The organism is Pseudomonas fuscovaginae SE-1 (assembly GCF_000364705.1).
Classification (GTDB): Bacteria; Pseudomonadota; Gammaproteobacteria; order Pseudomonadales; family Pseudomonadaceae; genus Aquipseudomonas; species Aquipseudomonas fuscovaginae_A.
The window spans coordinates 1-57,671 of record NZ_AQOH01000287.1 but is presented as its reverse complement, the minus strand read 5'-3'; the positions used below and the strand labels follow the sequence as shown (position 1 = coordinate 57,671).

The 57,671-nt window shown below is 63.5% G+C and carries 39 protein-coding genes, 4 pseudogenes and 1 riboswitch (1 of these 44 running past the window's edge); of the genes and pseudogenes, 19 read left to right on the top strand and 24 right to left on the bottom strand.

The annotated features are described in order from the left end of the window. A protein-coding gene (locus K675_RS0123115; protein WP_017905842.1) for a histidine phosphatase family protein crosses the window boundary here: on the bottom strand, positions 1 to 536 show its 5' portion. 175 nt of this gene lie to the left of the window's left edge; the window shows 536 of its 711 coding nt (coding positions 1–536); its start codon is at positions 534 to 536; its stop codon lies beyond the left edge, outside the window. A gap of 207 nt (positions 537 to 743) precedes the next feature. Between K675_RS0123115 and sohB the strand changes: the two genes are divergently transcribed. Further along, positions 744 to 1,775 carry a protease SohB gene (gene sohB / locus K675_RS0123110; RefSeq protein WP_017905841.1) on the top strand — a complete coding sequence of 344 codons (1,032 nt, stop codon included), beginning with the start codon at positions 744 to 746 and terminating at the stop codon, positions 1,773 to 1,775. A 113-nt stretch (positions 1,776 to 1,888) separates the two neighbouring features. Continuing rightward, positions 1,889 to 6,727 carry an NEL-type E3 ubiquitin ligase domain-containing protein gene (locus tag K675_RS0123105; RefSeq protein WP_017905840.1) on the top strand — a complete coding sequence of 1,613 codons (4,839 nt, stop codon included), beginning with the start codon at positions 1,889 to 1,891 and terminating at the stop codon, positions 6,725 to 6,727. 116 nt (positions 6,728 to 6,843) lie between these two features. On the opposite strand, the gene K675_RS0123100 is transcribed toward K675_RS0123105, so the two are convergent. From K675_RS0123100 to metH, 4 genes are all read right to left on the bottom strand, one after another. Beyond that, on the bottom strand, positions 6,844 to 7,338 hold the full coding sequence (locus K675_RS0123100; RefSeq protein WP_017905839.1) for a DUF934 domain-containing protein: 495 nt from the start codon (positions 7,336 to 7,338) through the stop codon (positions 6,844 to 6,846). Then, a complete protein-coding gene (locus K675_RS0123095) occupies positions 7,322 to 8,980 on the bottom strand; it encodes a nitrite/sulfite reductase (protein ID WP_017905838.1) in 1,659 nt (552 codons plus the stop codon). Before K675_RS0123095 ends, K675_RS0123100 begins: the two co-directional genes overlap by 17 nt. 536 nt (positions 8,981 to 9,516) lie before the next feature. Continuing rightward, the gene (locus K675_RS0123085) at positions 9,517 to 9,735 is read right to left on the bottom strand and encodes a DUF2970 domain-containing protein (protein ID WP_017905835.1); all 219 of its coding nucleotides are present in this window, start codon (positions 9,733 to 9,735) and stop codon (positions 9,517 to 9,519) included. Positions 9,736 to 9,936: 201 nt separating this feature from the next. Beyond that, entirely contained in the window at positions 9,937 to 13,647 is a 3,711-nt protein-coding gene (metH, locus tag K675_RS0123080; protein WP_017905834.1) for a methionine synthase, read from the bottom strand. Positions 13,648 to 13,800: 153 nt separating this feature from the next. Here metH and K675_RS0123075 point away from each other — a divergent pair, with 153 nt between their 5' ends. Together K675_RS0123075 and nfuA are read left to right on the top strand one after the other, a co-directional pair. Further along, positions 13,801 to 16,092 carry a fatty acid cis/trans isomerase gene (locus K675_RS0123075; protein WP_017905833.1) on the top strand — a complete coding sequence of 764 codons (2,292 nt, stop codon included), beginning with the start codon at positions 13,801 to 13,803 and terminating at the stop codon, positions 16,090 to 16,092. Positions 16,093 to 16,681: 589 nt separating this feature from the next. Then, positions 16,682 to 17,266 (top strand): Fe-S biogenesis protein NfuA, encoded by a 585-nt coding sequence (nfuA, locus tag K675_RS0123070; protein ID WP_017905832.1) that lies wholly within the window; start codon positions 16,682 to 16,684, stop codon positions 17,264 to 17,266. A gap of 120 nt (positions 17,267 to 17,386) precedes the next feature. Here nfuA and K675_RS0123065 read toward each other — a convergent pair whose 3' ends face one another. The 6 genes from K675_RS0123065 to K675_RS0123040 all read right to left on the bottom strand — a co-directional run bounded on the left by K675_RS0123065 (position 17,387) and on the right by K675_RS0123040 (position 20,857). Continuing rightward, complete coding sequence (locus tag K675_RS0123065) at positions 17,387 to 17,806, bottom strand: NUDIX hydrolase (RefSeq protein ID WP_017905831.1); 420 nt, start codon at positions 17,804 to 17,806, stop codon at positions 17,387 to 17,389. A 19-nt stretch (positions 17,807 to 17,825) separates the two neighbouring features. Further along, positions 17,826 to 18,572: a precorrin-4 C(11)-methyltransferase gene (gene cobM, locus K675_RS0123060; protein WP_017905830.1), complete on the bottom strand. Its 747-nt coding sequence runs from the start codon at positions 18,570 to 18,572 to the stop codon at positions 17,826 to 17,828. 133 nt (positions 18,573 to 18,705) lie between these two features. Next, the gene (locus K675_RS0123055; protein WP_026145468.1) at positions 18,706 to 19,131 is read right to left on the bottom strand and encodes a cobalamin biosynthesis protein; all 426 of its coding nucleotides are present in this window, start codon (positions 19,129 to 19,131) and stop codon (positions 18,706 to 18,708) included. Then, the gene (locus K675_RS0123050) at positions 19,128 to 19,838 is read right to left on the bottom strand and encodes a CbtA family protein (RefSeq protein ID WP_017905828.1); all 711 of its coding nucleotides are present in this window, start codon (positions 19,836 to 19,838) and stop codon (positions 19,128 to 19,130) included. The genes K675_RS0123055 and K675_RS0123050 overlap by 4 nt, the downstream gene beginning before the upstream one ends. 23 nt (positions 19,839 to 19,861) lie before the next feature. Next, positions 19,862 to 20,047 carry a CbtB domain-containing protein gene (locus K675_RS0123045; RefSeq protein WP_017905827.1) on the bottom strand — a complete coding sequence of 62 codons (186 nt, stop codon included), beginning with the start codon at positions 20,045 to 20,047 and terminating at the stop codon, positions 19,862 to 19,864. A 96-nt stretch (positions 20,048 to 20,143) separates the two neighbouring features. Further along, positions 20,144 to 20,366, bottom strand: a riboswitch (cobalamin riboswitch). A 134-nt stretch (positions 20,367 to 20,500) separates the two neighbouring features. Next, positions 20,501 to 20,857, bottom strand: coding sequence for a response regulator (locus K675_RS0123040; RefSeq protein ID WP_017905826.1), 357 nt, complete (start codon positions 20,855 to 20,857; stop codon positions 20,501 to 20,503). A gap of 253 nt (positions 20,858 to 21,110) precedes the next feature. Between K675_RS0123040 and K675_RS34260 the strand changes: the two are divergent. The 6 genes and pseudogenes from K675_RS34260 to K675_RS0123015 form a co-directional block, all read left to right on the top strand. Further along, a pseudogene (locus K675_RS34260) lies at positions 21,111 to 23,271 on the top strand (CHASE3 domain-containing protein); the annotation flags it as partial. A 71-nt stretch (positions 23,272 to 23,342) separates the two neighbouring features. After that, positions 23,343 to 24,602, top strand: a pseudogene (locus K675_RS34255) (response regulator); the annotation flags it as partial. Beyond that, positions 24,602 to 25,417 carry a CheR family methyltransferase gene (locus K675_RS0123030; protein WP_017905824.1) on the top strand — a complete coding sequence of 272 codons (816 nt, stop codon included), beginning with the start codon at positions 24,602 to 24,604 and terminating at the stop codon, positions 25,415 to 25,417. The pseudogene K675_RS34255 and the gene K675_RS0123030, both read left to right, overlap by 1 nt. After that, complete coding sequence (locus K675_RS0123025) at positions 25,414 to 26,019, top strand: chemotaxis protein CheB (protein ID WP_017905823.1); 606 nt, start codon at positions 25,414 to 25,416, stop codon at positions 26,017 to 26,019. Before K675_RS0123030 ends, K675_RS0123025 begins: the two co-directional genes overlap by 4 nt. Continuing rightward, positions 26,013 to 27,206 (top strand): hybrid sensor histidine kinase/response regulator, encoded by a 1,194-nt coding sequence (locus K675_RS0123020; RefSeq protein WP_017905822.1) that lies wholly within the window; start codon positions 26,013 to 26,015, stop codon positions 27,204 to 27,206. The genes K675_RS0123025 and K675_RS0123020 overlap by 7 nt, the downstream gene beginning before the upstream one ends. A gap of 64 nt (positions 27,207 to 27,270) precedes the next feature. Then, a complete protein-coding gene (locus K675_RS0123015) occupies positions 27,271 to 27,648 on the top strand; it encodes a response regulator (RefSeq protein WP_017905821.1) in 378 nt (125 codons plus the stop codon). A gap of 1 nt (position 27,649) precedes the next feature. Here K675_RS0123015 and K675_RS0123010 read toward each other — a convergent pair whose 3' ends face one another. From K675_RS0123010 to mexE, 7 genes are all read right to left on the bottom strand, one after another. After that, entirely contained in the window at positions 27,650 to 29,317 is a 1,668-nt protein-coding gene (locus K675_RS0123010) for an ATP-binding protein (RefSeq protein ID WP_017905820.1), read from the bottom strand. A 2-nt stretch (positions 29,318 to 29,319) separates the two neighbouring features. Continuing rightward, on the bottom strand, positions 29,320 to 30,822 hold the full coding sequence (locus tag K675_RS0123005) for an ATPase domain-containing protein (protein ID WP_017905819.1): 1,503 nt from the start codon (positions 30,820 to 30,822) through the stop codon (positions 29,320 to 29,322). 190 nt (positions 30,823 to 31,012) lie between these two features. After that, positions 31,013 to 32,065, bottom strand: a complete 1,053-nt coding sequence (locus K675_RS0123000; RefSeq protein WP_017905818.1) for a tetratricopeptide repeat protein — start codon at positions 32,063 to 32,065, stop codon at positions 31,013 to 31,015. A 78-nt stretch (positions 32,066 to 32,143) separates the two neighbouring features. Further along, positions 32,144 to 33,043 carry a bestrophin family protein gene (locus K675_RS0122995; RefSeq protein WP_017905817.1) on the bottom strand — a complete coding sequence of 300 codons (900 nt, stop codon included), beginning with the start codon at positions 33,041 to 33,043 and terminating at the stop codon, positions 32,144 to 32,146. Positions 33,044 to 33,394: 351 nt separating this feature from the next. After that, a complete protein-coding gene (locus K675_RS0122990; RefSeq protein WP_017905816.1) occupies positions 33,395 to 34,819 on the bottom strand; it encodes an efflux transporter outer membrane subunit in 1,425 nt (474 codons plus the stop codon). Next, positions 34,816 to 37,995: an efflux RND transporter permease subunit gene (locus K675_RS0122985; protein ID WP_017905815.1), complete on the bottom strand. Its 3,180-nt coding sequence runs from the start codon at positions 37,993 to 37,995 to the stop codon at positions 34,816 to 34,818. The genes K675_RS0122990 and K675_RS0122985 overlap by 4 nt, the downstream gene beginning before the upstream one ends. Before the next feature lie 12 nt (positions 37,996 to 38,007). After that, positions 38,008 to 39,264 (bottom strand): multidrug efflux RND transporter periplasmic adaptor subunit MexE, encoded by a 1,257-nt coding sequence (mexE, locus tag K675_RS0122980; protein ID WP_026145464.1) that lies wholly within the window; start codon positions 39,262 to 39,264, stop codon positions 38,008 to 38,010. A gap of 419 nt (positions 39,265 to 39,683) precedes the next feature. On the opposite strand from mexE, the pseudogene K675_RS34250 reads away from it, so the two are divergent. From K675_RS34250 to K675_RS0122960, 4 genes and pseudogenes are all read left to right on the top strand, one after another. Beyond that, positions 39,684 to 40,787: pseudogene (locus K675_RS34250) on the top strand (nitrate- and nitrite sensing domain-containing protein); the annotation flags it as partial. Next, complete coding sequence (locus K675_RS34245; RefSeq protein ID WP_420066346.1) at positions 40,779 to 41,645, top strand: methyl-accepting chemotaxis protein; 867 nt, start codon at positions 40,779 to 40,781, stop codon at positions 41,643 to 41,645. The pseudogene K675_RS34250 and the gene K675_RS34245, both read left to right, overlap by 9 nt. Before the next feature lie 163 nt (positions 41,646 to 41,808). Continuing rightward, on the top strand, positions 41,809 to 43,935 hold the full coding sequence (locus K675_RS0122970; protein ID WP_017905812.1) for a TonB-dependent siderophore receptor: 2,127 nt from the start codon (positions 41,809 to 41,811) through the stop codon (positions 43,933 to 43,935). A 242-nt stretch (positions 43,936 to 44,177) separates the two neighbouring features. After that, positions 44,178 to 45,533, top strand: coding sequence for a methyl-accepting chemotaxis protein (locus K675_RS0122960; protein ID WP_017905810.1), 1,356 nt, complete (start codon positions 44,178 to 44,180; stop codon positions 45,531 to 45,533). 17 nt (positions 45,534 to 45,550) lie between these two features. Here K675_RS0122960 and K675_RS0122955 read toward each other — a convergent pair whose 3' ends face one another. The 4 genes from K675_RS0122955 to K675_RS0122940 are packed head-to-tail and all read right to left on the bottom strand — an operon-like array spanning position 45,551 to position 50,149. Further along, a complete protein-coding gene (locus tag K675_RS0122955; RefSeq protein ID WP_017905809.1) occupies positions 45,551 to 45,994 on the bottom strand; it encodes a response regulator in 444 nt (147 codons plus the stop codon). Next, entirely contained in the window at positions 45,991 to 48,318 is a 2,328-nt protein-coding gene (locus tag K675_RS0122950) for an ATP-binding protein (protein ID WP_017905808.1), read from the bottom strand. Before K675_RS0122950 ends, K675_RS0122955 begins: the two co-directional genes overlap by 4 nt. After that, entirely contained in the window at positions 48,315 to 48,968 is a 654-nt protein-coding gene (locus K675_RS0122945) for a response regulator (protein ID WP_017905807.1), read from the bottom strand. The genes K675_RS0122950 and K675_RS0122945 overlap by 4 nt, the downstream gene beginning before the upstream one ends. After that, positions 48,965 to 50,149: a sensor histidine kinase gene (locus tag K675_RS0122940; protein WP_017905806.1), complete on the bottom strand. Its 1,185-nt coding sequence runs from the start codon at positions 50,147 to 50,149 to the stop codon at positions 48,965 to 48,967. The genes K675_RS0122945 and K675_RS0122940 overlap by 4 nt, the downstream gene beginning before the upstream one ends. A gap of 175 nt (positions 50,150 to 50,324) precedes the next feature. Here K675_RS0122940 and K675_RS0122935 point away from each other — a divergent pair, with 175 nt between their 5' ends. After that, entirely contained in the window at positions 50,325 to 50,843 is a 519-nt protein-coding gene (locus tag K675_RS0122935) for an SgcJ/EcaC family oxidoreductase (RefSeq protein ID WP_017905805.1), read from the top strand. 4 nt (positions 50,844 to 50,847) lie between these two features. On the opposite strand, the gene K675_RS0122930 is transcribed toward K675_RS0122935, so the two are convergent. Together K675_RS0122930 and K675_RS0122925 are read right to left on the bottom strand one after the other, a co-directional pair. Continuing rightward, a complete protein-coding gene (locus tag K675_RS0122930; RefSeq protein WP_017905804.1) occupies positions 50,848 to 52,368 on the bottom strand; it encodes an MFS transporter in 1,521 nt (506 codons plus the stop codon). A gap of 169 nt (positions 52,369 to 52,537) precedes the next feature. Next, entirely contained in the window at positions 52,538 to 54,955 is a 2,418-nt protein-coding gene (locus K675_RS0122925) for a glucose/quinate/shikimate family membrane-bound PQQ-dependent dehydrogenase (RefSeq protein WP_017905803.1), read from the bottom strand. Positions 54,956 to 55,226: 271 nt separating this feature from the next. Between K675_RS0122925 and K675_RS0122920 the strand changes: the two genes are divergently transcribed. The 4 genes and pseudogenes from K675_RS0122920 to K675_RS0122905 form a co-directional block, all read left to right on the top strand. Beyond that, entirely contained in the window at positions 55,227 to 55,766 is a 540-nt protein-coding gene (locus K675_RS0122920) for a chalcone isomerase family protein (RefSeq protein WP_017905802.1), read from the top strand. A gap of 7 nt (positions 55,767 to 55,773) precedes the next feature. Then, positions 55,774 to 55,887: pseudogene (locus K675_RS32785) on the top strand (DUF3833 family protein); the annotation flags it as partial. Then, the gene (locus K675_RS0122910; RefSeq protein WP_017905800.1) at positions 55,884 to 56,189 is read left to right on the top strand and encodes a DUF6482 family protein; all 306 of its coding nucleotides are present in this window, start codon (positions 55,884 to 55,886) and stop codon (positions 56,187 to 56,189) included. The pseudogene K675_RS32785 and the gene K675_RS0122910, both read left to right, overlap by 4 nt. A gap of 8 nt (positions 56,190 to 56,197) precedes the next feature. Then, positions 56,198 to 57,671 (top strand): cryptochrome/photolyase family protein (locus tag K675_RS0122905; protein ID WP_017905799.1); only part of this gene is annotated, 1,474 nt, incomplete at its 3' end.

Here is a 57,671-nt window from a genome sequence, read left to right as displayed (position 1 = left end):
AGGGCGGTGATGGTTCCGCCGGAGGTGAACACGGCGATCTTCTGGGTGTTGTCGGCACTGTCCAGGATCCGTTGCAGACCGCCGTTGACCCGCTCGACGAAGCCCGGCCAGCTTTCCAGGCCCGCCGGGTCGTGGCTGCCATCGAGCCAGCGCGCGATGATCAGGGCGAAGATGCGCTGGAACTCGCCACGGTTCTGCGCGGCGTTGCGCAGGATATGCAGGGCCTCGGGTTCGTCCGGCAGCATGGCCGGCAGCAGGGCGCGGATCACCGCGTCGGCATCGAACTCATTGAAGGCGCTGTCGATCTCCAGCGGTGGCACCGGCATGCCGACCCGGGCGAACTGTTCCAGGGCCAGTTCCGCGGTGTGCTGCTGGCGGCGCAGGTCACCGGCCAGGCAGCGATCGAAACCCAGGCCCAGCTCGGCCAGGTGCTGGCCGAGAACCTGCGCCTGGCGCTCGCCGGTCGGCGAGAGGACGTCATAGTCGTCCGCACCGAAGGAGGCCTGGCCATGTCGAATCAGATAGATGCTGCCCACGTCCGCGTCATCCCGGTACGTTGAAGTTCCAACGAGGTTATGAGGATGCCGGATGCCTGTCAATGAAAAAACATACGCTCGTTTGAAATGTCTGTTAGAGACTTGTATCGCGCGATGAAGGCGGCTGGCCGCAGGGCTGTACCGACGGTATGCTTGGTGGCGTCAAGCCGCCGGAACCGGGGCTGTCTGGATTTTTAAGGAGCTACTGTGGAGTTTTTCTCCGAATACGCCAGTTTTCTGGCCAAGACTGTCACGCTGGTCATCGCGATCATCGTGGTGCTGGTGGTGGCGGCTTCGTTGCGCAGCAAGGGGCGGCGCCGTTCCGCCGGCCAGTTGCAGGTCAGCAAGCTGAACGAATTCTACAAGGGCCTGCGCGAGCGCCTGGAGCAGACCTTGCTGGACAAGGACCAGCTCAAGGCCTTGCGCAGAGAGCAGGGCAAGGACGACAAGAAACAGAAGAAGCAGAAGAAACAGCCCCAGGCCAAGTCCCGGGTATTTGTGCTGGACTTCGATGGTGACGTGAAGGCCAGTGCCACCGAGAGCCTGCGCCATGAAATCACCGCGCTGTTGAGCCTGGCCACGCCCAAGGATGAAGTGGTGCTGCGCCTGGAAAGCGGCGGTGGCATGGTTCACAGCTACGGCCTGGCTTCCTCGCAACTGGCACGTGTCCGCCAGGCCGGGGTGCCGCTGACCGTGTGCATCGACAAGGTCGCGGCCAGTGGCGGCTACATGATGGCGTGTATCGGCGACAAGATCATCAGCGCGCCGTTCGCCGTGCTCGGTTCCATCGGCGTGGTGGCGCAACTGCCCAACGTCAACAAGCTGCTGAAGAAGCACGATATCGACTTCGAGGTGCTGACCGCTGGCGAGTACAAGCGCACCCTGACCGTGTTCGGCGAGAACACCGACAAGGGCCGGGAGAAGTTCCAGCAGGACCTGGACATCACCCATCAGTTGTTCAAGAACTTCGTTGCCCGCTACCGACCGCAGCTGGCGATCGACGAAATCGCCACCGGCGAGGTCTGGCTGGGCGTCGCCGCGCTGGACAAGCAACTGGTCGACGAACTGCGCACCAGCGACGAGTACCTGGCCGAGCGCGCCAAGACCGCCGAGCTGTTCCACCTGCACTACGCCGAGCGCAAGAGCCTGCAGGAGCGCGTTGGCCTGGCGGCCAGCGCGTCCTTCGAACGGGTGCTGCTCAATGGCTGGCATCGTCTGACCCGCCAGCGCTTCTGGTAACCCCCTTGGCCCTGGCCGTCACCCGGCAGCCAGGGTACCAGCAATAAGTACGCCCCCCTGTCACCAGGCCCTCGATAGGCTGGAGCCTTCAATGGATTTCCAGGACGAGGGTCATGGCAGAAACAAGTTCCACGGTCGACAGCGCTGCGCCTGCAGAGCTGGGGGTGCACTTCGACACGGTCAGGGAAAAGATTCCCGAATGGTTGTACAAGGCCAGCGCGGCCATGCGTCAGACCTTTCGCGAGCACCTGCTGGCGCTGGAAACCTCCCGGTATGAAATGCAACAGATACTCGGCCGCCTGCGGAGTATCGAGCAGTTCTGTCGGCCCCGGCTGCTCGCGGCCCTGGAAAAACACCTCAACCCTGGCCTGGATGTGGATCATGCCCAGTTCATCAGGGTCGACTCGACCTATCTGCTGAGCATTTTCGAGAGCAAGCTCTACACCTTCGTGCAGCGGCAAACGCTGCTGGAGGCGGCCCTGCAGAATTTCGAGGCCGACGAAACCGAGCCGGGAGCGCTCGAGGACAGGAGCGTCATCCGCTTCCCCGGGCCCATACCCGGGCGGCGGTTGATCCTCGCGCCGGAGATTTTCGCCAGACTCTGTCGCGACCTGGACCTCGGTGGGCTGTACCAGGCACATATCGACAGTGTCTTCAAACCCGCCGAGCCGCCCACCGCGAGCGGCCTGTCCCCGGTCGAGCGGTGTTTTCACGACTATGACAGGCGCGCACTGATGATCAGTGCCGATATCGCCTGCATGAAAGGTGCGATATCAGTGGCGGTGCATGACCTGCTGACACGACTGGCCAATGGCGATACGGAGCTGAAGCTGGACGGGGAAAAGGTTCGTTGCAGTCGCATGAAGCTGTTCGACATCGAATCCAGCGGCTGGCTGGTGATCGGGGCGAAACTCTCGGGGGATGCGTTCGCTCCCTGTATTGCCTACATACCGGGCGACCCGGAGGCGCCTGTCAGGCACTACAAGAGTTTCCTGTCCCTTGAACATGACCTGGCCCTGAAGCTGCATGATCAGGGTTACAGGGACTTCTTCAGCCGTTTCATTCACCCGGAACATCGCTTGCGTTTCCTGCGCACCATCGACACTCGAATCACCTTCAGGCGCTTCGCCTCGCCCATGGGAGCTCCCGTGCGCTACGTCGAATTGCGGGAGATCCCGGTCGAAGGGGATGTATTCAAGAGCTTTCATCAACTGCGCTACCAGCAGATCAAGGTTCATGCGCGGCAGTTGGTGGTGCCCACCGCCGATGTCGATGCGCGGGTCAGGCAGGCACGGCAGGATGCCTATATCGAGGCTGGCCTGAACGTGCTGACCCTGGCCCTGTCGTTCGTGCCGCTGATCGGCGAGGTCATCCTGGCAGCGACCGTGGTGAAGCTGGTCGGGGACGTCTACAACGGCTTGCAGGCCTGGCACCTGGGGCACAGGCGCGAAGCGCTCGACTACCTGATGGATGTGGCGGAAAACGTCGCCATGTTCGCCGCAGGAACGTTGGCGATACGTGGGGGCCGGGCGTTGTTCAAGTCGATCAGCGTGGCGCCCTCGGTGGATTCCCTGGTTCCGGTCGAGGTCGAGGGGCGCAGGCAACTGTGGAGCACCGACCTGACCCCCTATGTGCGAGGTACCCGCTTGCCGGAGGAGGTGACGCCCGACGACTCCGGGTTCCATGTCTTCGAGAGCAGGCATTATCTGCGACTGGAAGGAAAGTTCTACAGGGTCGCTTACGATCACCGGCAGCGATGCTGGCGAATCGAGCACCCAGGTGGTGCTGCCTTCCATGCGCCCGCCTTGAAACACAATGGCATCGGTACCTGGCAAACGTTGCATGCCCAGCCGGCAGAATGGACCGCGATGCAACTGTTCCAGTCTCTCGGGCGACCGGTAGCGGGGCTTGGCGGGCGCATCCTGCAGCACGTGCGGCAATTGTATGGCAGCCAGACGGATGCCTTGCGCCGGTCCCTGGTGGACAACCAGCGTCCGCCGGCGCTGCTGCTCGATACCCTCAAGCGCTTCAGGATCGACCAGAGCATCGAGCAGTTCATCGACAATGCGTCGGCCACACGGGCGCGGACCCTGGAGTGGGGCGATCTGCGCCTGCGGCTGCTGACGTCATTGCCCGGCTGGCCGCGTAACCGCGTCATCCATCTGTTCAATGCCCAGGGTGACATCCTGCAGGAATATGGCGTGCGCACCTCGGAGCAATTCTCGTCGTTGCAGATCAGCGAGGCGCAACTCAAGTCGGGTGATGTACTGAACCTGTCCTGGAGCATGCTGAGCGAGTCGGAGCGTCTTGATCTGCTGGGCGCCGAAATGCCCGAGCGGGCCGAGCGCAGCAGGGTGCTGGCCCAACGCCTGCGGCAAGCGGCCGAGCAGCGCCGGCAGTGGTTGTTCGACAGCTTGTACGAGGCCAGCGAGATCACCGACGACGCCGTCGAAAAGCGCCTGCTGGAGAGCTTTCCCGGTCTGCCCACCAGCGTCGCCAAAGAACTGATCGCTCATGCCAATGGCGCGGAGCTGGAGCAACTGAAGGAGCGGGTGCCGTTGCGCCTGGCCGAGGAGGCTCGCTGGTACCTCAAGCAACTCAGGCTCAATCGGGTCTGTGAAAGCTGGTATCTGTCGGCCAATGAGGACGTGCAGGCCGATCGCCTGGCGCTGCATGCGCTCGAGCTGCTACCCGGCTGGCCGAAGAGCGTGCGCATAGAGTTGCGCAGGCAGCGGATCCTCAGCAATGCGGTCGAGGCGGTGGGGCCGATGCAGGCGTCGACCTTCCGGGTGCTGTTCAAGATGGGCCATCAATATACCGTGCTCGATCGTGAAGGAACGATTCTGGGGACGGCACAGGACATTTTCGATGCGTTGGCCCTGGCCTTGCCGCAACCGCTGCGCGAGAGCCTCGCCCCTGGAGCGAGCGTCGATGGCGACTGGTTCAGGGATGAAGCGGTGCGCCGGATCACCCGCGATCCCGAGGTTGGCCAGCGTGTGCTGGGGCTGGCGCCGTTCAATCACCGGTTCAGGCCACCCATGCGCCTGGCCACGGGGCGTATCGGCTACCCCCTGAGCGACGGTGGGGCGGTGCTCGGCTACTCCGCGCGCCTCACACAGCGGGTCCGTGGGTTGTACCCGGGGTTTTCCGACGAGGAGGTCCATACGTTCATTGCCTCGCTCGATCTTTCCGAACCGGCCTGCCTGGTGGAGCTCGAACGACGGCGTGAGGAGTATGAAACCTTGTTCGCCACCCTCGACAGCTGGGTGCAGCGCCGGACCTGGCGGCGGGTGCGCGGCAGCCTGCAGGTGGCTCCCGTGGTCATGGACAACAAGCAGCGGGTGGCCGAAGCGATCCTGGCCTGTTGGCGTCGGCAGTCGCCACGCAATCGGCTGGGGGCCCAGTACTTCCATGAGTTGGATCTGCTGGGCATGCGTATTGGCGACCTGCCACCGATCACGGCCGATTTCAGCCACGTGGGCTTTCTGTTCATGAATGACATGGGCGTCAGCAGTACCGAACTGTCGTTTCTGGCCCACTTCCGCCAGTTGCGCTGGTTGTCGATGGGGTTCAACCATCTCGACAGCCTGCCGTCGGCGCTGGCGCAGATGTCCGAACTGGTCCACCTGCACGTGCCGGGCAACCGGGTCGTGATGAATACCCAGGCTCGCAGCCTTCTGGCCGGACTGACCCGGTTGAGGTTCCTGAACCTCTCGGACAACCCGCTGGTGTTGCCGCCGGATGTCAGCGACATGCCCGCCCTGGAGCACCTGTTGTTGCGCCATACCGGCATCGATCAGTGGCCCACGGGGTTGTCGCAGGCGCGTCGCCTGCAGTTGCTCGACCTGCGCGACAACCGGATCGCGACGATTCCCGAGTCCATCTATGCCAACCCGACCAGCATCAACCGGGCGATCCACCTCCACGACAACCCGCCGTTGTCGACCGCGGACATGCAGCGCCTGGAGCGTTACGAACAGCAGACCGGGATCAACTTCGGTATCGATACGCCAGCCCGGCGGCGTACCCATGTGTTTCGCCGCACGCCATCACTCAAGGAGTATGACCGCTGGAGCGAGGGCCTGGCGCAGGGGCAGGTGGCGCAGAAAGAGCAGCAGTGGCGGGCCTTGTTCCGGGAGCGCGGGGGAGAGGACTTTTTCCGCCTGCTGGCCGACCTGAGTGCCACGGCCGAGTATCGTGAGGCGCGGCAGGCCTTGAGCACGCGGGTCTGGCAGGTGCTGGACGCCGCCAGCCAGTACACCGACCTGCGCGAAGAACTGTTCGTCGCGGCGTCCCAGCCGCAGACCTGTTCCGATGGTGCGGAACTGATCTTCAGTGACATGGAGGTCCGCACCCTGGTCTTCCAGGCCAGGGTCATGGCGGCTGACAGCCCGGCACTCATCGAGTCGAACCTGTTGAAGCTGGCCCGGGGGCTATGGCGCCTGGATCAGGTCGAAGCCCTGGCGCAGGCCGATATCGAGGCGCGACTCAAGGGCGCGGCGGCGCATGTCGACCCGCTGGAGGTCCGGCTGGCCTATCGTATCGGCCTGGCCAGCCGACTCGGATTGCCGGGACAACCCACCCACATGACCTTCACCGAGTTGGCCAAGGTGACGCAAGAGGCGCTGGATGCGGCCTACCTCAAGGTACTCGACCGGGAGACCACCCCGAACTATGTTCGGGCCCTGGTGGCCCGCGAGTTCTGGAGCGACCACCTGAGGTACCGTTATCCCGAGCGCCTCGAGGCGATCGGCAATCGGCACCAGGCCGCGGTGCAGGCGCTCGATGCCCGCCGCACCAGTCGCCGTGATCCCGCCTGGCACGAATTCATCGATGTCGAACTGGAGGCGCAGATGGGCGACGAACTCAGGGCCTGGCGTGACGAGCAGCGCGAAGAACTGGAAAAACTGACCAGGGAGATACTGCAGCGAACGCCCGAAACCCAGCTGTAACAGAGGGGGGATTGTGGGAGCCGGATTCATCCGCGAAAGATACAAAAACCGGGTTTTGCGACAGGCAGGTATCGGGGAGGACGGATCCGGGCTCAGTGAGCCCGGACCTGGGTGTTTCAGCGACGACGGAACAGCGGCAGCGGTTCGTCGGTGGCGGCCTGGTAGGTCACCGAGAAGTCCTTGAGGCTTTCCAGGGCTTCGTAGGGGTCCTTGTCCGCACGCAGGGCGAAAGCATCGAAACCGCAGCGGCTCAGGTAGAACAACTGGTCGCGCAGCACGTCGCCGATCGCCCGCAGTTCACCCTTGAAGCCGTAGCGGTCGCGCAGCAGGCGGGCGTTGGAGTAGTTGCGTCCGTCGGTGAAGGCCGGGAAGTTCAGGGCGATCACCTGGAAATGTTTGACGTCGTCACCAATTTCTTCGGCTTCCTCGTCGGCGTCCAGCCACACGCCCAGGCCGCCGTCGCGGGCCTTGAGGGCGTGGCCGTGGTCGCGCCACAGGGCCAGCGGGACGATCAGGTCGTCGCAGTTGGTGATACCGTCGAGGGTCGCGTCCTTGGGCAGCAGGTGCCAGGTCTCGTCGACCACCTCGTTGTTCTTAATGATTCGCTGCATAGACGCGTTCCTTGAAGAGGTCGATGCCGATACGTTGGTAGGTGTCGATGAAGCGCTCGTCTTCGGTACGTTGTTCCACGTACACGTCGATCAGCTTCGAGATCACGTCGGGCATGTCGTCCTGGGCGAAGGACGGGCCGAGGATCTTGCCCAGGCTGGCGTCGCGGCTGGCGCTGCCGCCGAGGGAGACCTGGTAGAACTCTTCACCTTTCTTGTCCACCCCGAGAATGCCGATATGACCAACGTGGTGGTGACCGCAGGCGTTCATGCAGCCGGAGATGTTCAGGTCCAGTTCGCCGATGTCGAACAGGTAGTCCAGGTCGTCGAAACGGCGCTGGATCGACTCGGCGATCGGGATCGACTTGGCGTTGGCCAGGGAGCAGAAGTCACCGCCCGGGCAGCAGATGATGTCGGTCAGCAGGCCGATGTTCGGCGTGGCGAAACCATACTCGCGCAGTTCGCCCCACAGTTCGAACAGCTTGCTCTGCTCGACGTCGGCGAGAATGATGTTCTGCTCGTGGGAGGTGCGCAACTGGCCGAAACTGTAGCGATCGGCGAGATCGGAGATCGCGTCGAACTGCTTGTCGGTGACGTCGCCCGGGGCAACGCCGGTCGGTTTCAACGACAGGGTCACGGCGACATAACCCGGCTTCTTGTGCGCGAGGGTGTTGCGTGCGCGCCAGCGGGCAAAACCCGGGTGCTGCTGGTCGAGTGCGGCCAGCTCGGCGCTCTGATCTACCAGGGACTTGTAGTCGGGGCCGACGAAGTGCTTGGCGATCCGCTGGACTTCGGCTTCGGTCAGGGTGGTCTGGCCGCCACGCAGGTGGACCATTTCGGCCTCGACCTTCTCGGCGAAGACTTCCGGGGTCAGGGCCTTGACCAGGATCTTGATGCGCGCCTTGTACTTGTTGTCACGACGGCCATAGCGGTTGTACACACGCAGGATGGCATCGAGGTAGCTCAACAGGTCCTGCCACGGCAGGAACTCGTTGATGAAGGCACCGACCACCGGGGTACGGCCCAGGCCGCCACCGACCAGCACGCGGAAGCCCAGCTCGCCGGCGGCGTTGCGGACGGCTTCCAGGCCGATGTCGTGGACTTCGATGGCCGCACGGTCGGAGCTCGAACCGTTGATGGCGATCTTGAACTTGCGCGGCAGGTAGGCGAATTCCGGGTGGAAGGTGGTCCACTGACGGACGATTTCGCACCACGGGCGGGGGTCGATCAACTCGTCGGCGGCGACGCCGGCGAACTGGTCGGTGGTCACGTTGCGCAGGCAGTTGCCACTGGTCTGGATCGCGTGCATCTGCACGGTGGCGAGTTCCGCGAGGATATCCGGAACGTCTTCCAGTGCCGGCCAGTTGAACTGGACGTTCTGCCGGGTACTGATGTGGGCGTAGCCCTTGTCATAGTCGCGGGCGATCTTGGCCAACATTCGCGTCTGGCGCGAAGTCAGTTGGCCGTAGGGCACGGCGACCCGCAGCATCGGCGCGAAGCGCTGGATGTAGAGGCCATTTTGCAGGCGCAGGGGGCGGAACTCTTCTTCGCTCAGTTCGCCCGCCAGATAGCGTCGGGTCTGATCACGGAACTGCTTGACGCGGTCCTCGATGATTCGCTGATCGTACTCGTCGTATACGTACATATTGATCCTGTTTTCAGGCTTTATAGGTCTGCCGCAAGGCGGGGCGCCCTCGCCAGACCTGAACAATTCCGCGCGCACGGCCGCGCACTCCCGGGGGAGCCGGCGCAAGATAGCAGTTTGCGGTTATGTGCAAAAATGATGTTTTTGAATATGAACATAACCAAAATCGATATGCGCCGCCAAGCCGCAAAGCCCCTGGTTGTGATGGGGACAATTGTGGTCTTAACTGTCGATGAGTCTTCGAGCAATCACCGACAAAATCTACAAGAGGCGATGCGATGAGCAATCCAACCAAGACAAGGAAAAGCGACAGCGCGGTCGATGCCTGGGCCATCCTGTTCCTGATCATCCTGGTGGTGGTCACGGCGGTGTTCTGGGTCAGCCATCAGTGACCGGGCCGTCTGGCCCGGCCTGAACTGAACGTCGTTCCCGGAGCTGTGTGCAGTCGTCGTGGGGCTCAGGAATGACAGGGGGGCGGTAGAGGCGGCAGCGCGCGGTTCCCCGAAGGAGCGGGGAGCCGCGAAGTCGCGTCCGGATCAGACACCGGCGAAGTGCAGCACCAGCTTGACGATACCGAGCAGGGTCAAGGCGAACACCGCGGTGAACAGGATGCCCAGGATCACGAAATGGCCGGGCTTGCCGTGGGTGAAGTCGCGGGCGCGGTTTTTCCCGCTCTGCACGCCGAAGGCGGCAGCCATGACGCTGTGCAGCATCTGCCAGAAGGTCGGTGGCTTGTTATCGATAGGATCGTCCATAGTATCCTCCACACGGGTCCCAGTGTGCAGAGCATAGACAATTTCCAGGGTGGGCGCAGAGCGCCCGGTGAGGCATTCCCACGCTGGAGCGTGGGAAAGATCGGCCCCGGGCTCGTGACTGACAGGCAATCACGATGGCAGGTTTCAGGGGCGCCAGAGGCGCCCCACCGCGGGCAAGCCCGCTTATTGCAGGAGGTGATATCAGTTGTCGTAGCCCAGGTTCGGCGCCAGCCAGCGCTCGCTGACGGCCAGTTCCTGGCCCTTGCGGGCGGTGTAGCTTTCGACCTGGTCCTTGTCGACCTTGCCCACCGCGAAGTACTGCGCCTGTGGATGGGCGAAGTACCAGCCGCTGACCGCCGCCGCCGGGAACATCGCGTAGTGCTCGGTGAGGAACACGCCGCTGCGCCCGGCGCGGCCTTCGCTGGCCTCGGGGTCCAGCAGGCTGAACAGGGTGGCCTTTTCGGTGTGGTCCGGACAGGCCGGGTAGCCGGGGGCAGGACGGATACCGCTGTACTGCTCCTTGATCAACGCCTCGTTGTCCAACTGCTCGTCCTTGGCGTACCCCCAGTGCTCCTTGCGCACCTGTTCGTGCAGCCACTCGGCGCAGGCTTCGGCCAGGCGGTCGGCCAGCGCCTTGACCATGATCGAGTTGTAGTCGTCGCCCTTGTCCTGGTAGGCCTTGGCGACTTCCTCGGCGCCGATGCCGGCGGTGGTGATGAAGCCGCCGACGTAGTCGGTGAGGCCGCTGCCTTGTGGGGCAACGAAGTCGGCCAGGGAGAAGTTCGGTTTGCCGTCGGTCTTGATGATCTGCTGGCGCAGGTGATGCAGCCTGGCCAGTGGCTGGCCGTCCTCGCCATACAGCTGGATGTCGTCGTCCTGCACCTGGTTGGCCGGCCAGAAGCCGAACACGGCACGGGCGCTGATCAGCTTCTCGTCGATCAGCTTGTCGAGCATCTCGCGGGCATCCTTGTATAGCGCGGTGGCGGCTTCGCCGACCACTTCATCTTCGAGGATGCGCGGGAACTTGCCGGCCAGGTCCCAGGAAATGAAGAACGGTGTCCAGTCGATGTACTCGGCCAGGGTGCGCAGGTCGATATTGTTCAGCACCCGGGTACCGGTGAAGGTCGGTTTGACCGGCTGGTAGTCGCTCCAGTCGAACTGCGGCTTCTTCGCGATCGCAGCGGCGTAGCTCAGGCGCTCGGTGCGGGCGCTGCGGTTGGCGGTGCGCTCGCGCACTTCGACGTATTCTTCGCGGGTGCGCTGGACGAAACCGGCCTTGAGCTCCTCGGACAGCAGTTGGGTCGCCACGCCGACGGCGCGGGAGGCGTCGGTGACATAGACCACGGCGTCATTGCTGTAGCGCGGTTCGATCTTCACCGCGGTGTGCGCCTTGGAGGTGGTCGCGCCGCCGATCATCAGTGGCAGGTGGAAGTCCTGGCGCTGCATTTCCCGGGCGACGTGAACCATCTCGTCCAGCGACGGGGTGATCAGCCCGGACAGACCGATGATGTCGCATTTCTCTTCACGGGCCACCTGCAGGATCTTCTCCGCCGGGACCATCACGCCGAGGTCGACGATGTCGTAGCCGTTACAGCCCAGGACCACGCCGACGATGTTCTTGCCGATGTCGTGCACGTCGCCCTTGACCGTGGCCATGAGGATCTTGCCCTTGGCTTGCGGCTTGTCGCCTTTCTCCAGTTCGATGAACGGAATCAGGTGCGCCACCGCCTGTTTCATCACCCGGGCGGACTTCACCACCTGGGGCAGGAACATCTTGCCGGCGCCGAACAGGTCGCCCACGATGTTCATGCCGGCCATCAGCGGGCCTTCGATCACCTCGATCGGGCGGGCGAAGGACAGGCGCGATTGCTCGGTGTCCTCGACGATATGGGTGGTAATGCCCTTGACCAGGGCGTGCTCCAGGCGCCTGTTGACGTCCCAGCCGCGCCATTCCTCGGTTTCGGCTTCCTTGGTGGCGCCGTCGCCCTTGTAGTTGTCGGCAATGGCGAGGAGGGCGTCGGTGCCTTCCGGGGTGCGGTTGAGGATCACGTCCTCCACCGCGTTGCGCAGTTCCAGCGGGATCTGGTCGTAGATCTCCAGTTGGCCGGCGTTGACGATCCCCATGGTCAGGCCGGCGCGGATCGCGTACAGCAGGAACACCGAGTGAATGGCCTCGCGTACCGGGTTGTTGCCGCGGAACGAGAACGACACGTTGGACACGCCGCCGCTGCTCAGGGCGTAGGGCAACTCGTCACGGATGTAGGCGCAGGCGTTGATGAAGTCGACCGCGTAGTTGTTGTGCTCCTCGATACCGGTGGCCACGGCGAAGATGTTCGGGTCGAAGATGATGTCTTCCGGCGGGAAGCCCACCTCGTTGACCAGGATATCGTAGGAACGCTTGCAGATTTCCTTCTTGCGCGCCTCGGTATCGGCCTGGCCGACCTCGTCGAAGGCCATCACCACCACGGCGGCGCCGTAGCGCTTGCACAGCCTGGCGTGATGAATGAACTGCTCGACGCCTTCCTTCATGCTGATGGAGTTGACGATACCCTTGCCCTGGATGCACTTGAGGCCGGCCTCGATCACGTCCCACTTGGAGGAGTCGATCATGATCGGCACACGGGAAATGTCCGGCTCGCTGGCGATCAGGTTGAGGAAGGTGACCATCGCCTTCTTCGAGTCGAGCATGCCTTCGTCCATGTTGATGTCGATCACCTGGGCGCCGGCTTCCACCTGCTGCAGGGCGACTTCGAGGGCCTCGGTGTAGTTCTCTTCGCGGATCAGCCGGGCGAACTTGGCGGAACCGGTGATGTTGGTCCGCTCGCCGACGTTGACGAACAACGACTGGCGATCGATGGTGAAAGGCTCCAGGCCGGACAGGCGGCAGGCCTTGGGAATGTCCGGGATGACCCGCGGCTGGTAGGCCGAGACCGCCTTGGCGATGGCCGCGATGTGCGCCGGGGTGGTGCCGCAGCAGCCGCCGACGATATTCAGGAAGCCGCTCTGGGCGAACTCCTCGACCACCTTGGCCATTTCCTCGGGCAGCTCGTCGTACTCGCCGAATTCGTTCGGCAGACCGGCGTTGGGGTGCGCGGAAACGTGGGTGCTGGCCTTGTCCGACAGCTCTTCCAGATAAGGACGCAGCTCGCTGGCACCGAGGGCGCAGTTCAGGCCGACCGAAATCGGCTTGGCGTGGGCCACGGAGTTCCAGAAGGCTTCGGTGGTCTGGCCCGACAGGGTGCGGCCGGAGGCGTCGGTGATGGTGCCGGAGATCATGATCGGCAGTTCGAAGCCCAGTTCCTCGAACACGCCCTGCACGGCGAAGATCGCCGCCTTGGCGTTAAGGGTGTCGAAGATGGTTTCGATCAGGATCAGGTCCGAGCCGCCTTCGATCAGGCCACGGGTGGCCTCGGTGTAGTTCTCCACCAGTTCGTCGAAGGTGACGTTGCGGTAACCGGGGTTGTTCACGTCCGGCGACAGTGAGCAGGTCCGGCTGGTCGGGCCGAGCACGCCAGCGACGAAACGTGGCCGGTCCGGGGTTTCCAGGGTTTTCGCGTCGGCCACCTGGCGGGCCAGGCGTGCGCCTTCCACGTTCAATTCGTAGACCAGCTCTTCCATGCCGTAGTCGGCCTGGGAGACACGGGTGGCGTTGAAAGTGTTGGTTTCCAGGATGTCTGCGCCGGCATCCAGGTAGGCCTTCTCGATCGAGCCGATCACGTCCGGGCGGGTGATGACCAGCAGGTCGTTGTTGCCCTTCACGTCACTCGGCCAGTCGGCGAAGCGCTTGCCGCGATAATCCTCTTCCTCGAGCTTGTAGCTCTGGATCATGGTGCCCATGCCGCCATCAAGCATCAGGATGCGTTCTTTGAGGGCCTGCTGGAGAGCGTTGAGGCGAGCGCTGCGGTCGGACATGGGACTACCTGAAAAGACGGACACAGAAAGAGCCGGGATGATAGCAAAGCTGTACGCTTTGAGAGCATGTCGGGCTTTTCCATGAAAATCACTCATGTTGAAACCTTGGCGACAGGGTAGAATCAGCGCGTTTTTTCTTTCAGGACCAGGGATATGTCGCTCCGCCTTGTCAGTGTTTTCTTACTGCTGCTGTTCAGCTATACCACTCAGGCGCAAAGCCCGGCCCCTGCGATTTCCTATACCCGTGATATCCAGCCGATCTTCACCGAGAAATGCGTGGCCTGTCATGCCTGCTACGACTCGGCCTGCCAGCTCAATCTGGGCAGTGCCGAAGGTGCGGCACGGGGCGCCTCGAAGCTGCCGGTCTACGACGGTGACCGCAGCAAGGCGCTCGAGCCGACTCGGCTGTACATCGATGCCCAGACCCCACTGCAATGGCGGCAGAAGAACTTCTATTCGGTGCTCGATGCCCAGGGCAGCCAGGCGGCGCTGATGGCGCGCATGCTGGAGCTGGGGCACCGTACGCCGTTGCAGCCCAATGCCAAGTTGCCGGACGACATCGTGCTGGGCCTGAACCGGCAGAACTTGTGCCCGTTGCCCGAGGAGTTCGACAGTTATGCCGGTGCCCACCCCAGGGAAGGCATGCCACTGGCGGTCACCGGCCTGACCGACCGCCAGTATCACACCCTGCGCGCCTGGCTGGCGCTCGGCGCGCCGATGGATGCCCAGCCGCTGGCGCCGACGGCCCGCGAGGCGCAGCAGATCAACCAGTGGGAAAACCTGCTCAACGCCCCGGGAGCCCGGGAAAGTCTGGTGGCACGCTGGCTGTACGAGCACTGGTTCCTGGCCCACATCTATTTCGATGGCGGCGAGTCCGGACACTTCTACCAGTGGGTGCGCTCGCGTACGCCCAGCGGCCAGCCGATCGATCTGATCAGCACCCGGCGCCCCAACGACGATCCCGGGACCCAGGTCTACTATCGCCTCTGGCCGGTGCAGGGGGCGATCGTCCACAAGACCCACATCACTTATGCCCTCGATGCGGCGAAGATGGCGCGGATCAAGACCCTGTTCTACAGCGGCAACTGGCAGGTCAGCGCCTTGCCGGGCTATGGCCCGCAGCGCCGGGCCAATCCGTTCGAGACCTTCGAGGCGATCCCGGCGGCGGCGCGCTATCAGTTCATGCTCGATAACGCCGAGTACTTCGTCGACACCTTCATCCGGGGGCCGGTCTGCCGCGGGCAGATCGCCACCGACGTGATCCGCGACAACTTCTGGGCACTGTTCCAGGCGCCGGAGCATGACCTGTATGTCACCGACCCCAGCTATCGCGGCAAGGCCACGCCGCTGCTGGCGATGCCCGGGCAGAACGATGATGTCGGCAGCGTGTTGAGCCTGTGGCTGGCCTACCGCGACAAGCGCAACGAATACGAGTCGTTGCGCCGCGAGGCCTATGCCGCCGCGCCGGCGCCCAGCTGGTCGACCCTGTGGGCCGGCAACGACAATGCCTTGCTGAGCATCTTCCGTCACTTCGACAGCGCCACCGTGACCAAGGGCCTGATCGGTGAGGTGCCGCAGACGATGTGGCTGTTCGACTACCCGCTGCTGGAGCGCACCTATTACCAGTTGGCGGTGAACTTCGACGTGTTCGGCAACGTTTCGCATCAGGCGCAGACCCGGCTGTACTTCGACCTGATCCGTAACGGCGCCGAGCAGAACTTCCTGCGCCTCATGCCGGCGGATTCGCGCGATGGCTACCTCGACGACTGGTACCAGAACAGCGGCAAGATCAAGATGTGGCTGGATTACGAGCGTATCGATGACAGCAAGCCGAGCGCGCTGAAGCTGCATGGCAAGGACCCGAAACTCGACTTCGCCAGGCAGTTGCTGACGCGCTACGGTGATCTCAATGCCCACCCGGATCCGATCAATCGTTGCGACGGTGCCTACTGTTCGCGACCCAATATCGACCCGGCGCTGCAGGAGGCCGAGCAATCCCTGAGCCGACTGACCTCACGCCCGGCGGCCGGGCTCAAGGTGATCGACCAACTGCCGGAGGCGACGATGCTGCGTGTCGAGACCCGTGACGGCAAACGCGAGGTCTACAGCCTGCTGCGCAACCGGGCCCACAGTAATGTGGCGTTCATGCTCGGTGAGGCCTACCGCTACCAGCCGGGCCTGGATACCGTGACCCTCTACCCCGGCGTGTTGAGCAGCTATCCGAACTTCATGTTCAACGTGCCGGCCGAGCAGGTGCCCGCGTTCGTCGATGCCATGGAGCAGGCCAGGGATGCGGCGGCGTTCGAACGGATCGTGCAGCGCTGGGGCATTCGCCGCAGCCATCCGCGGTTCTGGTTCTATTTCCACGACCTGACGACGTACCTCAAGGAAACCGACCCGGTGAATGCCGGTGTGCTGGACATGAACCGCTACGAGAACCTGTAGGCAGGAGCCTTCGAGACGGCTGTGGTGAGCGGTGGGCGGATAGGGGGAAGATGCGGGCGAAGGTTGGATGTGGCGAATTGATGTCTAGATGTGGCGAATCGATGTCTAGATGTGGCGAGCGGGCTTGCCCGCGCTCGACTGCAAGGCAGTCGTAAAGCCGATGACCTCGATATGCCTGGCGCATCGCGCCGCCCGGGTTTGGGGCCGCTTTGCGGCCCAGCGCGGGCAAGCCCGCTCGCCACAGGTCCAGTGCCAGTGCCAGTACCAGTGTCAGTGCCAGTACCAGTGTCAGTGCCAATGCCAGTGCCAGTGCCAGTGCCAGTGCCAGTGCCAGTGCCAGTACCAGTACCAGTGTTAGTACCAGTGTTAGTACCAGTACCAGTACCAGTACCAGTGTTAGTACCAGTACCAGTACCAGTGTTAGTGTCAGTGTCAGTACCAGTGTCAGGTCCGGTATCAGACCCGGGCCCAGTGTCAAAGCCCGTCAGGTTTCGGCGTAAAGCTTGGCGTGCTATTCCGACAAAAATACTAGGACTTTGTCGAGTGGCGCGATTTGGCGTAGACTGACAGCAATCTGTGAGGAGATTCCATGAGCGCCATAACCATTACCGATGCCGCCCACGACTATCTGGCGGACCTGCTGTCGAAGCAGAACACTCCAGGGATCGGCATCCGCATCTTCATTACCCAGCCGGGAACCCAATACGCCGAGACCTGCATTGCCTACTGCAAGCCCGGCGAGGAAAAGCCCGAGGACACCGCGCTGGGGCTGAAAAGCTTCACCGCGTGGATCGATTCGTTCAGCGAGGCGTTCCTCGATGACGCGGTGGTCGACTACGCCACCGACCGCATGGGCGGCCAGTTGACCATCAAGGCTCCGAACGCCAAGGTACCGATGGTCAATGCCGACAGCCCGATCAACGAGCGCATCAACTACTACCTGCAGACCGAAATCAATCCGGGGCTGGCCAGCCACGGTGGCCAGGTCAGCCTGATCGACGTGGTCGACGACGGCATCGCCGTGCTGCAGTTCGGCGGCGGTTGCCAGGGCTGTGGTCAGGCGGACGTGACCTTGAAGGAAGGGATCGAGCGTACCTTGCTCGAACGCATTCCCGAGCTCAAGGGTGTGCGTGATGTGACCGACCATACGCAGAAAGAAAACGCCTACTACTGAGTCCGGTAGCAGGGCGTTCGCTGCCTTGAGTCGCAAAAAAACGGTGCCCGTGAGCACCGTTTTTCATGCGCGCGAGATTTGCGGTGTGGGTGCTTGCCCGCGAATGCGTCCTCCAGGCCGCTACCGATCCCGCAGGTAATCGCGCAACCGCTCCTGCAGATACGGCACGCCCAATGGGTGCTCAAGGTACTCGGCAATCGGCATCATCCGCCAGTATTGCCCCTCATCGCCAAAACGGATCGCCTCGATCTCCGCCGGGCCCAGTTGCCCCACCAGGAACCACGAGTGGCTGCCCGGCTGGGTGACGCTGGGATAGCGCCGTGCCCATTCGATCCTTTCAGCGCCAAGGCACAGGGAAAACTCCTCGTCCAGTTCTCTCAGTGCGCATTCGCTCGGGCTTTCCTCGCCTTCACGGCCACCGCCGGCAAAGTCCCAGTGGCCGGGGTAGGGGATGCCGTCCTTCATATCGCGCAGATAGGTCAGCAACTGCTCGCCGCAGAGCAGTGCCAGCTTGGCTCCGGAGAACGCTCGTTCGGACATCGGTCTTTCCTCCGCCTGCTCAGGGTCGATACAGGTGGGCATGCCCCGCCCGGTACAGCGACGATTCGCTGAAATGATCGCTGCCCAGCACCCGTCCCACCAGGATCAGCGCCGTGCGTCGAAACCCCTTGGCTTCGACCTTGGCCTGGATGTCCGCCAGAGTGCCCTGTACCCAGTCCTGGTCGGGCCAGGTCGCGCGGTGGATCACCGCGATCGGGCAGTCCGCGCCGTAGTGGGGCAGCAACTCGGTAACGATCTTCGTCAGGTGATTGACGCCCAGGTGAATCGCCATGGTCGCCTTGTGCCGAGCCAGGTCGCCCAGCGCCTCGCCGGCGGGCATCGTGGTTTTGTCGGCGTAGCGGGTCAGGATCACGCTTTGGGAGACATCCGGCAGCGTCAGTTCGGCACCGAGCAGGGCGGCGCAGGCGGCGGTGGCGGTGACGCCGGGGATGATTTCATGGGCGATGCCCAGCTCGCGCAGGTGACGGATCTGCTCGCCGATGGCGCCGTACAGCGAGGGGTCGCCGGAATGCACCCGGGCCACGTCCTGGCCACGGGCATCGGCCGCCTTGATCAGCTCGATGATCTGGTCCAGGTGCAGCTCGGCGCTGTTGATCACCTGGCTGGCGCCGTGGCCCTCCAGTACGGCCGCCGGTACCAGTGAACCGGCATAGATGATCACCGGGCAACTGCGCATCAGGCGCTGGCCCTTGACGGTAATGAGTTCCGGATCGCCGGGGCCGGCACCGATGAAATAAACGGTCATAAGCTTCTCTGAACGGGCTGCGCGCCAGGTTCCGTGGGAGCCGGTTTCGCGTCGAGCGCACGCGCGGCTCGCCGGGTGGGTTTGGCTGTGAATCCTTGGCTCACATGAACAGCGCTCATGCAGGAAAAGGGGATTATCCAGGGTTTTGCCCGGTCCAGGCCAGTGCGAAGGTCGCCTGCGGGTGCTTCTGGCGTGAAATCAGCAGGCTTGCCGGGGGCTGTCCCTGTTGTTCGGCCAGGGCCAGGGCGGCACTTTCGGCGACGCCGTGGCAGCCGGTATGGGCGAAAGTCAGGCTGGAACGATGACTCAGGCGCGACTCGTAAGGTTGCAGCGCCGTGCTATTGAAGAACACCAGTGGCAGTTGCAGCTGTCGAGCGAGCTCAAGCAATCCCGGCTCATGGCGTTTCCCATCGATACTGGCCAGGCCGGTGACTGCCGCGAGGTCGAGGCGATGGGCCTGCAGGGCACTTTCCAGCAACTGCCGCAGGACCGACGCCGCACAGCCTTGCCGGCAACCGAATCCGGCCGCCAGGGCCGGCTGCGCCGGGGGCATTGTCATGCCGGGTGCTGGACGTCGTTTTTGCGGCGGAACAGCCAGGCACTGATCGAGCCCAGGGCCAGCCAGAACACCGCGTTGGTCAGTTGCGAGGCGATTCTGAACTGCGCCTCCAGTGCTTCTGGTGCCAAGCTGGAATGCACGTCCGGTTGTGGCGCACCGATCACGTGGGGCACCACGACAATGGCCACCCCCAGCAGCTTGAGCAGCCAATGCCGGCCGAACACCAGCAGGGCGATGGCCACGGCAGTGGAGGCGGCCGTGCTGGCCCACCAGATCTGCCGTTGCAGCAGGTCCGCCGCCGCGGTGCCGGGCAGTTCCGGCGGCAGGCCGAGGGTCGGGGCCAGACAGAAGGTGGCGTAGCCGGCCAGGCCCCAGAGCAGTCCCTGGGAGGTGCGATGGGGGGTGCGCAGGGTATAGAGGCCAGCGAGCATCAGGGCGAAACCGACCGCCACTACCAGGTTGCCACCGGTGGTGGACAGCACGCGCTGCCAGCCATCTTCCGGCTCCCACGCTTCTTCATCATGGCCTTCGTGGCTGTGGCCGACCATGGCGGCACCGCTGTGTTCATGGGCTTCGACGGCCGGGGCCTTCTCGTAGGTTTCCGCTTCGAGAATCAAGGGCGCGACCCAGAAGCTTTGCAGCAGGGTGAGCAACAGGGCGGCGAGCAGTCCGCTGAAACCGGCGGTTTGGGAAATACGCTTGATCATGGCAGGATTCTCGGAGGCACGACTCAGTGGCACGGGAAGGCAGCGCTGTGGCGTGTATCGTGGGCGGCGTTATGGACCGCGTCGATGTGCGAGAACCCGGCGAAGTACACCAGCAACACGCCGAGCATGCTGGCGCCGAGGGCGGCGGCGAGGCGTTGGCTGCGGGTCGATGCGACGGTGCCGGAATGGCTGGCGGTAGTGATGGACATGGCGCTTCCCTCTGGGTTTTCAGCAGGCGGCCACGTGCGGAACACCTCGACGGGCCGGGCCCGGAGGTTTCAACAGCGCCTGCCCACCGCAGGTTTGTTATTCGATTTTTCCGGGCCGGTCTCCGGGCTCGCGAGGGGCTCGATCATGGCTCGAACCTTCCAGCATCACCTTCCCATGCCGCATGGCACAGTGGATCTGACGCTCTCTCGCTTACCGTTGCGGGGGCAGCACCGGACTTGTCTGGCGTGATGAAGCATCCGCCGACGCACCGGTTTCCCGTTTCACCCTGTGAGGGGCACCCAGAACAGGCGAATAGGAAAACACGCCGTCTACCGGTGCGTCAACTGACGCCGCCTGTGGCACGCCGAGTCGGGTGGAGGCAGCGATGGCGACGGTCAGAAACTCAACTTAAAGTAGTTTCTAGGATAAAAATATTCACTGAAAACAATTAGTTAAATTATCTTTTTGATCTTGTCTCTCAGTTGATCGATCGAAAACGGCTTGCCGATCACTTGCATGCCGGCGGGTACCTCGATGCTTTCGGCATAGCCGCTGGCGAACAGCACCGAGAGCCCCGGGCGGACCTGCCGTGCGGTGCTCGCCAGGTCGCGACCATCCATGTCGGGCAGCCCGACGTCGGTCATCAGCAGGTCGATGGGGGTTGCTGGATCATTGAGGAACTCCAGGGCCCTTTCGCTGCCACTGGCCTCCAGCACCTTGAAATCCAGTTCCTCCAGCACATCGACAATCAGCATGCGGACAATGGCGTCGTCTTCGACGACCAGGATGGTTGAGCTGGCTGCGCACATAAGGGGGATCCCAAAAAAGTGGAAACGGGGACAGGAAGATACCTGTCTCTTGTATTGGTAAGCGGCCAATTGCCACAAGTTCTATTTCTTATACAAAAATATTTTGCTGTATAAGGTAGCAGGATAGCGGTTCTGATCGATGCTGGGCAGTGCGAGGCAAGAAAATGCCTTCTACGCTGTGAGAAAAATGGATCCTTTTTTTGCAAAATTACGTCAAACTCCTTGGTTTTCAAGACTTCCTCCGGGGCCCGAAATGAATTCACCGTCTTCGGTTGATGAGAGCAGCTTTCGCAAAATACTGAGTCGCAACATCAGTCTACCGCTTGGAGTGGGTGTGCTCAGTGCCGTGTTCTTCGTTTCCCTGATCAGCTACCTGCTCTCGGTGATCCAGTGGGTGCAGCACACGGACCGGGTGATCAACAACGTCAACGAGGTGATGACGCTGTCGGTCGACCTGGAAACCGGCATGCGCGGTTTCCTGATCACCGGCGACGAGCACTTCCTCGACCCTTATGAAGTCGCCAGGCCGAAGATCATCGCCGAATTGCGTGGCTTGCAGCAGTTGGTGGCGGACAACCCGCAGCAGGTCGATCGCTTCAGGCGCATCGAGGCCCTGCAAGGGGCCTGGACCGACTATGCGCAATCGATGATCGATCTGCAGCGCAGCAAGGGCGACTATCGCGAAGCGATCAAGGCCGGGCGTGGCAAGCGCCTGACCGACGAGATCCGCAGTGAATATGCCAACGCCATCGCCACCGAGCAGCAGCTGCGTCTGGCCCGCAATGACGATGTCCGGCGCACCACCATCTGGAGCATCGCAGCCTATCTGGTCTTCGTGCTGGGCCTGAGTGCGCTCCTGGCCTATGTTGGCAGGAAAGATTTGCTAAATCTTTCAGTTAGTTACGGTAAAAACCTCGAGTCACAGCTCAGAAGTTCCGAGCGCCTTGAAAAGCAGGCCTGGCTGCGTGGCGGCCAGAATGAACTGTCCTCGCAAATGCTCGGCCAGTTGGGTCTGAGCCCGCTGGGGCGCAATATTCTGCAGTTCTGCGCCCAGTACCTGGGCAGTGCCGTGGGTGCCTTGTATGTCCGCGAGGAGCATGGCGGTTTCCGGCGTATCGCCACCTATGGCTTGTCCCGCGAGCAGGAACAGCAGCGGGTCGAGGTCTTCACCGGCGAAGGTATTGTGGGCCAGGCCGCCACCGAAGACCGCCTGATTCGTCTCGACGAGCTTCCGGAGGATTACTTCAAGGTCAGTTCCGGTCTCGGCGAAGGTTTGCCGCGCCACGTGGTGGTGGTACCGACTCGCGACGATGGGCGGGTCAATGGCGTGATCGAACTGGGCTTCCTGCGTGAGCTCGTCGAGCGCGATATCGAGTTGCTGGAGCTGATTGCCGGCAGTATCGGCACTTCCGTCGAGGCCGCCCGTTATCGCCAGCGGCTGCAGGAGGTGTTGGCCGAGACCCAGCAACTCAACGAGGAGTTGCAGGTCCAGCAGGAGGAACTCAAGACCGCCAACGAGGAACTGGAGGAGCAATCCCGGGTGCTCAAGGAGTCCCAGGTGCACCTGGAGACCCAGCAGACCGAGCTGGAGCAGAGCAATGAGCAGTTGGCCGAGCAGGCCACGGCCCTGGCTGAACAGCGCGACGCGCTGGACCGCAAGAACAGCGAACTGAACCTGGCCCAGATCGAGCTGGAAGAGCGGGCCGAACAGTTGCAGCGTTCGAGCAAGTACAAGTCCGAATTCCTCGCCAACATGTCCCACGAACTGCGCACGCCGCTCAACAGTTCCCTGATCCTGGCCAAGCTGCTGGCGGAGAACCCCCAGGAGAATCTCACCGAGGAGCAGGTCAAGTTCGCCGAGTCGATCTATTCCGCCGGCAATGATCTGCTCAACCTGATCAACGACATTCTCGATATCGCCAAGGTCGAGGCGGGCAAGCTCGAGGTGCGCCCGGAGAACACCAGCGTGGCACGTCTGGTGGAAGGCCTGGACAACCTGTTCCTGCCGCTGGCGAACGACAAGGGCCTGGGCTTCAGCGTGGTGATCGAGGAGGGCGCGCCCGAGATGCTGTTCACCGATCGCCAGCGTCTGGAGCAGGTGCTCAAGAACCTGCTGTCGAACGCGCTGAAGTTCACCGAACAGGGTCATGTCAACCTGACCGTGTCCAGCCGGCCCGGCGTCGGCATCGTCTTCAATGTGCGCGACACCGGTATCGGCATTGCCGCCGAGCAGCAGGAAAGCATCTTCGAAGCCTTCCACCAGGCCGATGGCACCACCAACCGGCGCTACGGCGGTACCGGCCTGGGCCTGTCGATTTCCCGCGACCTGGCGGCGCTGCTCGGTGGTTCGATCAGCGTTGTCAGTGAACCGGGTCGGGGCAGTGTGTTCACCCTGGCGCTGCCGCGCGAGTACACCATGGCCACCAGCGAGGTCGCGCAGGCGCCGGTGCCGCCCCACATGCCGTCGATCATGGCGGCCAACGCCGGTGTCGAGCCGCTGGCGGTGGTCGAGACGCCGATCGAGCGTTTCGCCGACGATCGTGACAAGGCTCCCTTCACCACCCGCAGCATCCTGGTAATCGAGGATGAGCCGAGCTTCGCCCAGATCCTCTACGACCTGGCCCATGAACTGGGCTACCAGTGCCTGGTTGCCCACGGTGCCGACGAGGGCTTCGGGTTGGCGGCGCAGTTCATTCCGGATGCGATCCTGCTGGACATGCGCCTGCCCGATCACTCCGGCCTGACCGTGCTGCAGCGTCTCAAGGAACAGCCGTCGACCCGGCACATCCCGGTGCACGTGATTTCCGTCGAGGACCGCGTCGAAACCGCCATGCACATGGGCGCCATGGGCTACGCGGTCAAGCCGACCACCCGCGAGGAACTCAAGGAGGTGTTCTCCCGGCTCGAGGCCAAGCTGACCCAGAAGGTCAAGCGCGTCCTGCTGGTCGAGGACGACGACCTGCAGCGTGACAGCATCGCCCGACTGATCGGCGATGACGACATCCAGATCACCGCGGTGGGGTTGGCTCAGGAGGCTCTGGACCTGCTGCGCGAGAATGTCTACGACTGCATGATCATCGACCTCAAGCTACCGGACATGCTCGGCAACGAGCTGCTCAAGCGGATGTCCACCGACCAGATCCGCTCGTTCCCGCCGGTGATCGTCTACACCGGACGCAACCTGACCCGCGACGAAGAGGCCGACCTGCGCAAGTATTCGCGCTCGATCATCATCAAGGGCGCCCGCTCGCCGGAGCGCCTGCTCGACGAAGTGACATTGTTTCTGCACAAAGTCGAATCGCAGTTGTCCCATGAACGTCAACGCATGCTCAAGACCGCCCGCAGCCGCGACAAGGTCTTCGAGGGCCGCAGGATCCTGCTGGTGGACGATGACGTGCGCAACATCTTCGCCCTGACCAGCGCCCTGGAACACAAGGGGGCCGTGGTCGAGATCGGCCGTAACGGCCGCGAGGCGATCGAGCGGCTCAATGAAGTCGAGGATATCGACCTGGTGTTGATGGACGTGATGATGCCGGAAATGGATGGTTATGAAGCCACCGTCGAAATTCGCAAGGATCCGCGCTGGCGCAAGCTGCCGATCATCGCGGTGACGGCCAAGGCGATGAAGGATGACCAGGAGCGTTGCCTGCAGGCCGGCGCCAACGATTACCTGGCCAAGCCGATCGACCTCGACCGCCTGTTCTCGCTGATTCGCGTGTGGTTGCCGAAAATGGAAAGGATCTAGTGCAGCAGAATATCGATATTGAAATACGCCTGTTGATCGAGGCGATCTACCTCAAGTACAGCTACGATTTTCGCGATTACTCTGGCGCGTCGATCAAGCGCCGGCTCGTTCATGCCCTGCGCCAGTTCGACTGCGTAACGGTTTCCGCGTTGCAGGAGCGGGTACTGCACGACCCGACGGCCTTCATGCAACTGCTGCAGTTCCTGACCATCCCGGTCAGCGAGATGTTTCGCGACCCCAGCCATTTCCTGGCGATTCGCCAGGAGGTGGTGCCACTGCTGAGGACCTATCCGTCGATCAAGATCTGGGTGGCCGGTTGCAGCACGGGGGAAGAGGTTTACTCGATGGCGATCCTGCTGCGCGAAGAGGGTCTGCTCGAGCGCACCATCATCTACGCCACCGATATCAATCCCAGCTCCCTGGAAAAGGCCAAGCAGGGGATCTTTTCCCTGGACAACATGCGCGCCTATACCCGTAACTATCAGTTGGCGGGTGGGCTGCGGGAGTTTTCCGAGTACTACACGGCTGCCTATGGCTACGCGATTTTCGACAAGACGCTGCGCGAGAACGTGACCTTCGCCGATCACAGCCTGGCCACCGATAGCGTGTTTTCCGAAACTCAATTAATTTCATGTCGTAACGTATTGATTTATTTCAACAAAAAACTTCAGGATAGAGCCTTTGGATTGTTCCATGAGTCGCTCTGCCATCGGGGGTTCCTGGTGCTGGGCAACAAGGAAACCCTGGAGTTCTCTTCCTTTGGCAAGCAGTTCGAGACCTTGGTCAAGCAAGAGCGGATCTATCGCAAGCTATGAACAGACTGGCCCTGGAGTTCACCCGGCGACAGCGTGTCGAGGCCATAGCGATGGGGGCCTCGGCTGGCGGTGTCGAGGCGTTGCTGACGGTGTTCGGCGAGTTGCCGAGCGGTTTCGGCCTGCCGATCATCGTCGTGCTGCACCTGCCCGAGGAGCGCCAGAGCCACCTGGCCGAAGTGTTCGCCCGGCGTGTGGCGATGCCGGTCAGGGAGCCCGCCGACAAGGAACCGATCAGCCCCGGCACGCTGTACTTCGCGGCGCCCGGCTATCACCTGTCGGTGGAGCAGGATCGCACGTTCTCCTTCAGTTGCGAGGCGCGCATACACCATTCGCGTCCCTCCATCGACTACCTGTTCGAATCGGCCGCCGACGCCTATGGCTCGCGGCTGCTGGCGGTGCTATTGACCGGCGCCAACCAGGATGGGGCCGCCGGGCTGGCCCAGGTCAAGGTCCGTGGTGGCCTGACGATGGTGCAGGACCCACGCGAGGCGCGGGTGGCCACCATGCCCGAGGCAGCCCTGGCGCTGCATACTCCCGATTACATACTCCCTCTTCGCGGCATTGGCCGCCTGCTTGCCGAGCTGGAACGAATCGCATGCTAACTACTATCCAGGCCAAACTGCTGATCGTCGACGATCTGCCGGAAAATCTGTTGGCGCTGGAAGCGCTGATCAAACGTGAGGATCGCGTCGTCTACAAGGCCCATAGCGCCGATGAGGCCCTGTCGCTGTTGTTGCAGCATGAGTTCGCCATGGCCATTCTCGATGTGCAGATGCCCGGCATGAACGGTTTCGAGCTGGCCGAACTGATGCGCGGCACGGAAAAGACCAAGAACATTCCCATCGTCTTCGTCAGCGCCGGCGGGCGTGAGCTCAACTATGCCTTCAAAGGGTATGAAAGCGGCGCGGTGGACTTTCTCTACAAGCCGCTGGACACCCATGCGGTGAAGAGCAAGGTCAACGTCTTCGTCGACCTGTACCGCCAGAGCAAGGCCATGAAGCAGCAGGTCGAGGCCCTGGAGCAGAGCCGGCGCGAGCAGGAGGCGCTGCTGCGCGAGCTGCAGGCGACCCAGGAGGAACTGCAGCGCGCGGTGCGCATGCGTGACGACTTCATGTCGATCGTCTCCCACGAGGTCCGCACGCCACTCAATGGGCTGATCCTCGAGACCCAGTTGCGCAAGATGCACCTGGCCCGCAACAACGCCGCGGCCTTCACCCTCGACAAGATGAATGCCATGGTCGAGCGCGACGAGCGGCAGATCCAGAGCCTGATCCGGCTGATCGAGGACATGCTCGACGTGTCCCGTATCCGTACCGGCAAGCTGTCGATCCGACCGAGCCGCTTCGACCTGTCGCAACTGGTGAGCAAGCTGCTGGAAGGCTTCGCTCCCCAGGCCCAGGCTGCCGAATCGACCCTCGACTTCGAGACGAGCGGGCCGGTGCTCGGCAACTGGGACGAGTTCCGTATCGAACAGGTGGTTTCCAACCTGCTGACCAACGCCGTGCGCTATGGTGCGAAAAGCCCGATCGATGTTCGGGTGTATACCCGGGGCGACCAGGCCTGCATCGAGGTCCGTGATCGCGGCATCGGCATCAGCGAGGAGAACCAGAAGCGCATCTTCCAGCAGTTCGAACGGGTCTCCGCGGCTCATGCGGTCGCCGGGCTGGGATTGGGTCTGTTCATTTCCGAGCAGATCGTCGCCGCCCATGGTGGCAGCATCACGGTCAACAGCCGGTTGGGGGAGGGCTCAACCTTTTGCGTTCACCTGCCGTTACAGGAAAACCGCTGAACCGACGCAACCTCCAGGCGAGCCGGTGGTCGTATTGGCAGAATTTCGAGAATGAAGGTTTTCCATGAGTGAAGATGCACAAGACGTCGTCCTGATCGTCGAGGACGACCCGTCGATCCTGATGGTGTTGTCGGCCTACCTGTCCAGCGTGGGCTACCGGGTACTGCAGGCCGAAAACGGCGAGCAGGCGTTCGAGATTCTGGCGACCAAGCCCAACCTGGACCTGATGGTCACGGACTTCCGGCTGCCCGGCGGGATTTCCGGGGTCGACATTGCCGAGCCGGCGATCAGGCTGCGTCCGGACCTGAAGGTGATCTTCATCAGCGGCTATCCGGCGGAGATCCTCGAAACGGACAGTCCGATCACCCGCAAGGCACCGATTCTGGCCAAGCCGTTCGACCTCGATACCCTGCAGGAGCAGATCCAGCGCCTGCTGGCCTGACTCAGGCGTTGAGCATTTCCCGCACCCTGGCCGTGAGCAGGTCAAGGTTGAAGGGCTTGGTGATCATCTGCATGCCCGGATCGAGGAAGCCGCCGCGCACCGCCGCGTGTTCGGCATAGCCGGTGATGAACAGCACCTTCAGTCCGGGGCGCAATTGCCGGCCGATTTCCGCCAGTTGCCGGCCGTTCATGCCTGGCAGGCCGACATCGCTGATCAGCAGGTCGATGCGCTGGCCGGACTCGAGTACCAGCATCGCCGCGTTGGCGTCCGCCGCCTCGACGAAGTGGTAGCCCAGCTCACCCAGTACGTCACGCACCAGTACCCGCACCGCCGGGTCATCCTCGACGATCAGCACGGTTTCGCCTTCCGCGGCATGGGAAGCCGGCAGCAATTGCAACGAATCGTCCTGGCACGTCGGCTCGCCCTTGTAGCGCGGCAGGTAGAGATTGACCGAGGTGCCCTGGCCAATCTGACTGTCGATGGACACGTGTCCATGGGACTGCTTGCTGAAGCCGTAGATCATCGATAGGCCAAGGCCGGTGCCCTGGCCGATCGGCTTGGTGGTGAAGAACGGATCGAATGCCCGGTTGATGATGTTCTCCGGCATGCCGCAGCCGGTGTCGCGAACCTGCAGCAGCACATAGTCGCCAGGTTCCAGATGGCCCTGGGTCTGGGTAAAGGCCAGATCCAGCGTCTGGTTCGAAGTACTGACCAGCAACTGGCCGCCATCCGGCATGGCATCGCGGGCGTTGAGCACCAGGTTGAGCAGGGCGCTTTCCAACTGATTGGGGTCGGCCTCGGCGATCCACAGCGCATCGGCCAGGTTCATGCGCAGTTCGATGCTTTCGTCCAGGCTGCGATCGAGCAACTCGCTCATGGACTTGACCAGGTCGTTCAGTTTCACCGGCTTGGAGTCCAGCGACTGGCGCCGGGAGAATGCCAGCAGTCGATGGGTCAGGCCGGCGGCGCGGTTGGCCGAGGTCACGCCGAGATCGATCAGGCTTTCCAGATCCTCCAGGCGCCCGCGCGCCAGCCGGCGCTTGAGCAGTTCCAGGCTGCCGATGATACCGGTGAGCATGTTGTTGAAGTCGTGGGCGATGCCGCCGGTCAACTGGCCGACCGCTTCCATTTTCTGTGACTGGCGTAGCGCCTCTTCATTGTGGCGCAATTGCGCGGTGCGTTCCTCGACCTGCTGTTCAAGGGTCTCCAGGGTTTCCTTGAGGCGCAATTCGCTCTGGCTCAGATCGAGCAGCCGGTCGCGCGCCTCGTATTGCCGCCTTCGGCCGCGAATGGCGGAGGTCACCAGGCTGATCAGGGTGACGGGATGAAAGGGGCGTTCGAGCAGTGTGACATTCCCCAGCTCGCTGCCGAGGTGGGTGAAGGCGGGGCGTTCCGGGCCGCCATGGTGGGTCAGCAGAATGATCGGCAGATCCGACCAGGCCGGTTGCTCCTGCAGGTGCCGCAGCAACGGGTCGAGGTCTATCGCCTGCAAGGCCTCGACGGCGATGATCAGCAAGCCGACACCCAGTTCCAACTCGCCACACAGCGATGGCAGGTCGCCGGTGATGGTACCCTTCAAGCCGGCCTGCTCGAGGATCATCCGGGCAATCTGGTTGTCTCGTCCCCAGGGCGCGAGAATGATCGCCCGTTCGGAAACCTCGTCCCGCATCCTCACAGGTCTTCGTCCTGCAGCAGCGGTATGTTCTCGCCCAGGTAGGTCGGCACCCCGCGCAGCACGCCCTGAAAAGCCTCCAGCGGCTCGCCGATGGTCATGCCGCGTGGGCTGATGCGGTATTCGCGGATGGTCGATTCATGGGAGCCGGTACGTTTCTTGATGATCGATATCGCCCGGCGAACCTTGCCCAAGGCCTCGAAGTAGCGCAGCAGGATGACCGTGTCGGCCAGGTAGGTGATCTCCACGGGGGCCTGCATGTCGCCAACCAGCCCATGTTGGGCGACGGTCATGAAGGTCGCCGCGCCGCGGCGGTTGAGGTATAGCAGCAGCTCGTGCATGTGCAGGATCAGCGCGTTCTCTTCCGGCATGGCCGCCTGGTAGCCGTTGACGCTGTCGATCACCACCGTCTTTATATTGCCCCCGTCCACGCAGCGGCGGACCCGATGGGAGAACTCCCCGGGCGACAGCTCGGCGGCGTCGAGCTGTTCGATCCACAGGTTGCCGGTGGCCCGCAGTGCGGCGAGATCGATGCCGATGTTGCGCATGCGCTCGTACAGCAGTCCCAGTTCCTCGTCGAAGATGAACAGGGCGGCCTTTTCGCCACGGGCCACCGCCGCCGCCGCGAAGATCATCGCGATCAGCGTCTTGCCGGTACCGGCCGGGCCGAGAATCAGCGTGCTGGAACCGGTCTCGATACCACCACCGAGCAGCGCGTCCATTTCGCTGATGCCACTGCTCAGTTGTTGGCGCAGGTATTCGCCGCGGTGCTCCGCCGCCACCAGGCGGGGGAACACATGGACGCCGACGTTGCTGATAGTGAAATCATGGTAGCCACCCCGGTATTTCTGCCCCCGATACTTGATCACCCGGACCCGGCGTCGCTCGGCACCGTAGTTGGGCGCCAGTTCCTCGAGTCGGACCACTCCGTGGGCAATGCTGTGCACGGTCTTGTCGAGGGATTCGTTGGTCAGGTCGTCGAGCAGCAGAACCGTGGCGTCGTAGCGCACGAAGTAATGCTTGATCGCCAGGATCTGCCGACGGTAGCGCAGCGAACTCTGCGCCAGCAGGCGGATCTCGGAGAGGCTGTCGAGCACCACGCGGGTCGGCTTGACCCGTTCGATCGCCTCGAAGATCTGTCGGGTCGCCTCGCCCAGTTCCAGGTCCGAGGAGTACAGCAGGCTCTGCTGGTGCTCGGTATCGAGCAGGTTTTCCGGGGGCGTCAGTTCGAAGATTTCGATGTGCTCATCCAGCGACCAGCCATGGGAACTCGCGCCCTGGCGCAGTTCCTCGGCGGTTTCCGAGAGGGTGATGTACAGCGAGCGTTCGCCCGCGGCGGCACCGGCCAGGAGGAACTGTAGGGCCACGGTGGTCTTGCCGGTGCCGGGTTCGCCCTCGAGCAGGAATACATGACCTCGGGACAGGCCGCCGGAAAGAATGTCATCCAGGCCTTCGATACCAGTATTGGCCTTGGGAGTACTGGGGGCAGAGGGTGTAGTCAATTCCAGAGCTCTTTTGACGGGTGGTTGTTTTACTGGACCATGGGCCTGGGCCAGGGTTCCCTGTTTCAGCAGCGTATCCGGCAGCTGCAGTGCCCTTGCGGGAGACTCCATGATGGTGCGCAAGACCTGAGCACGCTATTCGCGGCGGTCCGACGCCTCGGTAAATCCTGCTCCTACAAGAGCGTGGCGCCTACAATCCTTGCTGCAACGCCGGATCATCCGGATTCTGCTGCTCCAGCTGGGCCAGCAGGATCTGCACGTTCTGCAACTGCCCGCTTTCCTTCCAGTAGCTGATCAGCAGCACGCGGGCCTTGCGATTGGCCGGATGGCGTTGCACCAGTTCTTCCAGCTGACGCTGGGCTGCCTCGAGCTGATCGAGATCGTGCAGGGTGGTGGCGAGCTTGAAGCGGTACTCGGTATTGTCCGGCTCCAGCTCGACCGCCTTGGCCAGGCTGAGCAGGGCGTATTCGCTCTGCCCATGATGCAGCAGCCAGACGCCCAGGGCATGTTGCAGGTAGGCCGACTGTGGCTGCACCTCCAGTTGCCTGGCCAGTAACTGTCGTGCCTGCTCTGGCTGGTTGCGCTTGTCCAGCAACTCGACCTGGGCGACCACCGCCTTGAGGTTGTTCGGTTCCAGTTGCGAGATGCGCTCCAGGGATTGCTGGGCCTCGTCCAACTGGCCCTCGTGCAGGTACAGCCGGGCCAGTTGGAACTGCGCCTCGGCGCTTTCCGGCTGGGCCTTGAGGGTGCGCTCATACTCATCGACCACCTGCTGCAGCGGGCCGAAATACAGCCCCTGGTCGTCCGGCGAAAGGCCGAGCATGGCATTGGCCGCGGCGAAGCGCACTTCCTGTTCGCTGTCCTCCAGCACGGGCCCGAGCAGCAGGGCGCGCTGGGCTCCGGGAACAAGCCCGACAATGCTCTGGATCGCCGCCTCGCGCACCAGTGCCGAGGGGCTCTGCAGGTCCGCGTCGGCCAGCTTCAGTGCCCGGGGGCTGGGGTAGTTGGGCAACTCGGCATGCAAGGCCGCCCGACGGATATCCGACAGGTCGGTGCGCGCCAATTGCTGGTATAGCACCCGCGCTGCGCCCGGCAGGCCGTTATGTGCCTGCTTGAGCGCCTGGCCGTAGTTGACGTGCGGCGCCTGGGGGGCGGCCAGCTTGCCGGGCAACTTGTGCCAGATGAATCCGAGGGCGAGCACTGACAACAGGCTGATCAGCAGGTAGCGGCGGGGCTTCGTCATGCAGGGTCCGTGAGCTGGCGAGCTTTTCGTGAGGCTGCCAGCTTCGGTCAGCCGCGTCCCGGAGTCAAACCCCGGGGCTCAGTTGAGGACGTATTCCACCGGCTGCAAGGCTGGCGGCAGGTCGCGATGGCCGAGGCTGGCCAGGATCTCCCGTTCCACGGTGCGCAGGATCGCGCTGCAGGGCAGGTCGTTTTCATCGAAGCCGAACGGGTCCTCCAGGTCGTCGCCAATCTCGTCCAGGCCGAGGAAGGTGTAGCTGACGATGGCGGTGAACACCGGCGTCAGCCAACCCAGCGGCTCGGCCATGGCGAAGGGCAGGAGGATGCAGAACAGGTAGATGGTGCGGTGCAGCAGCAGGTTGTAGGGGAAGGGCAGCGGCGTCAGCTTGATCCGCTCGCAACTGGCCTGGACCTGGCTGAGGCTGGTCAGCAGCCCGGCGAACACGGTGTAGCGCCACTCGCTGATCAGCCCTTGTTGCGCGAGGGCCTGACAACGGGCGCCGATGCCTTGCAGCAACTGGTCGGTGGCATTCGGATGGTCGGGGCTTGGCACCTCCTGCTGCCAAGGCCGCATGGCCTGGCGTTCGTCTTCCCGGCGCAGGCGGGCGATCAGGCCATGGGCGAAGCCACAGAGTTCGCGCAGCAGGGCGGTACGCTGTGGCTCGTCGCCCAGGACCTGGCTTTCACGGATCAGCGAGCGGATATCGATGATCATCTGGCCCAATTGCTTGCGGCCTTCCCACCAGCGGTCATAGCAGGCGTTGTTGCGGAAGCTCATGAAGATCGACAGCGACAGGCCGAGCAGGGTGAACGGCGTGGCGTTGACCTTGGAGAAGAACTCCGGGTGGGCGGTTTCGACCAGCACGATGGCGGCGGCGAGGAGGGTGACCACCAGGCAGCGCCAGGCAATGCGACGGGCGATGGAACCCTTGAGGGAAAACAGGATGGCGATCAGGTTCGGCTTGGGGCGGACGATCATCGGACGGGACTGCTTGCAGCGCGGGGTTATGCAGGCGAAGACTAGAAGTCCGGCAGGGGCTTGTCCAATTGCTTTGTCTGACGGCGTGATCGACAGGGTCTATCAAGACTCTGTGGCACGCCGGTTTTCATTATCAAACGGCGATCAGCAGGCAGGTGCGCCCCTGTAGGAGCCGGCTTGCTGGCGATGGCGATGCATCCGTCGCCACAGGCTGCTCAATGGCCGCCTTCGGCGGATCGCCAGCAAGCCGGCTCCTACAGGGGTGTGTCCTTCCTGGCAAAAAAAGCCCCGCAACCGAACGGCAGCGGGGCACAAGAGGATCGGAGGGGCATCCAGTCCGGGAGAGTTGAATCAGTTGCTGGCGACGGTCTGCGGAGTGAAACCGCCGCCCAATGCCTTGTAGATCGCCACGATGCCGCGATACAGGTCGACTTCGGCCTGGGCCTGGCTGTCTTCCGCCGCCAGCCGTTCGCGCTGGGCATCAAGCAGCACCAGAAAGTCCACGCTGCCTTCGCGATAGCGGATCGTAGCCAGGTCGGCGGCGGCACGGCTCGATTCGCTCTGGCGAATCAGCGAGATCAGCCGCTGCTGGCGCTTGCCGTAGTCGGTGAAAGCGTTCTGCGACTCTTCCAGGGCCAGCAGCACCTGCTGCTCGTAGGTCGCCAGGGCGCCTTCGGCCTCGGCATTGGCACCGCGCAGGCGGGCCCGTACGCTGCCCAGATTGAACGCCGGCCAGGTGATGCTCGGGCCCAGGGCCCAGGCGTTGGCCGCCGACGAACCGATCTGCGAGCCACGCCCGGCGGTGAAGCCGAGAAAGCCGCTGAGACTGACCCGTGGGAACAGATCGGCCTTGGCCACGCCGATCCGGGCGGTGGCGGCGGCCAGCTTGCGTTCGGCACTGAGAATGTCCGGGCGGCGTTGCAGCAGGTCACCTGGATTGCCGATGGCCAGGGCCTTGGAAATCGCCGGCATATCCTTGGGGCTCAGGTCCACCGTCAAGCTGTCCGGACGCTCGCCGAGCAGGGTGGCGATACGGTTCTTCTGCCGGGCCTGTTCGGCCTGCAGTTGTGGCACGCTGGCTTCGACCGCCGCCAGGCGGGCGTCGGCACGGACCACGTCGAGCTGGTCGCCCACACCGGCATCACGCAGGCTTTCGGTGATGCCTTTGGACTCCTGCTGGTTCTTCAGGTTGGCCAGGGCGATCTTTTCCCGCAGTTGTGCGCCACGCAGTTGCCCGTAGGCATCGACCAGCTCGGCGATCAGGGTCACCTGCAACTGGTACAGATCGGCCTCCGCCGCTTGTTGATCGGCGTCGGCGGCTTCCAGGTTGCGCTGGATACGGCCGAACAGGTCGACCTCCCAGGCCATGTCCAGCCCCAGATCGTAGCGCTCGCTGTTGACCCGGCTCTCGGTCTGGCCCGGCACCTGGCCCTTGCCGAGGTTGGCGCTGGCGCGACTGGTGATGGTCGGCATCGCGTCATCGCTGACGTCGTCGCGGATCGCCCGCGCCGCCTTCAGGCGGGCGAAGGCGACACGCAGGTCACGGTTGCCGCTCAGCGACTGGGTGACCAGTTGGTTGAGGGTCGGATCGTCGAACTGTTGCCACCAGACACCCTCGAAGCGCGCACGGTCGAAATTCTTGCGATCGGCGCTGTCATCGCTGGCGGCGCTGATCTTCGCCGCCGGGGTGTCGGGTGTCTTGTAGTCCGGGCCGACGGCACAGGCGCTCAGCGCCAGTACCAGCAGGCTCGGGAGAAAGGCCTTCATACTGCTCATTGTTGCGCCTCCAGCTTGAGGGCCCGGGCAGCCTTGCGAGCTTCACCACGCTCGACAAAGCGGCGGATCAATACATAGAACACAGGGGTCAGCAGCAGACCGAAGAAGGTCACGCCGAGCATCCCGGAGAACACTGCCACGCCCATGGCATGCCGCATCTCGGCACCGGCACCGCTGGAGAACACCAGGGGTACCACGCCCATGATGAACGCCACCGAGGTCATCAGGATCGGCCGCAGACGCAGGCGGCAGGCTTCCAGTACCGCAGCCAGCGGGTCGAGGCCTTCTTCCTGCTTGTCCTTGGCGAACTCGACGATGAGGATCGCGTTCTTGCACGCCAGGCCCACCAGTACGATCAGGCCGATCTGGGTGAAGATGTTGTTGTCGCCACCGGACAGAATCACCCCGGCAATCGCCGACAGCAGGGTCATCGGGACGATCAGGATCACCGCCAGCGGCAGGCTCCAGCTTTCATACAGGGCCGCCAGCACCAGGAACGCCAGCAGAACGCAGAGCGGGAATACCAGCAACGCGGTGTTGCCCGAGAGAATCTGCTGGTAGGTGAGGTCGGTCCACTCGTAGGTCATGCCGTTGGGCAGTTCTTCCTTGAGCAGTTTCTCGATCGCCGCCTGGGCCTGGCCTGAGCTGTAGCCCGGGGCCGCGGCACCGTTGATCTCGGCGGTGATGAAGCCGTTGTAGTGCATCACGCGGTCCGGCCCCGAGGTGTCGCTGACCTTGATGAAGGTCGCCAACGGAATCATCTCGCCCTTGTTGTTGCGCACTTTCAACTGGCCGATCTGGTCGGATTCGAGGCGGAACTGCTGTTCGGCCTGGACGTTGACCTGATAGGTGCGACCGAAGCGGTTGAAGTCGTTGGCATACAGCGAACCCAGGTAGATCTGCAGGGTGTCGAAGATGTCGCTGACGGCCACGCCGTGGGTCTTGGCCTTTTCGCGGTCGATGGCGGCATCGACCTGCGGCACGTTGACGGTGTAGCTGGTGAACAGGTTCGCCAGTTCCGGCACGCTGCGGCTCTTGGCGATGATGTTCATGGTTTCCTTGTACAGCTCGTCGTAGCCCAGGTTACCCCGGTCCTCGATCTGCAGGCGGAAACCGCCGATGGTGCCCAGGCCTTGTACCGGCGGCGGCGGGAAGATCGCCATGTAGGCTTCCTGGATCCCGGCGAACTTGCCATTCAGGGCACCGGCGATGGCGCCGGCCGATTCACTCGGGTCCTTGCGTTCGTCGAACGGCTTGAGGGTGACGAACACGATGCCGGCGTTCGGGCTGTTGGTGAAGCCGTTGATCGACAGGCCGGGGAAGGCCACCGCGCTTTCCACGCCCGGCTGTTTCAGGGCCAGGTCGGACATGCGCTTGATCACGTCTTCGGTGCGGTCCAGGCTGGCGGCGTCCGGCAGTTGGGCGAAGGCCACCAGGTACTGCTTGTCCTGGCCGGGCACGAAGCCGGTCGGGGTGGTCGAGAAACCGAGCCAGGTCAGCACGATCAGGCCGGCGTAGAGGACCAGCGCCACGCCGCTGACGCGGATGACCCGGGCGACGGCGCCGACGTAGCCATGGCTGGCACGGTCGAAGAAGCGGTTGAACGGACGGAACAGCCAGCCACCGAGCAGCGCGTCGAGCACCTTGGAGAAACGGTCCTTGGGCGCATGGTGGTCCTTGAGCAGTACCGCGGCCAGGGCCGGTGACAGGGTCAGCGAGTTGAACGCCGAAATCACGGTCGAGATGGCGATGGTCAGGGCGAACTGCTTGTAGAACTGGCCGGTCAGGCCGGAGATGAACGCCGCCGGGACGAACACCGCACAGAGCACCAGCGCCGTGGCGATGATCGGGCCGGTCACCTCGCGCATGGCGCGCTTGGTGGCTTCCACCGGGTTCAGGCCCAGGCCGATGTTGCGCTCGACGTTTTCCACCACGACGATGGCGTCGTCCACCACGATACCGATCGCCAGTACCAGGCCGAACAGCGACAGGGCGTTGAACGAGAAGCCGAACACGTGCATGACCGCGAAGGTACCGATCAGCGACACCGGTACGGCCACCAGCGGGATGATCGAGGCGCGCCAGGTCTGCAGGAACAGGATCACCACCAGAACCACCAGCACCAGGGCTTCGAACAGGGTGTGGATCACCGCTTCGATGGAGCCGCGGACGAAGATGGTCGGGTCATAGACGATGCTGTAGTCCATGCCCTGGGGGAAATCCTTCTTCAGTTCTTCCATTTTTGCCCGGACTTCGTTGGAAATCTCGATGGCATTGGAACCCGGACGCTGGAAGATCGGGATCGCCACCGCCGGCTGGTTGTTCAGCAGCGAGCGCAGGGCGTACTGGCTGGAGCCGAGCTCGACCCGGGCGATGTCTTTCAGGCGAGTGATCTCGCCATCGTCGCCGGCACGAATGACGATGTTCTCGAACTCTTCCTCGGTGACCAGGCGGCCCTGGGCGTTGATCGACATCTGGAAGCTGGTGGCATTCGGTGCCGGTGGTGCGCCCAACTGGCCGGCCGCGACCTGGCGGTTCTGCTCGCGGATGGCGTTGACCACGTCAGTGGCGGTCAGGTTGCGCGAAGCGGTCTTGTTCGGGTCGAGCCAGACGCGCAACGAGTAGTCGCCCATGCCGAACAGTTGCACGTCACCCACGCCGCCCAGGCGCGCCAGCTCATCCTTGATATTGAGCAGGGCGTAGTTGGACAGGTAGAGCATGTCGTAGCGCTGGTCCGGCGAGGTCAGGTGCACGACCATGGTCAGGTCGGGCGAAGCCTTGTCGACGGTGATACCGATCCGGGTCACCTCGGCTGGCAGCTTGGGCTCGGTGCGGGTCACGCGGTTCTGCACCTGTACCTGCGCGTTGTCCAGGTCGGTGCCCAGGGCGAAGGTGATGGTCAGGGTCAGCTTGCCGTCGGCGGTGGACTGCGAGGACATGTAGAGCATGTTCTCGACGCCGGTGATCGCCTGTTCCAGCGGTGCGGCCACGGTTTCGCCGATCACCTTGGGGTTGGCGCCGGGGAAGTTGGCGCGCACGACCACGGTCGGCGGTACCACTTCCGGGTATTCACTGATCGGCAACTGGAACAGCGAGATCGCACCGGCGATCAGGATCAACAGCGACAGTACGGCCGCGAAGATCGGTCTTGATATGAAGAACTGGGAAAAATTCATCGTGTGTATCCCTTAACCGCGTGGAGTCGCTGCGGCCAGCTTGTTTGCCTGGGTCGGCGCGGCCTTGGCCGGGGCGACCTGGGACAGGTTGCTGGCTTCCAGGGCTTGTCGTTGTTGCGCCAGGGCGGCGAGGGTTTCCTTGCTGGCCATCGGGATCACTTCAGGATCCACCGGTGAACCAGGGCGCACGCGCTGCAGACCCTTGACGATGATGGTGTCATCCTTGTTCAGGCCGCTGCGCACAATACGCAGGCCTTCGATCTTCGGACCCAGCTCGACAGTGCGGTAGGCGGTCTTCTTGTCGGCATCCAGCACCAGCACGAACTTCTTGCCCAGGTCGGTGCCGACCGCTTCGTCGTTGATCAATACGGCGTCGTAGGTGCCGCTGCCGACCAGTTTCAGACGGGCATACAGGCCTGGGGTGAAGCTGCCGTCGCTGTTGTCGAACACCGCGCGACCGCGAATGGTACCGGTGCGTGGGTTGACCTGGTTGTCGACGAAGTTCATCTGGCCCAGGTGCGGGTTGCCGGTTTCGTTGGACAGGCCCAGGTAGACCGGAGTGGTCTGGCCGCGTTTGCCCTGGCGAGCCAACTGGGTGTACTTGAGGTAGACCCGCTCGTCGGCGTCGAAGTAGGCGTAGACCTTGTCGGTGGAGACCACGCTGGTCAGCGGTGTGACATCGGCGGTGACGATGTTGCCGGCGGTGATTTCCGCGCGGCTGACGCGGCCGGTGATCGGCGCGGTGACGCGGGTGAAGCTCAGGTTCAGGCGCGCCAGGTCCAGTTGTGCCTGGGTCGCGTCGACCGCGGCCTTGGCTTCCTGGGCGGTGCTGGTACGGGTGTCGGCCAGCTCGGTGGAAATGGCGTTGCTGGCCAGCAGGCGCTTGCCGCGTTCGGCTTCGTTGGCGGTGCGATTGGCCGTGGCGCGGGCTTGCTGCAGTTGGGCTTCCAGGCGATGGACTTCGGCCTGGTAGGGGCGTGGATCGATCTGAAACAGCAGGTCGCCTTTCTTCACCAGTGCGCCTTCGGTGAACGCCACCTGGTCGATCTGACCGGAGACGCGCGGACGGATCTCCACGGTTTCCGGGGCTTCGAGGCGGCCGGTGAACTCATCCCACTCGTTGACGGGTTGTTCGATGACCTTGGCCACGCTGACCTTGGCCGCCGGCATCGCGCCGCCTGCCGCCACCGGTGCCTTACCACAAGCGCTCATCACCACGACTGCCAGGGCCGCGAGAGGGAAGCGCAAAAGTTTAAGTGACTGTTCCATGGGGGGGAGTCCGCCAATCTGTTGAGATGGGCGGATCATGCGTTGGCCGCTGATCGCACACGAATCGAATGAAGCGAAGGTAACTATCATTCGGAATGATATGAGCATGAAGGCAGCCCTCTAGCATGCGCCTTTCGTTAGCTGCCTATCAATAATCCCGAATGCAATTCACTCTTGCCGCAGCTGCAAAGGAAGCCCGTGGCGAGGCGCTTCAAAGGGGATTCCCAGGGCTTTATTGATCCGGGTCAATAAAGCGAAGCGCCAGGTATGTTTGGAAATATTTCCAAATAGGAATTGCATGCAAAAACAATGCGGCATTTGGCCATTATTGAGTAAGATGGGCCCCGGCGCAGGGGAACAACAACAAGGAACTTCATGGCGCTGCAACTTTACCGGCTCACCTGGAGACTTGAAGGAACATGTTCAGAAACCTGCCCCTGCGAATGAAACTGATGCTGATTCTGATGATGCCGCTGTTGGGCTTCCTGATTCTGGCCGGGGTTTTCGTCGTCGATAACTACAAGACCCTCAATGACATGAACACGACGGTGAGTGCCAGCGCCACCGCACAGAAACTCAGCCGGTTGATCACCACGCTGCAGCGTGAGCGCGGCGCCAGCGGGGTGTTCATCGGCAGTCGCGGCGCCGCTATGGGCGATCGCCTGGCGCAGATGCGCAAGGAGTCCGACGATTCGGTCAGGGCGATTCGCGAGCTGTCGGCGTCCACCGGTGAAAACCTCGACATGGTCTTCAAGACACTGGACGCACTGGCGCAAGTTCGTGCCCAGGTCGATAAACTGACAATTAGCGCAACCGATTCCGGCCAGCGTTATACCGATACCATCAAACAGCTGATCGGTTATACGCAATCCCTCGAGGCACGTGTAAACAACGCAACGATCGTCTATGCCCTCGGCGCGCTCAATCAGTTCATCGAGATGAAGGAACGGGCCGGGCGGGAGCGGGTGATATTGGGCCTGGTCTTCAATCAGGACCATTTCGATGAATCCCTGCTGTCCAGCTTCAGTCGCAATCTCGGCGAGTTCGCCGCGTATGCCGATGCCTTCCGCCGCAAGGCCCCCGAGGCCTCGCTGCAGCAGTTCGATCGGGAGATGCAGGCACCGGCGGCGCTTGAAGTCGCCAGGCTGCAACGCCTGGGCTTCGAAATTCCGATGGGCCAGCCGCTCGGTATCAAGCCACAGGCCTGGTTCGAAACCGCCACCCAGCGCATCGACCTGATGAGCCACGCCGAGGAAGCGCTGGGGCAGAGTGTCAGCGCACTGGCCGCAGAGCGCCGCGATGACGCCAGCCGGGCGTTGTGGCTGACGATCGGCGGTGCCATTGCAGCCTTGCTGGCCGTTTCGCTGCTGTCCTACCTGATCATTCGCAATATCGATGAGGCGGTGGCGGAGGTGAACCGTGTACTGGATGGCCTGGCACAACGTGACCTTACCGCCCGGACCCGCTATGAAGGCCGTGACGAGTTCGGGCAGATCTCGCGCAATCTCAACGGCATGGCCCGGGAAATCCGCGATATCGTCCAGGAAATCGGCAGTGCCACCGCGCAGGTGGCGACTGCCGCCGAAGAGTCTTCCCAGGTCACGGTACAAACCAGTCAGAGCGTCGAGCAGCAACGCCAGGGCACCGAGTTGGTGGCCACGGCGATCAACGAGATGAGTGCCACCGTGCGTGATGTTGCCCGCAGCACCAGTGATGCGGCGCAGCTGTCGCAGCAGGTCAATGTCAGCACCACCCAGGGTCGCGGTGAAATCGAAGGCACCATCGAGCTGATTCGCCAGGTCTCGACTCAGGCCGGAGAAACCGCTTCGATCATTGGCGAGCTCAAGCACGAAAGCGATGCGATTTCCTCGGTGATCGATGTCATTCGCGACATCGCCGAGCAGACCAACCTGCTGGCGCTGAACGCGGCCATCGAGGCGGCCAGGGCAGGGGACCATGGTCGCGGCTTCGCGGTAGTGGCCTCGGAAGTACGGACCCTGGCGCAGAAGACCCAGGAGTCCACCGGCAGTATCCAGCAGATGATCGCCAATCTGCAGGGCGGCTCGGACCGTGCCAGCACTTCGATGCAGGAAACCCTGGACAAGGCCCGTGCCGGCGCCAGTCGGATCGAGCGGGCGGGTGAGTTGCTGGTGCAGATCTCCGAAGGGGTCGCCAGCATCAGCGACCGCAACATCCAGATCGCCTCCGCCGCCGAGGAGCAGAGCGCCGTTTCCGAAGACATCAGCCGCAATGTCAACGAGATCAACGACCTGGTGGTTCAAGTCAGTGCCGGTGCCGAGCAGACCGCCATTACCAGCCGCGAGCTCGCCCGGTTGGCCGAGCATCAACAGCAGTTGGTCAGCCGCTTCAAGGTCGCCTGATTCCGGCGACCTGTGCGACGACGAGGCGGTCGGCGACGATCGCCTCGCTGGAAAGTATTTAATGAGAATAAGTATCAAAAGCTAATAGCATGGTATACCATGCGCCGGCTTTTTTGGGCGCCTATACCCTCTCTTTTGGCTCTTTTACTAGGATTCATTGTTAATGCGTCGCACCCTGATTTCGATTTGCGTGCTTCAGGCGTTCGCCTCGTCCGTATGGGCGGAGCAGAACGCTGCGGAAAAGACCACCCTGGAGCTGCAGGCCACCGACGTAGTCGGTACCGCGGACTACGAAACGGCGCAGGGGCCGGTCAAGGGTTACCGCGCCACGCGCTCCGCCAGTGCGACGCGCACCGATACCGCGATTCACGAAACACCGCAGTCGATCAGTGTGGTGACCCAAGACGCGGTGGAGGATATCGGCGCCACCCGCCTGCAGGACGCACTCGACTACGCCGGCGGCGTGGGGCGGGCGAACAACTTCGGCGGGCAGGGGCTGACCACCTTCACCGTGCGTGGTTTCACCACCGGCGAGTTCTATCGCAATGGTTTCCCGATCAACCGCGGTTATCCGAACATGCCCGATGCCAATACCATCGAGCGCCTGGAAGTGCTGCGCGGTCCGGCCACCACGCTGTATGGTCGTGGCGATCCCGGCGGTACCTTCAACGTGGTATCCAAGCAGCCGCTGGCCGAGCGTACCGTCACCCTGGGCAGCCAGCTCAACGACCAGGGCATGAAGCGCGGCACCCTGGATGCCTCCGGGCCGCTGGATGAGGAAGGGCGCCTGGCCTATCGGTTGAACGTGATCGGCGAGGGCGGCGATACCTTCCGTGATCATGTCGAGACCGAACGCTATGGCGTGACGCCGGTGATTTCCTGGCAGGCCACCGATGAGACGAAGATCATCTTCGAGGGTGACTTCATGCGTAACAATCACCCGCTGGATCGTGGTGTCACGCACTACGCGAAGCAGATCGGCACGGCGTCGCGCGATACCTTCTTTGGCGAGAAGGATGCCGGCAAGCTGCACAACGACAACAATATGGCGCAACTGCGCTTCGAGCACCTGCTCAATGAGAACTGGACGTTGGGCGGTGGTTTCCAGTGGCTGGATGGCACCTTGCAGGGTAATGCCGTCGAGGCCAATGGTATCGGCGCCGACGGCCGCACGCTGGGCCGCAACTTCAACTACCGCAAGCTGGAGTGGACGGACAAGGACGCCCAGTTGAACCTGACCGGGCATTTCTCCACCGGAGGTCTGGAGCACACACTGCTGACCGGCGTCGAGTACGAGGATTACGATTACAAGTCGATTATCCAGCGCTCCAGCGGGGCAGTGGATTCCTACACGGTCGACATCTTCAATCCGGTCTACGGCCAGGCGCGCCCGGCCCTGACCCGCACGCCGACCCATGACAAGGAAAACCTCAAGACCTACGCGGCCTTCGTGCAGGATCAGGTGGCGTTGACCTCGCGGCTGAAGGTGCTGGCAGGGGCCCGCTTCGAGCGTTTCGAGGATGATTACGAATCCTTTGTGCAAGGTGTGAAGAGCTGGACCAAGAATGAAAACGGCGTGACGCCGCGTCTTGGCGTGATCTATGACCTCACCGACACGCTGGCGGTGTACGCCGATACCGCGCGCTCCTTCAAGCCGAACAGCGGCGCCAGTCGCCAGGGTGGCGGTTTCGATCCGGAGAAGGGCAAGTCCTATGAAATGGGCATCAAATGGGAAGCCCTGGATCGTCAGTTGAGCGTTGATGCGGCGATCTATCAGATCGATAAACGCAATGTGCTCACCACCGACCCTGTCGACTCGACTTTCAGTGTCGCGGCGGGGGAGGTTCGCAGTCGTGGTCTGGACTTGAACGTGACTGGTAACCTGACGCCGGAATGGCGGGTGATCGGCGGTTATGCCTACGTCGACGCCGAAGTGACCAAGGACAACACGATTCCGAAGGGAACCCGGTTACTGAATATCCCGCGCAACAGCTTCAGCCTGCTTAACGTCTATGAGTTCCAGGATGGCGCGTTCAAGGGGCTGGGTCTGGGCGTCGGGGGCAAGTACGTTGCCGAGCGTGCCGGTCAGACCGCGGCCACGGCGTTTTCCATGGGCAGCTACACGGTCGTCGACCTGCTCGGCTTCTACAAGGTCAACGAGAAGGTGCGGCTGAACCTGGATGTGAAAAACCTGTTCGATCGCGACTATGAAGAAGGCGCGTTTGGTAACGTTTATGCCTATCCAGGCGCACCGCGAACCGTCCAGGTTGGCGTTTCCTACACGCTTTAAGCGCACAAAGCTTCGCGGGCGAGCCCTGCTCCTACCAAGTGGTGTCGTAGCTGAGTTCTGTGTACGACGCAGCCCTGTAGGAGCAGGGCTTGCTCGCGAATACGCCCGCCGCCTCCCCCCAGCCCCAGTCCTCCATCCTCGGCTCCCGAATCGGGAACATCCTCTATTCTCTCAAGTGGCCTTAAGCCATTCCCTTGTCGGCCGATAACCGTTTAAGCGTCCGTCCTTTGCCGAGGTGTGTCATGTTCAACAAAAAACTCAAAGATGAACTGGCGGCCAGGACGGCCGAAATGGAGAACTACAAGGGACTGGTGGCCGCACTCGATCGCTCGATGGCGGTGGTGGAGTTCAGCCTGGATGGCAAGGTCATCCGCGCCAACGAGAATTTCTCGAAAACCATGGGCTACCGTGCAGACCAACTGCCTGGCAAGTCCCACAAGGACTTCTGCGACCCCGAACTGGTGCGTAGCCGCGAGTACAGCGACTTCTGGGCCCAACTGCGTTCCGGGAACTTCGTCTCCGGCACGTTCAAGCGTGTCAACGCCCAGGGCCAGAACGTCTGGCTGGAGGCCAGCTACAACCCGGTGCTGGACGAGCAGGGCCAGGTCTGCAAGGTGGTCAAGTACGCCCTCGATGTCACCGGCCAGGTGGTCAGGGAGGCTGATACCCGGGCCAAGCTGGCGGCACTCGACCGGGCGATGGCGGTGATCGAATTCGACCTGAGTGGCAATATCCTCTGGGCCAATGACAACTTCCTCAGCACCATGGGTTACGCCCTGGCTGACCTCAAGGGCAAGCATCACCGGCTGTTTTGCGAGCCCGGCCTGGTCAACAGCAGCGAGTACAGCGACTTCTGGCGCCGGCTCAACGCCGGCGAGTTCTTCAGCGGACAGTTCAAGCGCATCGGCAAGCACGGCAGGACCGTCTGGCTGGAGGCTACCTACAATCCGGTGTTCGATGCCGCCGGCAAATTGAGCAAGATCGTCAAGTTCGCCAGCGACATCACCGAGCGCGTCGAGAAGTTCGAGGCCGACTCCCTCGGCGCGGCGCGGGCCTACCATATTTCCGCCGAAACCGAGCGCGTCGCGGAGCAGGGCGAGCAGGTCATCCAGCAGACGGCCAAGGAGATGCGCCTGATCGCCGACAACATCGGCAATTCGTCGCGCCTGGTCGGACAACTGGGCGGACGTTCCGAGGAAATCACGGCGATCGTCAACACCATCCGCGGCATCGCCGAGCAGACCAACCTGCTGGCCCTCAACGCCGCCATCGAGGCGGCACGGGCGGGCGATCAGGGACGGGGCTTCGCCGTCGTGGCGGATGAGGTGAGGCAATTGGCCGGGCGCACCAGCCGCTCGACCACCGAGATCGCCGAAGTGATCGGCAAGATCCTCGCCGAAACCCGCGATGCGGTGGCCAGCATGCACGTCACCCAGGAAGGCGCGCAACGTGGCGTCACCCTGGCCGACCAGGCCGGCTCGGTGATCCTGCAGATCCGCAGTGGTACCAGCGATGCGGTGGAGGCGGTGAGCATGTTCGCGTCCAAGCTGGAGGAGTCCGACATCATTCCCAAGACGGCGGTGGGCTGGGTTGGATAGGGGCTGACGCGTCAGCTCTACTGGCGCAACAGCTCGATCTGGTCTGCCGGTACCAGCGTGCGCAAGGTCTTGTACAACGCACGCGTCTCCAGCAGGTTCCATACCCGCAACATGGTTTCCACGGCATCCAGGGGCTTGCTGATGAAGTCCTTGGCTCCCAGCGCCAGGGCCCGCAGGCGGGTGTCGCGGGTCGCATCGGCGGTCAGTACCAGGATGGGCAGGTACTCCGCCACGGGAATGCGCCGGTTCAGTTGCTCCAGGATGGCGAATCCGTCGAACTCCGGCATGTGCAGGTCAAGGATCACCAGGTCCGGCTCGAAACTGTTGAACAGGTCCAGGGTCCGCAACGGCTCGGTGCTGCTCAGGACGTTGCTCAGGCCCTCGCGCACCAGCAGTTGTTCCATCAGGTCGAGGTTGGGCCGTTGATCGTCGATGATCAGGATACGCAGGTCGTTGTTCACATGGGCTCCGCTAGATGCTGGTCGAGATGGGCGAGGAACGAGGGAATGTGGATCGGCTTGCCCAGCACCGCCGTGGCACCGGCTTCGCACAGGGCCTGGCGGGTCGCCTCGCTGGCGTCCGCGGTCATCACCAGCACCGGTGTCGAGCGGGTGCTGGGCGACTCACGCAACTGGTGCAGTATCGCCAAGCCGTCCATGTCCGGCAGGTTGGCGTCCAGCAGAATCAGTTGCGGTGCATGCTGCGCGGCCAGGTCGAGCCCCAGTTGCCCCTGCATGCTCGACAGCAGCCGAATGCCCGGGCGGCGCTGCAGCAGCGTCTCGATCAGTGCCAGGCTGGCGAGATGATCCTCGATGTACAGCACCTGGCCATGCCTGCCCGGGGGGATGGAAGCAGGGGGCTGGGACGGCTGCTCGATGGTTGCGGCACCGGGCTCCGGGGGCTTCTGCAGGCGTGCGAACGGCAGTTCGAGGGTGAATCTGGAACCCTGGTCGGGCCGGCTTTGCACCGTCAGGCGGCCTTGCATCATTTCCAGCAGGTTTTTGCTCAGGGCCAGGCCCAGGCCGCTGCCCTCGATGTTCGGATCGATATCCAGGCGCTCGAAGGGTTTGAACAGTTGTTCCAGGCGCTCGGCGGCAATGCCTTTACCGGTGTCGATGACCGACACGGCGACGCGTTGCTGATCGACCGAAACTTCCACGCCAACCTGGCCCTGGGGCCGGTTGTACTTGATGGCATTGGACAACAGGTTGAGCAGCACCTGGGTCAGGCGCTGGCGATCGGCGACGATGCCGCAGTCCATCGGCAGGCAGGGCAGCGGCAGCAGGTGGATGCCGGCACTCGCGGTCATGGGCGAGACCAGCGCCAGGGCCTCCTGCAGGGCCGGTGCCAGGGGCACGGGCTCGAGGTTCAACTGCAAGTGCCCGGCTTCGATGCGGGCGATATCCAGCACTTCGTTGATCAGCCCCAGCAAGTGCCGGCCGCCGCGCAGAATGTGCCCGACATTGGCCTGCTGTCCCGGCTGAGCGTCCATTTCCAGCAGTTGCGCAAAGCCCAGGATCGAGTTGAGCGGGGTACGCAACTCATGGCTCATTCGCGACAAAAACTCGCTCTTGGCGCGGCTGGCGCGCTCGGCTTCCTCGCGAGCGGTGCGCAGGGCGATTTCGGCAGCGCGGCGGTCGGTGATGTCACGGGTGATCTTGGAAAAGCCCCGCAGTGCGCCGCGGCTGTCGTATTGGGCGGTGATCACCACGCTGGCCCAGAAGCGGCTGCCATTCTTGCGGATCCGCCAGGCCTCTTCCATGTAGTGCCCGTCGCGGGTCGCCTCGCGCAGCGCGTGCTCGGGATGCTCCGGGCATTCCGCGGGCAGGTAGAACAGCGAGAAGTGCCGGCCGATGATTTCCTGTTCGGTGTAGCCCTTGATCCGCTCGGCGCCGGCGTTCCAGCTGGTGACGAAACCCTGGGTGTCGAGGGCGAAGATGCCGTAGTCCTTGACGCCGTCGATGATCAGCCGCAGGCGCTCTTCGTTGTCGCGCAGGGCCCGTTCACGTTCGGCGAGCAGCAACCCGGCTTCCACCAGGCGCGTGCCGAGCTGACCGATTTCATCGTTTTCCGGCGGTTGCGGCTGCAGCGGCTGACCGAGTGCCAGGCGCTGCGCATTGCCCTTGACCTGCTGCACCCGGGCGACGATGCCCCTGGACAGGAACAGCACCGCGACGATGGCGCCGAACAGGCCGCAGAAGGCCGCCAGCAGCGTCGACAGCAGCAGTCGCTGGCGGGTCGCGACCGCCGCGGCGGTACGCTCGGCCAGCAGGGTGTCCTCCAGGGTGAGGATGGTGCCGATATGCTCGCGCAGCTCGTCGAGGATGTGCTTGTTGCTGATCAGGATCGGCGTGATCGCCGCCGGGTTGGCGCGGTGCTCGGCGAGCATTTCCTCGAGGCCCGCCACCTTGCTGTCGATCAGCGGCTCGATGGCTTCCAGGTGCCGGCGCACCCGTTCATCGCGTACGTTGCGGTTCAGCCGTCGCAGGGCGTCGTCGATCAGCGGCCGGGCTTTCAGGTAGCCCGGCAGGAAGTCCTCGCGTCCGGTCAACAGGTAGCCGCGCACGCTGGCGGCCGCCTCGGCGAGCAGGGTATGCACGGTCTGGATATCGCCCTGCACCCGCAGCACCCGGCGTACGTCCTCCTCGGCGTGGGCGGTCTGACGTTCGGTAATGTAGATCAGCACCAGCGACATCAGCAGGATCACCAGCGGCAGGGAGATCGCCACCAGCGCCTTGCCCCGTAGCGGCAGGTCGATCCAGCGCCGGGCGGAGAACAGCCTCATGGTTGGGTCACCAGGCCCAGGGCGATGCCGCGTACGGCCGCCTGGGTACGGTCCGATGCCCCGAGTTTGCCGATGACCCGCTCGACATGGGCCTTGGCGGTTCCGGTGGTGATACCCAGCCTTTCGCCGATTTCACGATTGCTCAGGCCATCGGCCACCAGTCCGAGCACCTGGCGCTCGCGGGCCGTCAGGTTTTCACTGGCCGCCGCGCCCTGGCCGTGGCGTTCGGTCATGCGCCGCAACAGACGGGCGCTGACCGCGCTGTTCAGCACTTCCTCACCACGCGCGACGCGTTGCAGTGCATCGATCACTTCATCACGGCGCGCGTCCTTGAGCAGATAGCCCACGGCACCGGCCTGCATGGCCGCTTCCAGATGGTCCGGGCTGTCGTCCATGGTGAAGATCACCACTTTCAGCGCCGGCTGTTTCTGTCGCAGGAGTCGCGCCGCGCCGAGGCCGTTGAGCACCGGCATGCGGATATCGAGGATGGCGATGTCGGGTTGCAGCCGCTCGCACAGCTCCACGGCCTGCTGGCCATCACAGGCCTGGCCGACCACCTCGAATTGCGGATGGCCGGCGAGCAGGGCGACGAAGCCGGTGCGGGTGACCTCATGGTCGTCGGCCAGGACCAGGCGCAGGACGGCTGTCATTGAGCGGTTTCCTCCAGAATGCACGGCACACTGATCGACAGTTGCGTACCGTGCCGTGGCGTGCTGATGCAGGTGAATGTTCCTCCGAGCAGGCTGGCGCGCTCCTGCATCGTCGCCAGCCCCAGGTGACGGGCGTCGTGGGTCACGAGCGGCTGAACCGGGGCGAAGCCCTTGCCGTTGTCGGCGACTCGCAGCACGGCCTGCCCCCCGCAAAGCTCCAGAGCCAATTGCACCCGGCTGGCCCGGGCATGCTTGAGAATGTTGTTGATGCCTTCCTGGGCGATCCGGAACAGGGCGATTTCCACGGCGCTGGGCAGGCGGGCCTGGCCGCGAGCCATCCACTGTACCTGGAGGCCAGCGTCGCGCAGGCGGTCGGCTTCCTTGTCGAGTGCGGTCAGCAGGCCGAAATCGTCGAGCACGGTGGGGCGCAGGCCGGCGATCAGTTGCCGTCCCTCGACCACGCAATGCTGGGCCAGGTGGAGAATTGCCTGCAGATCGGCGTCCAGCGGCTGCGGCAGTGTGGGGCAACGGCCGGCAAATCCCTGCAGGCGCTGGTGCAGGCCGGCCAGGGTCTGCGCCAGGCCGTCGTGCAGGTCATAGGCCACGCGCTTGCGCTCGTCCTCCTGGGCCCGGAACAACCGGCTGACCAGGTCCGACAGGGTACGATCGCGAACGATCAGCGTACGCAGCAGGCGCTCGTTCTCCAGGTGTGCGGCCAGCAGTGTGGCGAGCAGTTGCAGGGATTCGAGGTCTTCGTTGTCCGGTGCGGTGATAGGGGTGCTGTTGGCAAGCACCAGGGTTCCGAAGCTCCGGTCGTCGCCGCCACGCAGCGGTATCCGCAGCACCTGGGACAACAGCGCACCCGGTTGTTCCCGCCAGCAGGGGCCTTGCAGCGACGCGTCGATCCGCCCGTCCAGGCTGGCGAGGCGCTCCGGGCTGCCCAGGCTGGCAGTTCTGTCGACCCGGCCATCGGCGTCATGCTCCAGCAGAACCCCGTGGTCCATGGCGAGAAACGCACAGGCGCGGGCAAGCACGCGCTCACGCATGAGCGCCGGGGACAGCCGGGTCAGTTCCTGGCCGGTGTCGACCAGCAGACGCAGGCGCGCCGCGCGACTCTGAGACTGCCGGTACTGGGTGCGGATGGCGAGGGCGCTGCCCGGATCATGAGGCAGGTTTGGCATGGTCGGGCTCCGACGCGTCGAGAGGCGTACCCGTGCGGGCGAGGGCGCTATTAAACCGTGTAACCGGGCTCCGGGCTATCTGCCGAATGGCATAGGCAAATGGCTCCGGTTGGCCGATGGCGGCCAGGACGGTCCTTGGCAAAGTACTGCCATCGGACCCCACTGGAGCATTGCAATGAAAATGAAGACTTCGGCCCTGGTACTGCTGGCGGCCCTCGGCACCCCGTTCGCCCAGGCCGCGCAGACGAGCCCCTATGTCTACAACGATGTCGCCGTGCAGCCGGCAAACCAGAAGGACCGCGAGATCGCCGGCCTGTTCGATCGCTGGAACGCGGCGCTGAAGACCGGCAACGCCCAGGCGGTAGTGGATCTGTATGCGCCGGACGCCATGCTGCAGCCGACGGTGTCCAATCAGGTGCGCACCACGCCGGCACAGATCAAGGACTACTTCGACCACTTCCTGGCGCTCAAGCCGGTCGGGCAGATCAACTACCGCGACATCCATCGTCTGGGCAACGACGTGGCCATCGACAGCGGCGTGTACACCTTCACCCTGACCGGGACCGACGGTTCGAGCCGCCAGGTCCAGGCCCGCTACACCTTTGTCTACGAGCAACTGAACGGCCAGTGGAAGATTCTCAACCACCACTCCTCGGCGATGCCGGAAGCGCAGGCCAGGCACGCCGCCAAATGATCCCCTAAGGGGCGGACATGTCCCTGGGAGCATGGCTGGCGAGCATGAAGAACACGGCGACCGCCAACAGGCCGATCAGCACGGCCGAGGTAGTCAGCAGCACCGAGTGCGTGGTCGAGAAGGCCGCTTTCGCCGCCTCGATCAGCGCGCTCGCCTGGCTTGCCTCCAACTGCTGTGCCACGACATGAGCGTCGCCGATGGAGCGGCTGGCCTGGGTCGCCAGCGGTTGGGCCAGGTCAGGCGGCACTTGGAGCGTGCGCCCGAACACGTTGGACATGAACACACCGAAAAAGGTGATCCCCAGTCCGCTGCCCAGCTCATAGCCCGTCGCCTCCAGCGATCCCGCCGCACCGCCCTTGCTGGCGTCCACCGACCCCATGATGGCGATGGAGGAGGCGGTCAGGCCGATACTCAATGCCAGGCCCAGCCCCGCCAGCAAGGCTGGCACCCACACACCGGGGTGATGGAAGTCGGCATGGGCCAGCAGGGCAAGGATCAGGGCCGAAACCGCCAGCGACAGGCACGCCACCAGGCGCAGGCCGAACCGGTTGGTCAGGTGGCCGGCGCAGGGGCCGCCGACCGCGGCCGCCGTCATGATCGGAATCATGAAGACCCCGGCCTGCAAGGGCGTCTTGTCCAGCACGTACTGCAGTTCCTGGGCCAGGGTCAGCTCCACGCCGGCCAGTGCACCACAGGCGACCAGGGCCATGATCATGCCCGCCAGGATCGCCGGGTGGGAAAACAGCGACAGGTCCAGCATCGGGCTCTCGGCCCGCAATTGCAGGCGGGCGAACAGGGTCAGCGACACCACGCCGAAAGCCAGGATCGGTAGGGTGAACACAAGCGGCTGAGCGGCCCCGACCCCGGCTTTGATGCCGTACACCAGCGCAATGATGCCGGCGATCAATACCAGCGCCTGACCACAAGCCCAATGGCCGGGCGTGGTGATCTCGCGACGGGGCAACAGCACGAAGGCGAACAGCAGCACGACCAGCACCACCGGCACGTTGATCAGGAACACCGCGCCCCACCAGAAGTGCTCCAGCAGCACACCGCCGATCAGCGGCCCGACCGCCGCACCTGCGGCGCCAACGGTGCCCCAAAGCCCCAGGGCCATCGCCCGTTCCCTTTCATCCTCGAAGGTCCTGCGAATGATGCCCAGCACGCAAGGCATGATCATCGACCCGCCGAGGGCGAGCAGCACGCGGGCACCAATCAGCAGGGCCGGGCTCGGGGCAAAGGCCGCCAGCAGGGACGCGATCCCGAACACCAGCAAGCCCGTCAGCAGGATACGCCGGTTGCCGATCCGGTCGGCCAGGCTGCCCATGGGCACCAGCAGGCCGGCCATCAGCAGCGGATAGATATCGATGATCCACAGCACTTCGGTCCCGGAGGCGCCCAGCGCCAGGGTCAGTGGTGGAATGGCGATGTGCAGGATCGTCATGTCGATCACCACCGGCAGGAAGGCCAGCATCACGGCGAACAGGATCAGCCATCGTTTGGCTGAGGAAGGGGAAACAGGCATGGGCACTCGATGCGATCATGGCGGGAAGGCCCAGTGTGCCTTGCAACGGTCGAGAGGAATGTGAGGGATTGTGAAGCTTTGTGTCCTTCCGGACATGGATGCCGAACGGGGCTCGTTGCAGGCAGCCCCGTCAGGCGAATGGGGGCCCACCCATCGGTGGGCCCCAGGATCACGGCAGGGCGTACGCCATCACGTAGTCTCCACGATCGGGCGATTGCCGCGCGCCGCCGGCGGTGATCACCACGTACTGCTTGCCGGTCTTCGGCGATACGTAGGTCATCGGGCCGCCCTGGCTGCCGACGGGCAGGCGCGATTTCCAGATTTCCTTGCCGTTGCCACTGTCGAAGGCGCGCAGGTAGAAGTCCTGGGTCCCGGCGATGAACACCAGGCCGCCCTGGGTCGCCAGGGTGCCACCAAGGGTCGGCAGGCCGATCGGCAGCGGCAGGTGCATGCGGACGCCCAGCGGGCCGGTGTCTTCGACGGTGCCGACCGGCACCTGCCAGGCGATCTGGCGGGTCTTCATGTCGATGGCGGTCAGGGTGCCATAAGGCGGAGCCTGGCATGGAATGCCGGCGACCGACAGGAAGCGGTTCTTGTTCACCGCATAGGGCGTGCCCTTGAGCGGCACCGCGCCCATGCCGGTGTTCAGCGCTTCTCCACCGCCTGCGGCGGCGCCCTTGTTGGCCGAAGGAATCATCTGGATCCACAGGCCCAGGCGCATGTCGTTGACGAAGATGAAGCCGTTCACCGGGTCGGTGGACAGGCTGCCCCAGTTCATGCCGCCCAGGGAACCGGGGAAGCTCAGCGACAGGTCGGTGCCGGGTGCGGTGTAGAGGCCGTCATAACGCATCTTCTTGAAGTCGATACGGCACAGCAACTGGTCGAACGGGGTCGCCCCCCACATGTCCGATTCGGTGAGGGTCTGCGCCCCGATCTGCGGCATGCCGACCGATTTCGGCTGGGTCGGCGAGTAGGGCTCGTTGGGGATGTCGGCGGCCTTGACCGGCACTTCCTCGACCTGGGTCAGCGGCTTGCCGGTGGCGCGGTCGAGCACGTAGATCTGCCCGGCCTTGGTGCCGATGACCACGGCCGGGACCTGCTTGCCGTCATCCCGGGTGAAGTCGATCAGGCTCGGTTGCATCGGCAGGTCGAAGTCCCAGAGGTCGTTGTGCACGGTCTGGAAGACCCACTTCTCGGCGCCGGTGCTGGCGTCCAGGGCGACGACCGAGGCGCCGTACTTGTGGTTCAGCACGGTGCGCTCGACACCATAGATGTCGGTGGAAGAGCTGCCCATCGGCAGGAACACGGTGTTCATCGCCGGGTCGTAGGACATCGGCGCCCAACTGTTCGGGGTGCTGCGCACGTAGGTCTTGCCTTCGGCGGGCGCCTGCCTGTCCCGCGGGTTGCCCGGGTCGAACGCCCAGCGCATGGCGCCGGTGATCACGTCGAAACCACGGATCACGCCGCCCGGCATGTCGGTCTGGACATTATCGGCGACACGGCCGCCGACCACCACGGTGGTACCGGCCATCAACGGCGCGGACGACAGTTGGTAGTAGGAGTCCGGTACGTCACCGAGACCGGCTTTCAGGTCGACCTGACCCTGGTTGCCGAAGCTCTCGCAGAAGGCCCCGGTGTCGGCGTCGACCGCGATCAGGCGGGCATCGATGGTGTTGGTCAGGATACGACGCTGGCAGTTGGCACCGGCCGGCACGCTGGCGGCGATCACCGGCACGCTGTTGGGCTGGGTCGGCTGGACCAGTGGCTGGGTCGCATCGAAATAGGCCATGCCGCGGCAACGCTGCCAGACCTTGGTCTGGGCGTTGATTGCGTTCTTCCAGAGCTGCTTGCCGGTGTCGGCATCCAGCGCGATCAGGTTGTTGTGCGGCGTGCAGATGAACACCTTGTCGCCGACCTGCAGCGGGGTCAGCTGGTCTTCGGCACCGTTGCCGTCGCTGATCGCCACGTCACCGGTGTGGTAGGTCCAGGCCACCTGCAACTGGTTGATATTGGAACGGTTGATCTGGTCCAGCGCGGCGAAGCGGCTGCCACCCTCGGTGTTGCCGTAATGAGCCCAATCCTTTTGCGCCCTGGCCGGGTCGACCGGTGTCAGGGCCGGGCCGTTACCGGTGGCCGGTACGGTGGGGTGAGCGACGAACATGTTGCCCACCGCCCAGACCAGTGCGATCGCCAGCACCGCGGCCAGGCCGTAGGCGCCACGTCCGGCGGTACGGCCGGCAGCGCGCAGCAGGGTCGGATAGACCAGCGCGACCACCAGGCCTATGACACTGAACATGAACAGGCGGGAGAACATCGGCCAGAAGCTGCGGTCGGTGTCCAACAGAGCCCAGATCACGGTGCCGATCAGGAACGCGGCGAACAGCCAGGCGCCGCCCGGCTTGCGGCGGGCGATCAGGAGCCCGGCGATGGCCATGGCCAGGCCGCCGATCAGGAAGTACCAACTGCCACCCAGGGTGACCAGGCGCACGCCGCCTGCGGCCAGGGCAAGGCCGAGCAGGGCGATGATGACGCCCAGGCCGGTTAGGATGAATCTGCTGAGGCCGCGGGCCCGAGGGGGTTGTGTCATACAAGAACGTCTCGCTGTGTAGATGCGGGGGACTATACCCTTAGCCTGCTAATTAACTAAACAGTTAATTTGAGGTAATGCGACAAATTTTCACAAGAGTTGGCCTTGACAAAGGCAGATTAGCTCTGGTTTTTGCGAGTGCCGGGGCGTCCTGCTGAGTTTTCTTGCAGAACACTCAGGAAATGGAGACGGGTAATCCTCCAGAAACTTATACAAACTTTGTACATTAATATATTCTTGTACAATATTTGTCGCTTCCGGTGTCCCGCCCATGGCACGCAGACCCTCGGCGTTCAAACTGCTCGCCCTCAGTGCGCTGATCACATTGACACCACCGGCGTGGTCGCAGGACCGCTCCCCCCTGGACGGTACCCGCCTGATAGGTACGGCAGAGTTCAGTTGGTTCGGCCTGCGGCTTTACACCGCCCGTCTCTGGAGTGCCGGCGCGGTGCAGGATTGGCAACAGCCTTTTGCCCTGGAACTGATCTATCACCGTGCCTTGTCCCGAACCACCCTTGTCCAGGCCAGCCTGGACGAGATTCAACGGCTTTCCGACCGGCCCTTGGCGCCAGACACCAAGGAGCGCTGGACGAAGGCGATGCGGGAGGCCTTCGTCGATGTGCACCCGGGCACGCGAATCACCGGCTTGTACCTGCCGGGTCGCGGCTGTCGCTTCTATGTCGATGGGCAACTGAGTCGCGAGATCGCCGATCCGGCCTTCGCCCGGGCGTTCTTCGCCATTTGGCTCGACCCGCGGACCCGCGATCCACAACTCCGCCAGAGACTGCTCGGTCTGGCCGGGAAGCCATGAGGAGGAGATGGACCGCATGGATGACGACACCCTCATCAACCGCTCGAACATGAGCAAACCCGGTGTGAAGAACGGTCAGGTCACCTTGTTCTTCCGCCGTCTGCCGGAGGGCACGCCATGAACCTGCAACACCTCACTGAACTGGCTGCCGCCGGTTCCATCAATGAACTGGAACTGCTGTCGCTCGAAGGTGGCTTCTACGTGCTGCGCGCCCTGACCAGCAGCGGGCCACGGACCTTGTGCGACGGGCGAGGCCAGGCGCTGCACCTGCGCTCGACCACCGAGCTGCGACAATTGCTCGCCGATGTGCCGCCGCTGCGCTGCACCCTGGTGCAGCACGTAGTGCACGATGAGATGTGCGGGCAGCGCAGCGGCCCGATCGAACCGTTGCGGGTGCCGGTGACACTGGCGAGCCAGTGGTAGTGCCAGCGATGCGACTGGGCCTGGTGTTGGGCGACCAACTGTCGTTCGACCTGGCGCTGCTGCGCGCGCTGGATCCGGCACGTGACACCTTGCTGATGACCGAGGTCGACGGTGAGGCCCGTTATGTGCCGCATCATCCGCAAAAGATCGTGCTGATCTTCAGCGCCATGCGCCATTTTGCCCAGGCCCTGCGTGACCGGGGTTGGCGCGTGCAGTATGTGCGGTTGGACGACCCGGGCAACAGCGGCAGCATTGCCGGTGAGCTGCGCCGCTGGCAGGCCGAGCTGGGGGCGGGTGAGCTGCATGTGACCGAGTGTGGCGAATGGCGCCTGGAACAGGCTCTGCGCGACGCCGGACTGCCACTGACCTGGCACCGCGACACGCGCTTCCTCTGTTCCCGGCAAGCCTTCGCGCGCTGGGCCGCCGGCCGCAGGCAGTTGCGCATGGAGCACTTCTACCGGGGCATGCGCAAGCGCTGCAACCTGCTGCTGGAACCCGATGGCAGCCCGGTGGGCGGCGCCTGGAACTTCGACAGCGACAACCGCAAACCGTTGCCGAAGGGGCTGCGTGGGCCTTTCCCGGCGCACTTTGCCCGGGACGCGACCACCGCCGCTGTGCTGGATCTGGTCCGCGGGCGTTTCCCCGAGCATTACGGCACGCTCGACGCCTTCGATTATCCGGTGACCCATGAGCAGGCCCGGGAACTGTGGCGGTATTTCCTCGAGTTCGGCCTGGCGGCCTTCGGTGACTACCAGGATGCAATGGCCGAGGGCGAGCCGTATCTGTTCCACGCACGCATCAGTGCCGCCTTGAATATCGGTCTGCTGGATGTCCGCCAGCTGTGCGACGACGTTGACAGCGCCTGGCGCGAGGGGCGGATACCGCTGAACGCCGCCGAGGGTTTCATTCGTCAACTGATCGGCTGGCGCGAGTACGTGCGGGGTATCTATTGGCTACGCATGCCCGAGTACGCCGGGCTCAACTACCTGGGAAACACGCGTGCATTGCCCGAATTCTACTGGACGGGGAAGACCCGCATGCGCTGCATGGCCCAGGTCATCGGCCAGACCCTGGAGCTGGGCTACGCCCACCATATCCAGCGGCTGATGATCACCGGCAATTTCGCGCTGCTGGCCGGTATCGCGCCCGCCGCGATCTGTGAATGGTACCTGGCCGTCTACCTGGACGCCTTCGACTGGGTCGAGCTGCCCAATACCCTGGGCATGGTGATGCATGCCGACGGCGGCTATCTGGGATCCAAACCCTACTGCGCCAGTGGCCGCTACATCCAGCGCATGTCCGACCATTGCCAGCGATGCGACTACAAGGTCGAGCGGATGGTGGAAGAGGATGCCTGTCCGTTCAATGCGCTGTACTGGCATTTCCTTATCCGCCATCGCCAACCCCTGGTGGCCAACCCGCGGCTGGCCCTGGTCTACCGCAACCTCGACGGTATGCCGCAGGCACGGCGCGAGGCTTTGT

Excerpts from the sequence above, each read along its gene's own strand:
- K675_RS0123105 (WP_017905840.1), top strand. The coding sequence starts at position 1,889 with ATGGCAGAAACAAGTTCCACGGTCGACAGCGCTGCGCCTGCAGAGCTG.
- K675_RS34245 (WP_420066346.1), top strand. The coding sequence starts at position 40,779 with ATGGCCCGGGAAATCCGCGATATCGTCCAGGAAATCGGCAGTGCCACC.
- K675_RS0122920 (WP_017905802.1), top strand. The coding sequence starts at position 55,227 with ATGGCACGCAGACCCTCGGCGTTCAAACTGCTCGCCCTCAGTGCGCTG.
- K675_RS0123075 (WP_017905833.1), top strand. The coding sequence starts at position 13,801 with ATGTCGCTCCGCCTTGTCAGTGTTTTCTTACTGCTGCTGTTCAGCTAT.
- K675_RS0123095 (WP_017905838.1), bottom strand. The coding sequence starts at position 8,980 with ATGTACGTATACGACGAGTACGATCAGCGAATCATCGAGGACCGCGTC.
- cobM (WP_017905830.1), bottom strand. The coding sequence starts at position 18,572 with ATGACCGTTTATTTCATCGGTGCCGGCCCCGGCGATCCGGAACTCATT.
- K675_RS0123050 (WP_017905828.1), bottom strand. The coding sequence starts at position 19,838 with ATGATCAAGCGTATTTCCCAAACCGCCGGTTTCAGCGGACTGCTCGCC.
- K675_RS0122970 (WP_017905812.1), top strand. The coding sequence starts at position 41,809 with ATGCGTCGCACCCTGATTTCGATTTGCGTGCTTCAGGCGTTCGCCTCG.
- K675_RS0122935 (WP_017905805.1), top strand. The coding sequence starts at position 50,325 with ATGAAAATGAAGACTTCGGCCCTGGTACTGCTGGCGGCCCTCGGCACC.
- K675_RS0123000 (WP_017905818.1), bottom strand. The coding sequence starts at position 32,065 with ATGACGAAGCCCCGCCGCTACCTGCTGATCAGCCTGTTGTCAGTGCTC.
- K675_RS0122930 (WP_017905804.1), bottom strand. The coding sequence starts at position 52,368 with ATGCCTGTTTCCCCTTCCTCAGCCAAACGATGGCTGATCCTGTTCGCC.
- K675_RS0123045 (WP_017905827.1), bottom strand. The coding sequence starts at position 20,047 with ATGTCCATCACTACCGCCAGCCATTCCGGCACCGTCGCATCGACCCGC.
- K675_RS0123025 (WP_017905823.1), top strand. The coding sequence starts at position 25,414 with ATGAACAGACTGGCCCTGGAGTTCACCCGGCGACAGCGTGTCGAGGCC.
- K675_RS0123100 (WP_017905839.1), bottom strand. The coding sequence starts at position 7,338 with ATGCAGCGAATCATTAAGAACAACGAGGTGGTCGACGAGACCTGGCAC.
- K675_RS0123040 (WP_017905826.1), bottom strand. The coding sequence starts at position 20,857 with ATGTGCGCAGCCAGCTCAACCATCCTGGTCGTCGAAGACGACGCCATT.
- K675_RS0122910 (WP_017905800.1), top strand. The coding sequence starts at position 55,884 with ATGAACCTGCAACACCTCACTGAACTGGCTGCCGCCGGTTCCATCAAT.
- mexE (WP_026145464.1), bottom strand. The coding sequence starts at position 39,264 with ATGGAACAGTCACTTAAACTTTTGCGCTTCCCTCTCGCGGCCCTGGCA.
- K675_RS0123015 (WP_017905821.1), top strand. The coding sequence starts at position 27,271 with ATGAGTGAAGATGCACAAGACGTCGTCCTGATCGTCGAGGACGACCCG.
- K675_RS0123085 (WP_017905835.1), bottom strand. The coding sequence starts at position 9,735 with ATGGACGATCCTATCGATAACAAGCCACCGACCTTCTGGCAGATGCTG.
- K675_RS0122985 (WP_017905815.1), bottom strand. The coding sequence starts at position 37,995 with ATGAATTTTTCCCAGTTCTTCATATCAAGACCGATCTTCGCGGCCGTA.
- K675_RS0122960 (WP_017905810.1), top strand. The coding sequence starts at position 44,178 with ATGTTCAACAAAAAACTCAAAGATGAACTGGCGGCCAGGACGGCCGAA.
- K675_RS0122950 (WP_017905808.1), bottom strand. The coding sequence starts at position 48,318 with ATGAGGCTGTTCTCCGCCCGGCGCTGGATCGACCTGCCGCTACGGGGC.
- K675_RS0122945 (WP_017905807.1), bottom strand. The coding sequence starts at position 48,968 with ATGACAGCCGTCCTGCGCCTGGTCCTGGCCGACGACCATGAGGTCACC.
- K675_RS0122940 (WP_017905806.1), bottom strand. The coding sequence starts at position 50,149 with ATGCCAAACCTGCCTCATGATCCGGGCAGCGCCCTCGCCATCCGCACC.
- K675_RS0122995 (WP_017905817.1), bottom strand. The coding sequence starts at position 33,043 with ATGATCGTCCGCCCCAAGCCGAACCTGATCGCCATCCTGTTTTCCCTC.
- K675_RS0122990 (WP_017905816.1), bottom strand. The coding sequence starts at position 34,819 with ATGAGCAGTATGAAGGCCTTTCTCCCGAGCCTGCTGGTACTGGCGCTG.
- metH (WP_017905834.1), bottom strand. The coding sequence starts at position 13,647 with ATGTCCGACCGCAGCGCTCGCCTCAACGCTCTCCAGCAGGCCCTCAAA.
- K675_RS0123065 (WP_017905831.1), bottom strand. The coding sequence starts at position 17,806 with ATGTCCGAACGAGCGTTCTCCGGAGCCAAGCTGGCACTGCTCTGCGGC.
- K675_RS0123010 (WP_017905820.1), bottom strand. The coding sequence starts at position 29,317 with ATGCGGGACGAGGTTTCCGAACGGGCGATCATTCTCGCGCCCTGGGGA.
- K675_RS0122925 (WP_017905803.1), bottom strand. The coding sequence starts at position 54,955 with ATGACACAACCCCCTCGGGCCCGCGGCCTCAGCAGATTCATCCTAACC.
- nfuA (WP_017905832.1), top strand. The coding sequence starts at position 16,682 with ATGAGCGCCATAACCATTACCGATGCCGCCCACGACTATCTGGCGGAC.
- K675_RS0123055 (WP_026145468.1), bottom strand. The coding sequence starts at position 19,131 with ATGACAATGCCCCCGGCGCAGCCGGCCCTGGCGGCCGGATTCGGTTGC.
- K675_RS0123020 (WP_017905822.1), top strand. The coding sequence starts at position 26,013 with ATGCTAACTACTATCCAGGCCAAACTGCTGATCGTCGACGATCTGCCG.